Annotated in this window: 50 protein-coding genes and 1 pseudogene; 23 read left to right on the forward strand and 28 right to left on the reverse strand. The window is 67.3% G+C overall.

What is annotated here, in order from left to right:
• Positions 1-22: 22 nt before the first annotated feature.
• A pseudogene (locus ACP96_RS09865) lies at positions 23-448 on the reverse strand (RNA-guided endonuclease TnpB family protein); the annotation flags it as partial.
• Positions 449-702: 254 nt separating this feature from the next.
• Between ACP96_RS09865 and ACP96_RS09870 the strand changes: the two are divergent.
• The 3 genes from ACP96_RS09870 (at position 703) to ACP96_RS09880 (ending at position 1,984) form a co-directional block, all read left to right on the forward strand.
• The gene (locus ACP96_RS09870) at positions 703-957 is read left to right on the forward strand and encodes a hypothetical protein (RefSeq protein ID WP_050024114.1); all 255 of its coding nucleotides are present in this window, start codon (positions 703-705) and stop codon (positions 955-957) included.
• 159 nt (positions 958-1,116) lie between these two features.
• Positions 1,117-1,311: a cold-shock protein gene (locus ACP96_RS09875; protein WP_050024116.1), complete on the forward strand. Its 195-nt coding sequence runs from the start codon at positions 1,117-1,119 to the stop codon at positions 1,309-1,311.
• Positions 1,312-1,429: 118 nt separating this feature from the next.
• Positions 1,430-1,984, forward strand: a complete 555-nt coding sequence (locus ACP96_RS09880; RefSeq protein ID WP_050024118.1) for a hypothetical protein — start codon at positions 1,430-1,432, stop codon at positions 1,982-1,984.
• Positions 1,985-2,033: 49 nt separating this feature from the next.
• Here ACP96_RS09880 and ACP96_RS09885 read toward each other — a convergent pair whose 3' ends face one another.
• Entirely contained in the window at positions 2,034-3,011 is a 978-nt protein-coding gene (locus ACP96_RS09885) for an oxidoreductase (RefSeq protein ID WP_082222502.1), read from the reverse strand.
• Positions 3,012-3,181: 170 nt separating this feature from the next.
• Between ACP96_RS09885 and ACP96_RS09890 the strand changes: the two genes are divergently transcribed.
• Together ACP96_RS09890 and ACP96_RS09895 are read left to right on the forward strand one after the other, a co-directional pair.
• Positions 3,182-5,641: a DNA topoisomerase VI subunit B gene (locus ACP96_RS09890; RefSeq protein ID WP_050033185.1), complete on the forward strand. Its 2,460-nt coding sequence runs from the start codon at positions 3,182-3,184 to the stop codon at positions 5,639-5,641.
• A complete protein-coding gene (locus tag ACP96_RS09895; protein WP_050024122.1) occupies positions 5,641-6,726 on the forward strand; it encodes a DNA topoisomerase IV subunit A in 1,086 nt (361 codons plus the stop codon). The genes ACP96_RS09890 and ACP96_RS09895 overlap by 1 nt, the downstream gene beginning before the upstream one ends.
• 6 nt (positions 6,727-6,732) lie before the next feature.
• On the opposite strand, the gene ACP96_RS09900 is transcribed toward ACP96_RS09895, so the two are convergent.
• A complete protein-coding gene (locus ACP96_RS09900) occupies positions 6,733-6,969 on the reverse strand; it encodes a CDGSH iron-sulfur domain-containing protein (protein ID WP_050033186.1) in 237 nt (78 codons plus the stop codon).
• 110 nt (positions 6,970-7,079) lie between these two features.
• Between ACP96_RS09900 and msrB the strand changes: the two genes are divergently transcribed.
• Positions 7,080-7,511, forward strand: a complete 432-nt coding sequence (gene msrB / locus ACP96_RS09905; RefSeq protein WP_050024126.1) for a peptide-methionine (R)-S-oxide reductase MsrB — start codon at positions 7,080-7,082, stop codon at positions 7,509-7,511.
• Between the two features lie 560 nt (positions 7,512-8,071).
• On the opposite strand, the gene ACP96_RS09910 is transcribed toward msrB, so the two are convergent.
• The 4 genes from ACP96_RS09910 to ACP96_RS09925 all read right to left on the reverse strand — a co-directional run bounded on the left by ACP96_RS09910 (position 8,072) and on the right by ACP96_RS09925 (position 12,230).
• On the reverse strand, positions 8,072-8,824 hold the full coding sequence (locus ACP96_RS09910; RefSeq protein ID WP_050033187.1) for a sensor histidine kinase: 753 nt from the start codon (positions 8,822-8,824) through the stop codon (positions 8,072-8,074).
• Positions 8,825-8,887: 63 nt separating this feature from the next.
• Entirely contained in the window at positions 8,888-10,042 is a 1,155-nt protein-coding gene (locus ACP96_RS09915) for an acyl-CoA dehydrogenase family protein (protein WP_050033211.1), read from the reverse strand.
• A 560-nt stretch (positions 10,043-10,602) separates the two neighbouring features.
• Complete coding sequence (locus ACP96_RS09920; protein WP_050033188.1) at positions 10,603-11,745, reverse strand: pyridoxal phosphate-dependent aminotransferase; 1,143 nt, start codon at positions 11,743-11,745, stop codon at positions 10,603-10,605.
• A complete protein-coding gene (locus tag ACP96_RS09925; RefSeq protein ID WP_050024134.1) occupies positions 11,742-12,230 on the reverse strand; it encodes an Lrp/AsnC family transcriptional regulator in 489 nt (162 codons plus the stop codon). The genes ACP96_RS09920 and ACP96_RS09925 overlap by 4 nt, the downstream gene beginning before the upstream one ends.
• Before the next feature lie 128 nt (positions 12,231-12,358).
• Here ACP96_RS09925 and ACP96_RS09930 point away from each other — a divergent pair, with 128 nt between their 5' ends.
• The 3 genes from ACP96_RS09930 to ACP96_RS09940 are packed head-to-tail and all read left to right on the forward strand — an operon-like array spanning position 12,359 to position 13,815.
• Positions 12,359-12,634, forward strand: coding sequence for a ribbon-helix-helix domain-containing protein (locus tag ACP96_RS09930; protein WP_050024136.1), 276 nt, complete (start codon positions 12,359-12,361; stop codon positions 12,632-12,634).
• Positions 12,627-12,890, forward strand: a complete 264-nt coding sequence (locus ACP96_RS09935; RefSeq protein WP_050024139.1) for a type II toxin-antitoxin system RelE family toxin — start codon at positions 12,627-12,629, stop codon at positions 12,888-12,890. Before ACP96_RS09930 ends, ACP96_RS09935 begins: the two co-directional genes overlap by 8 nt.
• A 58-nt stretch (positions 12,891-12,948) precedes the next feature.
• On the forward strand, positions 12,949-13,815 hold the full coding sequence (locus ACP96_RS09940) for an aldo/keto reductase (RefSeq protein ID WP_050024141.1): 867 nt from the start codon (positions 12,949-12,951) through the stop codon (positions 13,813-13,815).
• A 32-nt stretch (positions 13,816-13,847) separates the two neighbouring features.
• On the opposite strand, the gene ACP96_RS09945 is transcribed toward ACP96_RS09940, so the two are convergent.
• On the reverse strand, positions 13,848-15,200 hold the full coding sequence (locus ACP96_RS09945) for an adenylosuccinate synthase (protein ID WP_050033189.1): 1,353 nt from the start codon (positions 15,198-15,200) through the stop codon (positions 13,848-13,850).
• Between the two features lie 270 nt (positions 15,201-15,470).
• Between ACP96_RS09945 and ACP96_RS09950 the strand changes: the two genes are divergently transcribed.
• A complete protein-coding gene (locus tag ACP96_RS09950) occupies positions 15,471-15,776 on the forward strand; it encodes a hypothetical protein (protein WP_004045854.1) in 306 nt (101 codons plus the stop codon).
• Positions 15,777-15,968: 192 nt separating this feature from the next.
• Here ACP96_RS09950 and ACP96_RS09955 read toward each other — a convergent pair whose 3' ends face one another.
• The 3 genes from ACP96_RS09955 to ACP96_RS09965 form a co-directional block, all read right to left on the reverse strand.
• Positions 15,969-18,293, reverse strand: coding sequence for a DUF7527 domain-containing protein (locus ACP96_RS09955; RefSeq protein ID WP_050033190.1), 2,325 nt, complete (start codon positions 18,291-18,293; stop codon positions 15,969-15,971).
• Positions 18,294-18,410: 117 nt separating this feature from the next.
• A complete protein-coding gene (locus tag ACP96_RS09960; protein ID WP_050024149.1) occupies positions 18,411-18,884 on the reverse strand; it encodes an NUDIX hydrolase in 474 nt (157 codons plus the stop codon).
• Between the two features lie 90 nt (positions 18,885-18,974).
• On the reverse strand, positions 18,975-19,949 hold the full coding sequence (locus ACP96_RS09965; RefSeq protein WP_050033191.1) for a transcription initiation factor IIB: 975 nt from the start codon (positions 19,947-19,949) through the stop codon (positions 18,975-18,977).
• Positions 19,950-20,403: 454 nt separating this feature from the next.
• On the opposite strand from ACP96_RS09965, the gene ACP96_RS09970 reads away from it, so the two are divergent.
• Both ACP96_RS09970 and ACP96_RS09975 read left to right on the forward strand, forming a co-directional pair.
• Entirely contained in the window at positions 20,404-21,585 is a 1,182-nt protein-coding gene (locus ACP96_RS09970) for a M24 family metallopeptidase (RefSeq protein ID WP_050033192.1), read from the forward strand.
• An 85-nt stretch (positions 21,586-21,670) separates the two neighbouring features.
• Positions 21,671-22,855 carry an MFS transporter gene (locus ACP96_RS09975; RefSeq protein ID WP_050033193.1) on the forward strand — a complete coding sequence of 395 codons (1,185 nt, stop codon included), beginning with the start codon at positions 21,671-21,673 and terminating at the stop codon, positions 22,853-22,855.
• 50 nt (positions 22,856-22,905) lie between these two features.
• Here the strand turns inward: ACP96_RS09975 and ACP96_RS09980 are convergent, their stop codons facing one another.
• Entirely contained in the window at positions 22,906-23,142 is a 237-nt protein-coding gene (locus ACP96_RS09980; RefSeq protein ID WP_004045847.1) for a hypothetical protein, read from the reverse strand.
• Positions 23,143-23,271: 129 nt separating this feature from the next.
• On the opposite strand from ACP96_RS09980, the gene ACP96_RS09985 reads away from it, so the two are divergent.
• The 3 genes from ACP96_RS09985 to ACP96_RS09995 all read left to right on the forward strand — a co-directional run bounded on the left by ACP96_RS09985 (position 23,272) and on the right by ACP96_RS09995 (position 27,430).
• Positions 23,272-23,919, forward strand: coding sequence for a hypothetical protein (locus tag ACP96_RS09985; RefSeq protein WP_050033194.1), 648 nt, complete (start codon positions 23,272-23,274; stop codon positions 23,917-23,919).
• Between the two features lie 385 nt (positions 23,920-24,304).
• A complete protein-coding gene (locus ACP96_RS09990; RefSeq protein WP_200895670.1) occupies positions 24,305-25,999 on the forward strand; it encodes a BCCT family transporter in 1,695 nt (564 codons plus the stop codon).
• 69 nt (positions 26,000-26,068) lie between these two features.
• Positions 26,069-27,430 (forward strand): aminotransferase class III-fold pyridoxal phosphate-dependent enzyme, encoded by a 1,362-nt coding sequence (locus tag ACP96_RS09995; RefSeq protein ID WP_050033195.1) that lies wholly within the window; start codon positions 26,069-26,071, stop codon positions 27,428-27,430.
• Positions 27,431-27,983: 553 nt separating this feature from the next.
• Here the strand turns inward: ACP96_RS09995 and ilvA are convergent.
• Both ilvA and ACP96_RS10005 read right to left on the reverse strand, forming a co-directional pair.
• Positions 27,984-29,306: a threonine ammonia-lyase gene (gene ilvA, locus ACP96_RS10000; protein WP_082222499.1), complete on the reverse strand. Its 1,323-nt coding sequence runs from the start codon at positions 29,304-29,306 to the stop codon at positions 27,984-27,986.
• The gene (locus tag ACP96_RS10005) at positions 29,303-30,625 is read right to left on the reverse strand and encodes an amidohydrolase (protein WP_050033196.1); all 1,323 of its coding nucleotides are present in this window, start codon (positions 30,623-30,625) and stop codon (positions 29,303-29,305) included. The genes ilvA and ACP96_RS10005 overlap by 4 nt, the downstream gene beginning before the upstream one ends.
• 125 nt (positions 30,626-30,750) lie before the next feature.
• Between ACP96_RS10005 and ACP96_RS10010 the strand changes: the two genes are divergently transcribed.
• Positions 30,751-31,734: an NAD(P)-dependent oxidoreductase gene (locus tag ACP96_RS10010; RefSeq protein ID WP_152663325.1), complete on the forward strand. Its 984-nt coding sequence runs from the start codon at positions 30,751-30,753 to the stop codon at positions 31,732-31,734.
• Positions 31,735-31,767: 33 nt separating this feature from the next.
• On the opposite strand, the gene gdhB is transcribed toward ACP96_RS10010, so the two are convergent.
• Both gdhB and ACP96_RS10020 read right to left on the reverse strand, forming a co-directional pair.
• Positions 31,768-33,054: a glutamate dehydrogenase GdhB gene (gdhB, locus tag ACP96_RS10015; RefSeq protein WP_050033197.1), complete on the reverse strand. Its 1,287-nt coding sequence runs from the start codon at positions 33,052-33,054 to the stop codon at positions 31,768-31,770.
• Positions 33,055-33,251: 197 nt separating this feature from the next.
• A complete protein-coding gene (locus tag ACP96_RS10020; protein WP_050033198.1) occupies positions 33,252-34,433 on the reverse strand; it encodes a M24 family metallopeptidase in 1,182 nt (393 codons plus the stop codon).
• Positions 34,434-34,659: 226 nt separating this feature from the next.
• Here ACP96_RS10020 and ACP96_RS10025 point away from each other — a divergent pair, with 226 nt between their 5' ends.
• Positions 34,660-36,327 carry an aldehyde ferredoxin oxidoreductase family protein gene (locus tag ACP96_RS10025; RefSeq protein ID WP_050033199.1) on the forward strand — a complete coding sequence of 556 codons (1,668 nt, stop codon included), beginning with the start codon at positions 34,660-34,662 and terminating at the stop codon, positions 36,325-36,327.
• A gap of 20 nt (positions 36,328-36,347) precedes the next feature.
• Here ACP96_RS10025 and ACP96_RS10030 read toward each other — a convergent pair whose 3' ends face one another.
• A complete protein-coding gene (locus ACP96_RS10030) occupies positions 36,348-36,983 on the reverse strand; it encodes an SDR family oxidoreductase (protein WP_050033200.1) in 636 nt (211 codons plus the stop codon).
• A 289-nt stretch (positions 36,984-37,272) separates the two neighbouring features.
• The gene (locus ACP96_RS10035) at positions 37,273-38,010 is read right to left on the reverse strand and encodes a helix-turn-helix domain-containing protein (protein ID WP_050024159.1); all 738 of its coding nucleotides are present in this window, start codon (positions 38,008-38,010) and stop codon (positions 37,273-37,275) included.
• An 89-nt stretch (positions 38,011-38,099) separates the two neighbouring features.
• Between ACP96_RS10035 and ACP96_RS10040 the strand changes: the two genes are divergently transcribed.
• Entirely contained in the window at positions 38,100-39,620 is a 1,521-nt protein-coding gene (locus ACP96_RS10040; protein WP_050024161.1) for an aldehyde dehydrogenase family protein, read from the forward strand.
• Here the strand turns inward: ACP96_RS10040 and ACP96_RS10045 are convergent.
• The 7 genes from ACP96_RS10045 to ACP96_RS10075 form a co-directional block, all read right to left on the reverse strand.
• Positions 39,617-40,558: a transcriptional regulator TbsP domain-containing protein gene (locus tag ACP96_RS10045; RefSeq protein ID WP_082222500.1), complete on the reverse strand. Its 942-nt coding sequence runs from the start codon at positions 40,556-40,558 to the stop codon at positions 39,617-39,619. The genes ACP96_RS10040 and ACP96_RS10045 overlap by 4 nt on opposite strands.
• 98 nt (positions 40,559-40,656) lie before the next feature.
• Positions 40,657-40,968 carry a CGCGG family putative rSAM-modified RiPP protein gene (locus tag ACP96_RS10050; protein ID WP_050027069.1) on the reverse strand — a complete coding sequence of 104 codons (312 nt, stop codon included), beginning with the start codon at positions 40,966-40,968 and terminating at the stop codon, positions 40,657-40,659.
• The gene (locus ACP96_RS10055) at positions 40,965-41,744 is read right to left on the reverse strand and encodes a helix-turn-helix domain-containing protein (RefSeq protein WP_050033201.1); all 780 of its coding nucleotides are present in this window, start codon (positions 41,742-41,744) and stop codon (positions 40,965-40,967) included. Before ACP96_RS10055 ends, ACP96_RS10050 begins: the two co-directional genes overlap by 4 nt.
• An 80-nt stretch (positions 41,745-41,824) precedes the next feature.
• Entirely contained in the window at positions 41,825-42,388 is a 564-nt protein-coding gene (locus tag ACP96_RS10060) for a halocyanin domain-containing protein (RefSeq protein ID WP_050033202.1), read from the reverse strand.
• A gap of 138 nt (positions 42,389-42,526) precedes the next feature.
• The gene (locus ACP96_RS10065; protein ID WP_050033203.1) at positions 42,527-42,748 is read right to left on the reverse strand and encodes a DUF2249 domain-containing protein; all 222 of its coding nucleotides are present in this window, start codon (positions 42,746-42,748) and stop codon (positions 42,527-42,529) included.
• Between the two features lie 87 nt (positions 42,749-42,835).
• Positions 42,836-43,390: a hypothetical protein gene (locus tag ACP96_RS10070; RefSeq protein WP_082222501.1), complete on the reverse strand. Its 555-nt coding sequence runs from the start codon at positions 43,388-43,390 to the stop codon at positions 42,836-42,838.
• Positions 43,387-43,698 (reverse strand): DUF2249 domain-containing protein, encoded by a 312-nt coding sequence (locus ACP96_RS10075; protein ID WP_050027075.1) that lies wholly within the window; start codon positions 43,696-43,698, stop codon positions 43,387-43,389. The genes ACP96_RS10070 and ACP96_RS10075 overlap by 4 nt, the downstream gene beginning before the upstream one ends.
• Before the next feature lie 146 nt (positions 43,699-43,844).
• On the opposite strand from ACP96_RS10075, the gene ACP96_RS10080 reads away from it, so the two are divergent.
• Positions 43,845-45,239 carry a hypothetical protein gene (locus tag ACP96_RS10080; RefSeq protein ID WP_050033204.1) on the forward strand — a complete coding sequence of 465 codons (1,395 nt, stop codon included), beginning with the start codon at positions 43,845-43,847 and terminating at the stop codon, positions 45,237-45,239.
• Between the two features lie 46 nt (positions 45,240-45,285).
• On the opposite strand, the gene ACP96_RS10085 is transcribed toward ACP96_RS10080, so the two are convergent.
• Both ACP96_RS10085 and ACP96_RS10090 read right to left on the reverse strand, forming a co-directional pair.
• Positions 45,286-46,002 (reverse strand): ZIP family metal transporter, encoded by a 717-nt coding sequence (locus ACP96_RS10085; protein ID WP_050026725.1) that lies wholly within the window; start codon positions 46,000-46,002, stop codon positions 45,286-45,288.
• Between the two features lie 673 nt (positions 46,003-46,675).
• Entirely contained in the window at positions 46,676-47,452 is a 777-nt protein-coding gene (locus ACP96_RS10090) for a helix-turn-helix domain-containing protein (protein ID WP_050033205.1), read from the reverse strand.
• A 155-nt stretch (positions 47,453-47,607) separates the two neighbouring features.
• Between ACP96_RS10090 and ACP96_RS10095 the strand changes: the two genes are divergently transcribed.
• Positions 47,608-48,405 (forward strand): aldo/keto reductase, encoded by a 798-nt coding sequence (locus tag ACP96_RS10095; RefSeq protein ID WP_050033206.1) that lies wholly within the window; start codon positions 47,608-47,610, stop codon positions 48,403-48,405.
• A gap of 18 nt (positions 48,406-48,423) precedes the next feature.
• On the opposite strand, the gene ACP96_RS10100 is transcribed toward ACP96_RS10095, so the two are convergent.
• On the reverse strand, positions 48,424-49,413 hold the full coding sequence (locus ACP96_RS10100) for a phosphotransferase family protein (RefSeq protein WP_050033207.1): 990 nt from the start codon (positions 49,411-49,413) through the stop codon (positions 48,424-48,426).
• A 144-nt stretch (positions 49,414-49,557) separates the two neighbouring features.
• On the opposite strand from ACP96_RS10100, the gene ACP96_RS10105 reads away from it, so the two are divergent.
• The 3 genes from ACP96_RS10105 to ACP96_RS10110 all read left to right on the forward strand — a co-directional run.
• On the forward strand, positions 49,558-51,663 hold the full coding sequence (locus tag ACP96_RS10105) for a hypothetical protein (protein ID WP_050033208.1): 2,106 nt from the start codon (positions 49,558-49,560) through the stop codon (positions 51,661-51,663).
• 71 nt (positions 51,664-51,734) lie between these two features.
• Complete coding sequence (locus ACP96_RS19215; protein ID WP_200895726.1) at positions 51,735-51,884, forward strand: DUF7557 family protein; 150 nt, start codon at positions 51,735-51,737, stop codon at positions 51,882-51,884.
• 186 nt (positions 51,885-52,070) lie between these two features.
• Positions 52,071-52,821: transposase (locus ACP96_RS10110; RefSeq protein WP_050033209.1), on the forward strand; the 751-nt coding region annotated here is incomplete at its 3' end.

A 52,821-nucleotide genomic window follows, 5' to 3' on the forward strand; every position in this document is an offset into this window, starting at 1 on the left:
GTATGGCGATTCAACACAGCCGTTCTTTCAGATTCGAACCTTTCGAGAGTCGGACGCGGTTGTTCTCAGGGTCGTGTTTGAACCCGTCTTCTTTGAACGTGACCGTGGAACGTGGTCGAGTGTCTCCGCGCTTGCGGTAGCCGGGGGGATTCGCCCCACTGAACCTTTGTCGCAGATCGAACCATGACTGGAAAGCGTCAGAAAGTTCTTCGATGACTTTCTGACTGGATTGTGCGTTCAAGTCTTTCCAGCACGGCTGATTCTTCATATACGATTTCAGCACACTACCGTTCGGAATCTCGCCGGTTGCGTCCCAGATACGGTCGGCTGTCCATCGTGCGACGTTCCAAATTTTCGAGGCGGAGTCTCCGAGCGAATCAAGGCCATCGCAGACCTGTTGGTGGTTCTTGATGGAACCAACGTAGGTGCGTGTGGCCTTAATCGCCATACATAGCCTATGTAGATAATCCTACTTAACGGTGTGGATGAGCGTGGAATATCCAGCCTGTAATGGGTGAGAGACTGTGTCACCGTTGTCGGATTCACTCCTGGCGTAAACGCCGGGATTCTCTCCTCGTAGAAAGATAGCCCGTTCGACTGCACCGAGACGCCGCCTTTCCGGCGTCACGGACGCGACCGACAAACCGGCTGCGACCGGTTCACTTTCGGAACATCGACGTATCCGGCCACATACGCTCACCCATGACTGACACCGACTCCGACGACGCCGAGCCCGAGAGCATCGCCGATCGCCTCCGAACGCACGTGAGCGAGAACCGGGGCGGGATGCTCTCCGACTTCGTGTTCGCGGTCGTGTGGGTGACCGGCGTCTCCCTGCTGTACGACTTTGCGTTCTCGAACACCCCGCAGTGGGTGCTGTACATGTTTATGCTCGCGGGAATTCCCGCGTACTTCGGATTCTTCATCTCGCTGAAGATGGCAAAGTCCGGGCGATGAACGTTCGCGGCGGACGCGGGCGTGTCTGCGGCCGCTCGCTGTCTTCGATCGACCGTTAAATCCGACTGAGTCGAGAGTTCAGACGATGAGACCGCGATACACGCCCGATGCTGAGAGCACGCAACACTTATCATCCAGTCGGGAGTGGATCGAGACGCGATGGCGAAAGGCAAGGTCGACTTCTTCAACGACACTGGCGGTTACGGATTCATCGAGACTGACGACGCTGACGAGGACGTGTTCTTCCACATGGAAGACGTCGGCGGCCCGGACCTCGAAGAGGGACAGGAGGTAGAGTTCGAGATCGAGGAGGCGGACAAGGGTCCGCGCGCGACGAACCTCACTCGGCTGTAGCTCGCTCGGCAGCATCCGCTACCGACGAACTCGGACAGCTCTCAAAACGCGTCTCGCGTATATGACACGCTCCAGCGGCGGCGCCGGGATTTTGGTCGCCGAGGGCGGTGGTTCCCACATGGACGGAGACGGCCTCGACGCTTCCGACCTCGACGCGTTCGTCGCCGAGCATCTCGATCGCTACGCGGAGACGCAGGGCGTCCTGCCCGAGGTGTTGGAGTCCGTCGGGGAGACGTACCGATCGCAGGGGTATCTGACCCGAGATCAGCTGTACGAGATCGCCTACGAGTCGTCGACGCGAAGCGCCTACCACGTCGAGACGAATCCCGAAGCCCGCTGTCGAGAGGTGACCCGCAACGCCCGCGAAGTCGACGGCGACTTCTCGTCGATCCATCTGATCACCGGCCTCTCCGGGTTCAAGGCGCCGACCGCGTCGTGCGTGCTGGCCGCGTTCGACGGAGACCGTCACGCCGTCGTCGACACCCGCGTCTGGGCGTCGCTGGAGCGGTTGGGCTACCTCGACGGACGGAAAGAGGGCTTCGACGCCGCGGACTACGTGACGATGATCGAACCGATCCGGGAGATCGCCGACGAGACCGGTCACCGGGCGGTCGACGTGGGCTACGCGCTGTTCGCTCACGACGATCACGTTCGGGAAGGGACGTTACACTAGCGCGCTTCTTTCACCGTTTATAAGTAGACGAGGAGCGCCTGCCGACGCCTTAAAAAGGGAACTCCACGCCGGTCGCCTCGGTCGAGTACTCCCAGAGCCGGCTCGCGTCCTCGGAGTTGTAGGAGGCGTCGTTCGACCGACCGATCGTCGGGTGTCCGCGCATGTTCATCAGTCCGCCGGGCTCGACGTAGGCGCCGCCGTCGACGTCGGCGGTGGCGGCGTACAGCATCGGAAGCGCGCCGGTGGCGGCGTCCTGTCCGAGCACCGCGTTCGCGAGCCGCATCCCGACCTTCATCAGGGGATTTCCGCTCTCCGCGGCGGTGCGGAGCTGGAGGTTGGTGTCGGCGTATCCCGGGTGGCAGGCGACGCTACGAATATCGATCGGCGCGTCGCCCTCGCGGTTCGCGGCGTCGATCCGGCGCTGGAGTTCGTAGGCGAAGAGGAGGTTCGCGAGCTTGCTCCGGCCGTACGCCTTCCACTTGCCGTACGACTCCTCCCAGTTGAGGTCCGAGAAGTCCATCTCGCCGCTCTCGTGGGCGCCCGACGACTGCGTGACGATTCGGGCCTCTCCGTCGACTCCCTCGGCGTCTCTTAAAAGGGAGAACAGGCGCCCGGTGAGCGCGAAGTGCCCGAGATGGTTGACGCCGAACTGCGTCTCGAAGCCGTCCTCGGTCTCGCTCCGGGGGATTGCCATCACCCCCGCGTTGTTACAGAGGACGTCGACCGCGTCGTAGTCGTCGGCGAGGCCGTCGGCGAACCCCGTTACCGAGTCGAGGGAAGCGAGGTCGCACTCGCGCACGTCGAGGTCGCCGTCGGAGTCGCTGTCGCCGTTACCGCCGCCGGCCTCGGCCCGGATCTTGTCGGCCGCGTCCTCGCCGCGCTCGACGCTCCGGCACGCCATCACGACGGTGGCGCCTTTCGCGGCGAACGCGCGCGTCCCCTCGTAGCCGAGCCCGCTGTTCGCGCCGGTGACGACGGCCGTCTTCCCGTCTAATCGCGGCATCTCTTCGGCGGTCCATCCTGACATGGGCGAACGGAGGGGCGTCACGGGGAGAAAGCTGTCGGCGGGATCGGCTGTCGCCTTTCCGTGCGACACGTTCTCGATCAGGGCGACGAGACGGCGTCTGACGCCGATATCCACTTTCACCGCGCCGGCGGTGCGTTTTTAGGTGCCTCGGTGAAAGGGGAGGGTACCGAATGACGTCCTTCCAGTCGACGATCGGCGACGAGGAGGGGATCGCGGAGGAGCTGGCCGAGGGCCAGCGCGAGATCTCCATCGCCGAGTTCTTCGAGAAGAATAAACACATGCTCGGGTTCGACTCGGGCGCCCGCGGGCTCGTCACCGCCGTCAAAGAGGCGGTCGACAACGCCCTCGACGCGACCGAGGAGGCCGGTTACCTCCCCGACATCTACATCGAGATCGAGGAGGTGGGCGACTACTACCGGCTCGTCATCGAGGACAACGGGCCGGGCATCACGAAAGAACAGCTCCCGAAAGTGTTCGGGAAGCTCCTGTATGGTAGTCGTTTTCACGCCAGAGAACAGTCTCGCGGCCAGCAGGGGATCGGCATCTCGGCGGCCGTGCTGTACTCGCAGCTGACCTCCGGCCAGCCCGCGAAGATCACCTCGCGCCCGAAGGGGCAGTCGCGGGCGCAGTACTTCGAGCTGATCATCGACACGGACACGAACGAGCCGGAGATTCAGGCCGACGAGGAGACGACGTGGGACCGCCCCCACGGCACCCGGATCGAGCTGGAGATGGAGGCGAACATGCGCGCCCGCCAGCAGCTCCACGACTACGTGAAACACACCGCGGTCGTCAACCCCCACGCCCGCCTTGAGCTTCGTGAGCCGGGGCTCGACGAACCGCTGAAGTTCGAGCGCGCGACCGACGAGCTGCCGGCGGAGACGAAGGAGATCCGCCCACACCCCCACGGCGTCGAGCTGGGCGCGCTGATAAAGATGCTGGAGGCGACCGAGTCGTACTCGGTCTCCGGGTTCCTTCAGGAGGAGTTCACGCGGGTCGGCAAGAAGACCGCGGACAGCGTGATCGACAACTTCCGCGACGTGTACTACGGCCGCGAGCTGGCGTGGTCGCCCCCGCGGGCCCACGACGACCGCGACGTCGCCGGCGCGGTCGCGGACGCGGTCGCCAACAAGGGCGCGGAAGCGACGACCGCCTTCGCCGAGGGGGTCGCAGAGACGGTGGCGAACAACGACCGAATCTCCCGGTCCGAGCTCGCGGCGATCGTCGACAACGTCGCGGAGACGGTCGAGGGCGACACGGGCAAGACGTTCGGCGGGACCGTCCGCGAGAACGCGGTCGACGCCGCGTGGGGGGCGATCACCGGGGTCGGCGGCGACGAGGCCGCCGACTCTGACGAGAGCGACGACGACTCCGAGAGTGCCGAGGAGTCTCCGCTCGTCTCCGACGCCTACGCCTTAGTCGACGACGCCACCTCGACCCGGAAGGACGACGCCGCGGTGCGGGCGATGGCCGAGGCGCTCACGCGACGGTTCGAAAACCTCGACGGCGACGCGTTCCGGATCACCCTGGACGACTTGGAGCGCCTCGTCGCCGACGCGGCCTCGTTCGTCGCCGAGCAGCGCGACGCGACGTTCGGCGAGACGGCCCGCGAGAACGTCGTCGAGGCGTTCTGGTCGCGGGCGCGCACGGTCCCGGACGACCCGCCGAAAGTGAAGGCGATCGCGGGGAGCCGCGACGCCGCCGCCGACCTGCTCGACGCGATGCGGACGACCGACATCCTCGCGCCGCCGACCGACTGCCTCGCGCCGATCACGGCCGAACTGGTCGAGGCCGGGCTCCGCAAGGAGTACGACGCCGACTTCTACGCGGCGGCGTCCCGCGACGCCGAGGTCCACGGCGGCGACCCGTTCATCGTCGAGGCCGGCATCGCCTACGGCGGCGAGATCCCGGCGGAGGGATCCGTCGAACTCCTCCGGTTCGCGAACCGCGTCCCGCTCGTCTATCAGCGCGGCGCCTGCGCGACGACGGACGTGATCAAGAACATCGGCTGGCGCAACTACGGGCTCGACCAGCCCGGCGGGTCCGGGCTCCCCAACGGCCCGGCCGTCATCAGCATCCACGTCGCCTCCACGAACGTCCCGTTCACCAGCGAGTCGAAGGACGCGCTCGCGAACGTCCCCGCGATCGAAGACGAGATCGAACTGGCGGTCCGCGAGGCGGCCCGCGAGCTGAAGTCGTTCCTGAACAAGCGGCGCTCGATGCAGCAGCGCCGAGAGAAACAGGACGTGCTGGGTCGCATCCTCCCGGAGATGGCCGACAAGGTCTCGGAGGTTACAGGCCGATCGCGCCCCGACATCGACGGGGCGCTCGCGCGGATCATGAACAACGTCAGCGTCGAGCGCGAGGTGAACGGCGAGACGGTGACGCTCGTCGTCGAGAACCACTCGGACGTGAACGAGGAGCTGGAGATCACGGACATCGTCTCGACGGAGCCGACCGATCTGTCGGACGGGACGGTGGTCGACATGGACGGCGAGTGGTTCGTCCAGTGGAAACCCGAGGTGCCCTCGGGCGACGAGCGGGAACTGACGTACGCGATCGACGGCGACGCCGACTTCGAGGTCAGCGTCGGCGGCGTCGAAACGGAGAAACTCACGGTGAATGCCTAATGACGACAGAAAGCGACGCTCGAGACGAGCTGATCGACTTGGCCGCGGACTTCTACGACCAGTTCGCCGCCGGGGACATCCCGGAGATGACGCTCCCGACGCGGACGAAGAGCAACATCGAGTACGACACCGAAAGCGGCGTCTGGACCTACGGCGACCGTACCTCGACGCGCAGCGCCAACTCGGTGCGGGGCGCGCGCAAGCTGCTGAAGGCGGCGTACACGATCGAGTTCCTCGCGGACCAGCTCGACGAGGACCGCTCGTCGACACTGCGTGAGCTGTACTACCTCTCCGAGTCGTGGGACAACGACGAGGCGCAGTTCTCCTCGCAGGACGAGTCGAACGATCTCGTGGAGGACTTGGAGATCGTCACGGGCGTCACCCGCGAGGACTTCCACATGCGCCCGGAGGAGTCGGGCGCGACCCTGATGGGACCGCTCCTCATCCGCGAGCAGACCCGCCGCGGAGAGCGCGAGATCCACTGTCAGGAGGACGTGGGCGCCGGCGGCTACCAGATCCCGAACAACCCGGACATGATCGACTTTCTCGACGACGACATCGACTTCGCGCTCGCCGTCGAGACCGGCGGGATGCGCGACCGGCTCGTCGAGAACGGGTTCGACGAGGAGTACAACTGCCTCGTCATCCACCTCAAGGGTCAGCCCGCCCGAGCGACCCGTCGGATCACGAAGCGCGTCCACGACGAACTGGACGTTCCCATCGCCGTCTTCGCCGACGGCGACCCGTGGTCCTACCGGATCTACGGCTCCGTGGCGTACGGCTCGATCAAGTCCGCCCACCTCTCGAAGTACCTCGCGACCCCGCAGGCGGAGTTCGTCGGGATCCAGCCGGAGGACATCGTCGAGTACGACCTTCCGGCCGACCCGCTCTCCGACTCGGACGTGAACGCCCTCGAATCGGAGCTGGACGACCCGCGGTTCCAGACCGACTACTGGGAGGAGCAGATCGAACTCCAGCTCGACATCGGGAAGAAGTCCGAACAGCAGTCGCTCGCAAGCCGCGGGCTCGACTTCGTCACCGACACGTACCTCCCCGAGCGGCTCGACGCGATGGGCGTGATCTGAACTTCGCTACTCGTCCTCGTACACGAGTTCGTTGATCTCGCGGCGCTCGCCGTCGGAGTCGTCGTTTGCGTACTTATAAGTGACGCCCTCTTCTTCGTCCGCAGTCGCGTTGTGCGAGCCGTCACAGAGCGGCTTCGAGTCGGAGAGACCGCACTGACAGACGTAGATCATGTCGTCGTCGCCCATGTCGGACTCGTCGAGCTTTGCCGGTCCGCGCTCCTCGTGCGTGACTTCGCGTGCCATGGTCGTCGATGGGGAGCCACCCGAATACGGCTTGTGGGCGCAGAGCGGGAACGGGCGGCTCTCGTTACGACCGCCGCAACCGCCTTGAGCGTGGGGGCCGTATCGGTGGTATGAGCAAACCCGACGAGTCCGACGGCGTCGACGCCGAGGCGTCGACCTCAGACCTGACCGACGAGGAGTGGCGCGAACGGCTCTCCGAGGAGGAGTACCGCGTGCTCCGCGAGAGCGGCACGGAGGCGAAGTTCTCCGGCGAGTACGTCGACCACCATCCCGACGACGGGGAGTACCGCTGTCGGGCCTGCGGGACGGTCCTCTTTGAGGCCGAAACGAAGTACGAGTCCGGCTGCGGTTGGCCCGCCTTCTACGCCGCCGAGGAGGAGTCCGTGACGACGACGGTGGACACCAGCCACGGGATGCGCCGCACCGAGGTCCGGTGTGCGAACTGCGACTCCCACTTGGGCCACGTGTTCGACGACGGCCCCGAGCCGACCGGGAAGCGGTTCTGTATCAACTCAGTCGCGATGGAGTACGACGACGAATAACTCGGTTCGCCGGACAAGACGGGAGAAGGCGTTTATAAACCGATTTCGGGCACCGCTATCTGAGATATGTAAGCGAACGACGACGCAATGAAGACTTCCGAATCTCCAGCCGTTCCCTTATAAATCGTTGTCAGTAACTCGGCGGTGAGTTCTTCCAAAGCTCCAGTCGCTCATTTATAAACGGGTCCCGGTGGATCGGTGGTGGACACCTTCAAAGCCCCAGCCGCAAGGCGGGCGCACGCTCGCTGCGGTCCTCACTCGGTCGCTCACTTCGTTCGCTCCCTCGTTGTTGTCCTTACGTCGCCTGCGCCCGCCTTGCGGCTGCCCCTTTGATTCCCACCCGGCCCGCACAGCAACCGCACCTCACACCTCCCCAGCCTCGTCGGCCTCCCTCCGCTTCGCTTCGGTCGGCCGACTCCCTCGCGCGTGCTGGCTCGCGCCACCGCGTTGTCCTTTATAAGAAACCGTCGCCGCTGCTGGCGGGTATTTAAATACCACGTCGCTGCCGGCGATCTGATTCGCCAGCGTTAGCCATCGGTCGCTGTCGAGTCTGCTAATTATCATCCCTCACAGAGCTGCAGTTGGACGACGAACACGGCACCTTTCGGCTCGTTGTCCTCGATCCACACGTCGCCGCCGTAGATTTCCACGAGCGAGCGGACCAGATAGAGTCCGATCCCGGCGCCCGGGCTGTCGAGTCCCTTCTCGCCTTTCCCGAAAATCTCGTCGCGCTGATCCTCGGGGATCCCGGGTCCGTTGTCCGCGATCCGGACCTCGGCGACGCCGTCGGCCGCCTCGGCCGTCGCGGACACCGTCACCTTCGGCGGGGTCTCGTCGTTGTGCTGGACCGCGTTGCGCAGGATGTTCCGGAACACGGAGCTCAGCATCTCGTCGCCGACCACCTCCGCCTCGGGGAACGACCCCTCGACGGTGAAGACGGCCTCCGAGTAGGCGGAGCGGACCTCCTCGACCTGCTGTGAGAGGACCCGAGCGAGCGAGACGCGGTTCGGCTCGGCGTCGTCCCGGAGCATCACCTCCGCGAGGTCGCGGACCGTCGTGGTGAGCGCGACGGCGCTCTGGGTGTTCCGCTTTATCACCTCCAGGTACTCTCTCCCCTCCTCGTCGACGTGGTCGTCGAGGAGTTCGGCGTACGCGCCCACGAGCTGCAGGTCGTTGCGGATGTCGTGGCGCATCACCTGGTTCAGCAGTTGGAGGTCGTCGCGCTGGCGCTTGAGGCGCTCCTCGGGGTCCGCCTTCCCGCCCGCGTCGAAGGTCGCGCCGTCGACCCCCTCGGCGTCCGCGTGGTCGCTCATGACGAGAATATACGCCCCCTCGTAGCTTTTACGTACCGGTCTCGACGCTCCGACCCTCTCCGCCTACATCCCCTCGTCGAGCAGTTCGCGAGCGATGATGTTCTTCTGGATCTCCGTGGTCCCCTCGTAGATCTGGGTGATCTTCGCGTCGCGGTAGAGCCGTTCCACGTCGTGGTCGTTGACGAAGCCGGCGCCGCCGTGGACCTGGACCGCCTTGTCGGCGACCTCGACCGCGGTCCGCGAGGCGAACTCCTTCGCCATCGACGCGAGTGCGGTGAGATCCCCCGATTCGTTGTCGACCGCCCACGCGGAGCGGTAGGTGAGCCAGCGCGCGGCCTCGGTGTTGGTGTGCATCTCCGCGAGCTTGTGTTTGATCGCCTGGAAGTCGCTGATCGGGCGGTCGAACTGCTCGCGCTCCTCCGCGTACTCTAAGGCGCGCTCGGCCGCGCCGCGGGCGATGCCGACGCCCTGCGCGGCGACCGCGGTGCGCGTCTCGTCGAAGAACTGCATGAGCTGTAAAAAGCCCATCCCGCGCTGGCCGATCAGGTTCTCCTCCGGGACCCGCACGTCGTCGAACCGAAGCTCGGCGGTGTCGCTCGCGCGGATCCCGAGCTTCCCGGTGATCTTGTCGCGGGTGAGCCCGTCGCGGTCGCCCTCGACGAGGATCTGCGAGTAACCGGAGTAGCGGTCGTCGATCTCGGGGTCGGTCTCGCAGACGACGACGAAGTAGTCGGCGACGGTGCCGTTCGTGATCCACATCTTCGAGCCGTTGATCACCCACTCGTCGCCGTCCTTCTCGGCGCGCGTCGCCACTGAGGTCACGTCCGAGCCCGCCTGCGGCTCCGAGATGGCCGAGCCCATCACCGCGTCGCCCGCGGTCACCTCGGGGAGGACGCGCTCCTTCTGGTCCTCCGTGCCGAACTCCATCAGTGCCTCCGCGCCGAAGCCGGCGCTGGAGACGCAGAGGCCGATTCCGGGGTCGGCCGCGAACAGCTCCTCGGTGAGGATCGCGTTCTCCAGCGAGGAGTAGCCGACGCCGCCGTACTCGACGGGGACGTGCGGCGCGAGCAGTCCCATGTCGGCGGCCTTGTCCATCACCTCATGAGGGTACTCCTCCTCCACGTCGTACTCGGTCGCGACCGGGCGAATCTCCTCCTCGGCGAACTTCCGGACCTCGTCGCGGAGGTGCTTCTGCTCGTCCGTTAACTGGAACTCCATACGCGACCGTTTCGCGGAATCCATGATAATTATTCGCAAACGTTAGGGAATTCGAATCGTGTTTATAATTCTTTAGTTTGGTAGTGTGATTGATAGCGGGAGTAGGTGTTGCAGATCGGCGGCGGAGAGGAAGTATTTAAACAACCGTGAGCGACTGCGACGATCGCTTATAAACGGGATGCGGTGGCGCGCGCCTCCGAGTGGCCGACAGGCCACGAGGAGTGCGTGCGAGGGAGCCCGCGGCCGCCTTTGGCGGCCGCGGCGAGGCTGGGGAGGTGTGAGGCGCGGGGTGGTGCGGTCGGGTGGGACTCAAATGGGCAGCCGGGAGGACGGCGCAGGCGACGCAAGCACTGCAAGGAGCGAGTGGAACGAGCGACTGAGGAGCACAGCGAGCGTGTGCCGTCCTCCCGGTTGGGGCTTTGGAAGTGTTCACCCCAGCACCGTCGTACCCTTATAAACAGCCGCCAGCAACACCACTCGATCGCTTATAAACAGCCGTTTCACCAGTTCGCTATACCCACTCCTGCCATCGATCACGCGGTGGGCCCGACCGGGCCCCGTCAGCGCCGCCCTTCGACGAACGTCGCGATCCGGTCGGTCGCCTCCTTCAGCTCGCGCATCGAGGTCGCGTACGACACCCGGAGATGACCCTCGCCGCCCTCGCCGAAGACGGAACCGGGGACGACGGCGACGCCCTGCGCCTCCAGTAGCTCCTCCGCGAACGCCTCGTCGTCGCCGCCGCAGTCCGGGAACGCGTAGAACGCGCCGCCCGGCTCGAAGGTGTCGAGGCCCATCTCGTTGAACCGGGAGACGACCAGCCGCCGCCGGCGGTTGTACTCGTCGACCATCTCCGCGACCTCGTCGTCGCACCGGTCGAGCGCTTCGATCGCGGCGTACTGCGGCGTCGTCGGCGCCGACAGCATCGTGTACTGGTGGATCCGGTTCATCGCGTCGATGGCCTCGCTCGGGCCGAGGGCGTACCCCAGCCGCAGCCCGGTCATCGCGTACGCCTTCGAGAAGCCGTTGACGACGACGGTGCGCTCGCGCATCCCCGGCTGGGTAGCGATCGAGGCGTGCTCGGCGCCGTAGGTGAGCGCGGAGTAGATCTCGTCGGCGATCACCCGGAGGTCCTCGTCGCGACAGAACGCCGCGACCTCGGCGTACTCCTCCTCGGTCATCGTCGCGCCCGTCGGGTTGTTCGGGTAACAGAGCACGAGCAGGTCGGCCTCGGCGGCGCCCGCCGCCTCCAGCGACTCCCGAGTGAGCGCGAAGTCGTCTTCGGCCCGCGTGGGGACCGTCAGCGGCTCGCCGCCCGCGAGCTCGATCCCCGGTCCGTACGAGATGTACGTCGGCTCGTGGACCGCGACCGTGTCGCCGGGGTCGACGAGGGCGCGGAACGCCAAGTCGACCGCCTCGCTCGCGCCGGTCGTGACGAGGATCTCCTCGGCCGGATCGTACGACTGGTCGTAGCGCTCGTGATGGGCGGCGATCCGCTCGCGGAGCGCGGCCATCCCGCGGTTCGAGGTGTAGGAGGTCTTCCCGCGTTCAAGCGAGTCGATCGCGGCGGTCCGAGCGGCCCACGGCGCCGAGAAGTCGGGCTCGCCGACGCCCAAGGAGATCACGTCGTCGCGCGCCTCCGCGAGCTCGAAGAACTTCCGGATCCCCGACTCCGGGAGGTCGCGCGCGCGGTCCGAGAGTCTCATGGCGAGACGGAGAGGCGGTCGTCGTCGTCGCCGTCCTCGAACCGGATCCCGCCGTCCTTGTAGGTGTCCATGATGTAGTGGGTCACCGTCTGGGTGACCTCCGGCATGGGCGCGACCTGCTCGGAGATGAATCGGGAGACGTCCTCCATCGTCTCGCCGAGCACCTCGACGGCGAAGTCGTAGTCGCCGGAGACGAGGTGGAGGGCGTCGACCGCGGGGAACTTCGCGATCTGGTCGGCGACCTGTTCGTACCCCGTCTCGCGGTCGAGTTCGACGTTGATCTCGGCGATCGCTCGGATCTTCCCCTCGTCCACGCGGTCCCAGTCGACGACCGCCTGGTAGCCGTGAACCACGTTGTCCGCCTCCAGCGCGTCGATCGCGTCCGCTACCGCGTCCGCGTCGAGGCCCGTCTGGGCCGCGATGTCGTCGATGTCCTCGCGGGCGTTCCGCGCCAACACGTCGAGTACCTCGCGCTCGGCGTCCATACCTCACGATCACACGGGGACGGTTTATGAGTAGCGACGCCCGCAAGACGGGCGAGGCGGCAGGGTGGAACGACGGACGCACGGAACTTCGCCGAATCCTTATTAGTGATACCATTGTATCACACACTATGAGCACCGACGCGAACGCCGGCGACGATCGGATGGAGAAGATCAACGTCCGCGTTCCGAAGTCCCTGCTGGACCGGATCGACGAGGAGTGGGAGCGGCGGGGGTACGCGAGCAAGTCCGAGGCGATCCGCGACGCGCTGCGCGACTGGGTGGATCCGTCGGTCACCCTCTCCGAGGAGACGCTGTCCGATCTGGCGGAGAGCCGCGAGCAGGCGGAACGCGACGAGACGGTGTCGGCCGAGGAAGCCCGCGAGCGACTGGGACTGGATGACTGAGGTCGAGTACACCGAGCAGGCGCTTTCCCATCTGGAAGCCCTCGATCCACAGGCCGCCGACCGGATTATGAACAAGGTCGACGAGGCGACCGAGTGGACCGAACATCGGTTGGAACCCCTCTCCGGGTATCCGTACTATAAGCTCCGAGCCGGCGACTATCGTGCCGTCGTCGCGTGGAACCGCAACGACGACATCATTCGCGTCGAAGCCGTCGGTCACCGCAGAAACGTGTACGACCGACACCTGCCTCCCTGAGGGCGCGTTCCCTTCCGCCACCCTCACCGCTTTCCGCGTGGCGCGCGATCACTCTCCCATGGCTTCAGACACCACCGGCCGGCGCGACACGTTCGACATCGGCGGCGACCTGACCGTCAACCGTCTCGGCTTCGGCGCGATGCGGATCACGGGCGAGGACATCATCGGCCGACCCGATGACGAAGACGAGGCCGAGCGGGTCCTCCAACGAGCCGTGGACCTCGGCGTCGACTTCGTCGACACCGCCGATTCCTACGGCCCGGGCGTCTCGGAGCGGCTGATCGGCGAGGCGCTCGGCGACCCCGACGACGTCGTTGTCGCCTCGAAGGCCGGCCTGCTCCGTAACCGCGAGGGCGACTGGCTCCCCCACGGCGACCCCGACTTCCTGAAGAACCAGGTGCTGTGTAGCCTCGACCGGCTCCGGACCGACACGATCGACCTGTACCAGTTCCACCGCCCGGACCCCGACACCGACTTCGAGGAGTCGGTCCACGCGTTCGCGGAGATGAAGGACGCCGGACAGATCGCCCACGTCGGGCTCTCGAACGTCACCGTCGAGCAGTTGGAGACCGCGACCGAGATCGTCGATGTCGCCACCGTCCAGAACCAGTACAACGTCGGCCACCGCGACGACGAGGACGTGCTCCGCGCGTGCGAGGAAAACGATGTGGGGTTCATCCCGTGGGGGCCGATGTACGCGATCGACGGAGACGAGACCCCCGACGCGCTCGACGAGGTCGCCGACCGCCACGACGCGACGGCGCGACAGGTCGCGCTCGCGTGGCTGCTCGACCACTCCGACGTGACGCTCCCGATCCCGGGCACGTCGAGCGTCGATCACCTCGAATCGAACCTCGCGGCCGCGGACCTGTCGCTGACCGACGACGACCTGAGCGCGCTGAACGAGATCGACCCGCAGGAGTAGCCGCGAACTCTGAACTGCTGACGGCCTGTCGCCTATTCGTCGAACGGGTTCGTCAGCTCGACCGTCTCCTCGCGGTCGGGACCGACGCCGACCGCGTAGATCGGCGTGTCGATCTCGTCGGCGACGAACTCCAGGTAGTCGCGGGCCGCCTCCGGGAGCGCGTCGTAGCCGTCCTCGGCGACCGCGGCCGAGTCGAACGGCTCCCAGGTGTCGAGCGTCTCGAACACGGGCTCACAGCGTTCCCACCGCTCGGTCGTCGTGGGAACGGTGTCGAACGTCTCTCCATCGAGCTCGTAGCCCGTACACACCTTCAGCTCGTCGAGGCCGGCGAGCACGTCGACGTGGTTGACCGCGACGCCCGTGAAGCCGGAGACGCGCGCGGCGTGCCGGAGCATCGGGAGGTCGAGCCAGCCGATCCGGCGCGGGCGACCGGTGACCGTCCCGAACTCGCCGCCCTTCTCGCGGATGTCGTCGGCGAGCGCCTCCTCGTCGGCGTCGCCGTCGAGCTCGGTCGGGAGCGGCCCCTCGCCGACCCGCGAGAGGTACGCCTTCACGATGCCGACGACCTCGCCGTCGCCGACCGCCGTGACGCCGAGCCCGGAGCCGACCGACGCGGCGCCGGCGGTCGGATTCGAGGAGGTGACGAACGGGTAGTTCCCGTGGTCGATGTCGATGTGAGTGCCCTGCGCGCCCTCGAAGAGGATCTCGTCGCCCGCCTCGCGGCGGCGGTGGAGGTAGTCGGAGCAGTTGACGGTCATCCCCTCGTCGGCGAGCCGCTCGCCGATCGCGGCGAACTCCTCGTGGAGCGCGTCGACGTCGAACGCCTCGGCGCGGTCGTCTCCTTGGAGGTCGAGCCCGTACACGTCCTCGACGAGCGCGCGCTTCTGCGGGACGACGTACTCCAGCTTCTCGCGGAGCACGTCGGAGTCGAGCAGGTCGGCGATCCGGATCCCCCGGCGTCCGGCCTTGTCCTCGTACGTCGGACCGATGCCGCGGCCGGTCGTGCCGACCTCGTCGCCGGCGTCGTCGTCGGCCTTGACCTCCTCTTCGATCCCGTCGAGCACGCGGTGGTACGGGAGGATGACGTGCGCCCGCCGGGCGACCCGCACGTCGGGGTCGAGTCCGCGCTCGCGCAGGTCGTCGATTTCGGTGAACAGCGTCTTGGGGTTGACGACGCAGCCGTTGCCGAGGATACCGGTCGTGCCTCGAACCGCGCCGCTCGGCACGAGCGACAGCTTGTACTCGACGCCGCCTTCGACGACGGTGTGGCCGGCGTTGTCGCCGCCCTGATAACGGACTACGACGTCCGCGTCCCCTCCCCACCGGTCGACGAGCGCGCCCTTGCCCTCGTCTCCCAGCTGGGAGCCGACGATGGTGAGTGTCATACGACCCGGTGGTTCCCGGCGAGGGGTAAAACCGATTACGGTCCAGTCCAGAGAATACACCACGAATATGCATTAGACGCGCGAAGTGCGCGTGTCGCTATCGTCGTTCGTGCGGGTCCCCTCCGCGATCGACGGCGGATTGATCCGATCCGGACGGCGTCGCTCCGATCGAATGCGTTAACTACTCCCACGTCAAAGCCCGGGTCGAGCGATTCCGGGCACTCCCCGACAGCAACTTTTAAACGGGGGCATGACGAGTTAACATGTGCCATGATAGATCGACTAGAGAAGGAGGTAGACATGCTGGAACGTCACCTCCAAGTCCTGCGGATGGTCATCGAAAACGAGCCGATCGGCATCGTGAAGATGTCGAACGAGACGGGATACCCCCATCACAAGGTCCGCTACTCGCTGCGCGTGCTCGAGGAAGAGAACCTCATCGAGCCGTCCAGCCAGGGCGCGATCACGACCGAGCGCACCCACGAGTTCGTCGACGAACTCGACGAGAAGCTCGACGAGACGGTCGATAAGCTCGGCTCCATGCGGATCGACGACGCCGCGGAACTCGAGAACTGACTGTTTCGATTTCGCGTGAGCGACGCACGAATCGCGTGGTGACGGGGTTTAAACGGCGTTTGGATCGGGATTCGGTCGGGTTTGAACCGTCTCTGAACCGCATTTAAATCGAACCTCGTTCGGGTTCGCAGTTCGTCCTCGCCAGCCGCATTCTCTCGACTCGGCAGTTCTCGGCTCGTTTCGGCCCGTCAGCTACAGGTCTGGAACCGTCATGTGGAAGCCGCCGTCGCGGGCCTCGACCAGGCAGAGGTGGTACCCCTGCTTGCGCGAGAGCTTCACGAAGCTCGCGCGCTTCGACCGGCTGAACAGTCCCCCGCCGACCGCGTCGCTCGCGGTCTCTAACGCGCCGGGCTCGAAGAAGCTCTCCGTCACCGCGAACGTCGCGGCGAACTGCTCGTTCGACCCGGCGATGTCGCGGCCGTTCTCGACCAGCGACTCCAAAGTCCCCTCGGCGGTCGGGTCGCGGCTGTCGTTGAGATCGGCGACGAACAGCGGATTCCCCATTCGGTCGCGCAACACGAGGTCGAACGAGCGCTGTTCGCGGGTCTCCTCGCCGCCCTCGCGGAGCACGATCGACACGGAGCCGCCGATCTCCGCGCGGTCGATCTTCGGGATCGCGTCGTAGAGGTCGCGGAGCACGCTCTGGTTACCGGTACTACTCACCTCGAACGGGAGGTCCTCGACGAGCCACCGGGTGAACCCGTACTCGATGGTTCCCTCTAAGAACTCCTCGTACGGGCGGCCGTCGACCGCCAGTCCGTCCGTCTCGAAGCTGGTGTGGTGTTCGATCCGGAGGTTCTCGCGGAGCGCGTCGCGGTCGACCGTCCCGTCGTGGGCGTCTTCGAGCGTCGCGCCGCCCTTGGACTCGTACCTGACGAAGAGGTTCGTCCCGCTCCGCGCCTCCGCCGGCGAGATCGACCGGTCGCTCTCGGGGAGCCGGTCGCGCGCGGCCGACAGCTCCGACTCCAGTCGGTCGCGTTCCTCACGGAGCGTCGATAGCTCCGACTCCAGTCGGTCGACCTCGGTCGCGAGCTCGTCTCGCTCTGCGGCGATCTCGTCGCGGTCGGCGGCGAGATTGTCGCGTTCCGCCGCCAGCGACGCCCGTTTCTCCTCGGCGGCCTCGAGTTCGGCTCGGAGCTGCTCGACCCGCTCGCCGGACGACTCGCGCGTTCCCGCGCCCGTTCCCGCTCCCGAAGCCCGCTGCGAGACGGCCGAGCGGTTCGACCGGTCTCGGTCGGTGGAGCGCGGCTCGGGAGACCGGTCGTCACCGTTCGCGGCGGCCGAACCGCGGTCCCCGCTTCGGCCGGTGCTCCCGGAACGCTGGCGATTGCTCGCCTCTCGCGAGGTCCGTCCGCCGGCGTTCGGATCGCCTTTCCCGCGAGTTCGGCTCCCCGGCGGATCGCTCGCCTCGGAGGGGTCGAGCGCGGGGATCGACTTCTGCTCGCGCCACTGCTCCTCCTCGGAGAACACGTCGTCGCTCGGGCGGTCGCCCTCGGGCTCGGGGGCATCGGTCGCGTCGATGGCGTCAGACGGCGCGTCCCGTTCGACCGTCGCGTCGGGCTCCGCGCTCGATTCCGCGTGTCCGATTGCCGGGCCCGCGGCCGCGTCCGGCGTCGGCTGGCCCCCGTTCGAGTCGTCGGCCCGCTCTCGCGGCGGGTCCGACACTTCGTCGGCCGGCGGCGACGACTCTCGGTGCGTCGGTTCCGCTCCGTCATGCCCGGAGCGCTTCTCGCCTCCTTCCCGGTCCCCCCGCGCGTCGGAAGTCGACTCCTCGTCGTCCCCGGCTGACTCCTCGTCGGGAGCCGTGTCGTCGGGAGTCGCCTCGCGGACGGAGTCGTCTTCGGTCGACTCCTCGTCGGTCTCGCTCTCAACAGGGCCGCCTTCGGCGGCCTCGTCCTCGTTCGGTTCGTCGTCGGAGACGGCCCCGCCCTCCGTGGCGGTCGCGCCCTCCGCGGCGGTCGCGCCGTCGGCCCCAGGGGGGTCGGGAATCTCCTGTACGTCCAGATCGACTTCGTAGACGGTGTAGATCCCGACCTCGTCGTCGGCCAGTTCGAAGGCGTCGTCGCCGGTTTCGAGCCGGCGCGAGTTGCCGACGTACGCCGCGGCCATCGACTCGCCCGCGGTGTAGGTGACGTAGTAGTCGCCCGAGAGCACGTTCTCCGACAGCTCGACGTAGCCGGTGAACCCGCCCTGCGTGAGCTTCCGGTCGGCCTCCGAGAGCGGCGTGTCGTTCGTGTAGTACTGCGCCCGCGGCTCCCCGCCCTGCTCCTGCATGGCGAACAGGACCGGGAGGACCTCCGCCGGCGCCTTATAAACCGTCCCGGAGGCGTCCGCGAACGCGTCGAGGTCGACGTCGGCGGTACCGACGACGCGGCCCTCGAACACGAACAGCCACCCCGTGCCGTTCGTCACCGCGCCGGAGAACCCCCGATCGACGAGACGCCCGAGCCCCGCGAAGCCGTCCGAGAACTCTCGGGCGTCCCATTCGGTTATCTCCGCTCTTCGCTCTGCGTCCATTCTTGCGTTTATGTCGCCTGCAACGACCCAAATACCTTCCGGAGCGTGAGACGGTCGTCTGACGCCGGCCGTCGGTCGATCGGCCCCGATCCGGCTGTCCCTGTCTCCCGCTCCCGGCTACGTTCCGTCGACCTCGGCGATCGCTTCACGGCCGAGTTCGATCACGTCGCGCTGGAGGTCGCTCTCGGCCAGCTCCGCCGGCGTGTACCAGCGCCAGCCGTCGGGAGCGACCTCGTCCGCGCCGTCCGGCGCGATCTCGCGGGAGTCGACCCGGGCGTAATAGAGGTGGTCGACGTGCTGGTGGCCCACCGAGCCGTCCTCGTGGACGTTGATGTCGTGGAGCATGAGGTGTGCCGGCTCCGGGAGCCCGCGCGTGTTCGGTCCCTCGATCGACGACTCGGTCGCGACGAGCTCCGCCTCCAGCCCCGTCTCCTCGCGGACCTCCCTGAGCGCGGCCTCGTGGGGGAGCTCGTCGCGGTCGACGTGCCCGCCCGGCGGGAGCCGGATCCCCAGCCGCTCGTGGGCGTGGAGCGCGGTCGCGCCGTCGTTGACGACGTACGTCGTCGCCGTGAAGTGACGAGTGGTCTCCATACGCGTGGCTCGCCCCGCGACGGCTTGGGCGTTCGGAAAAACGTCGGGTGTCGACGGCGGAGCCGGAGCCGGAGCCGGCTCAAAGTTGCGTCAGTTCAGCGCGACGCCGTCTTCGGCCTCCAACAGCTCGTGGTACCGGTTCCGGATGGTGACCTCGCTGATGTTCGCCACCTCGCTGACGTCGCTTTGGGTCACCTTCTCGTTGACGAGCAGCGAGGCGGCGTAGACGGCGGCGGCCGCGAGGCCGACCGGCGACTTGCCCGAGTGGATCCCCTGCGACTTCGCGGTGTCGAGCAGCGAGCGCGCCCGGCGCTCGGCCTCGTCGGAGAGGCCCAGATCGGAGGCGAACCGGGGGACGTAGCTCTCGGGGTCGGCGGGCTGGATCTCCAGTTTGAGCTCGCGGACGACGTAGCGGTACGTCCGGGCGATCTCGTCCTTCTCGACCCGAGAGACCGCCGAGATCTCGTCGAGGCTCCGCGGGGTGCCGGCCTGGCGGGCGGCGGCGTACAGCGACGACGTCGACACGCCTTCGATCGAGCGGCCGGGCAGGAGGTCCTCGTCGAGCGCGCGGCGGTAGATGACCGAGGCGGTCTCGCGGACGTTGTCCGGGAGGCCGAGCGCCGAGGCCATGCGGTCGATCTCGCCGAGCGCCTGTTTGAGGTTGCGCTCCTTCGAGTCGCGGGTGCGGAACCGCTCGTTCCACGTGCGCAGCCGCTGCATCTTCTCGCGCTGGCGGCTGGATAGCGACTTGCCGTAGGCGTCCTTGTCCTGCCAGCCGATGTTCGTCGAGAGCCCCTTGTCGTGCATCATGTTCGTCGTCGGGGCGCCCACGCGCGACTTGTTGTCCTTCTCCTTGGAGTCGAACGCGCGCCACTCCGGCCCGCGGTCGATCTCGTCTTCCTCGACGACGAGCCCGCAGTCGACACAGACCGTCTCGCCGTGCTCCGTGTCGCTCGCGAGCTGGCCGCCACACTCCGGACAGTGTAGCTCCTCGTCGTTTTCCGACTCGGTCTCGCTCTCGTCGTCGACGTGCTCTGTCGTGTACGTTCGAAGGTTCTCGCTCATTGGTATGGTACGTGGAGGGAACAACGAAACCGAGAGAGGATTCTCGGTGTTTTCCTCACCCTTAAGTAAGTGACCGACGCACTTAAATGTTCGCGTGTATGGCGTCTCAGAGACACTGCCAAAAACGGCGTGTACAACCCTGTAAAATTCGGAATTCGCGATGGTATGAGCGCACCCGCGTCGAGAGCGAAACCAACGGTGGGAAAGCGGAATTTAGTATATAGGCGTTTCGCGAGAGGCGGACGGCCCTCGGAGCGACCCGCCCGCCCGGCAGCCACCCCGACGGGAGGTGCATGAGCGAAGGGAAGGCGGCACGTCGCTCCGTCGACTTTTCGGTCCCCCCGTTCCGACGTGCGCGGTATATGCTTTGTCCCGAGTCGCTGTCGGCGGACCCTCCCCGTCCGGCCGGTTCCGCGAGGACAACGGATTTGGCGGTCGACCGAGCAGAGAGCGTATGAACCGCGCGCGACTCGACGAGCACCTCGCCGACCTCGACACGGGCGGCTACCTGATCGACGCCTCGCAGGACGACGCCAACCAGCTGTACCTCTCCGGGTTCACCGGCCCCGATCCGTTCCTCACGCTATACGCCGACGGCGAGATTCACCTGCTCGTCGGCGGGCTGGAGTACGGCCGTGCCCGCAAGGAGGCGACCGCCGACACGGTCGAGCGCCACGCCGACTACGACTACGAGTACGGCGGCCGCGAGGCCCGCAACGACATGTACGCCCGGTTCGTCCGCGACAAGGGCGTCGAGTCCGTCTCGATGCCGCCGCGGGGGCCGATCGGCACCGCGGACGCCCTCCGCGAGCGCGGGATCGAGGTCGCGGTCGACACCGACGACCGGCTTCAGGAGGTCCGGGCGGTGAAGACCGACGAGGAGGTCGACGCGATCCGCGAGGCCCAGCGAGCCAACGAGGCGGCGATGCGGGCCGCCGAGGACCTGATCGCCGGCGCCGACGTGGCCGGTGCCGGCGACGACGTGAAGGGGGTAGAGCCCGGCACCCTCCTCCACGACGGCGACGCCCTGACCAGTGAGCGAGTGACCGAGGAGATCGAGGTGACGCTACTGCGGCACGGCTGCGCGCTCGACCAGACCATCGTCGCCGGCGGCGCGCAGGCCGCGGACCCCCACGACCGCGGGTCGGGGCCGCTCCGGGCGAACGAGGCGATCATCGTCGACATCTTCCCGCGGTCGAAGGCGACCAAGTACAACGCCGACATGACCCGGACGTTCTGCGTCGGCGAGCCGAGTGAGACGCTCCGCGAGTGGTACGACCTCACCGAGCGCGCGCTCGACGCCGCGCTCGATGCGGTCGAGCCGGGCGCGACCGGCGAGGACGTGCACGCGGCGGCCTGCGAGGTGTACGAGGAGGCGGGCGAGCCGACGTTCCGGACCGACCCGGAGACGGAGACGGGGTTCATCCACTCCACCGGCCACGGGGTCGGCCTCGACGTCCACGAGTCCCCCCGGCTCGCGAGCGGCGGCGAGGAGCTGGAGCCCGGCCACGTGATCACCGTCGAGCCCGGGCTCTACGACCCCGAGGTGGGCGGGGTTCGGATCGAGGACATCGCCGTCGTCACCGAGGACGGCTACGAGAACTTCACGGAGTACCCGATCGAGTTCGTCGTGTAGGCCGCAGGGTGACCGATCGCACACCACATCCGGCCCCGTTAGCCGCGACCGGAACCCGCTTTGACCCGGATCGAGAACGGCGACCGTGAACTGGCGGTACAAACACACCGCGCTCGCGCTCTGTACGCTCGCGTTCACCGCGACGATGGTCGCGCGCCTGGTGATCAGCCCGCTGATCCCGCAGATCCGCGTCGAGTTCGGCGTCACGAACGCGACGGTCGGCCTCGGATTGTCGGGGATGTGGCTGGCGTACGCGCTCTCGCAGTTCCCTTCCGGCGTGCTCGGCGATCGATACGGCGAGCGGGCCGTCATCCTGACCGCCGTCGGCGCCACCGCGGTCGCCTCGCTGCTCATCGCCGTCTCCCCGTCGATCGTCGCGTTCATCCTCTTCGCCGTCGCGCTCGGCGCCGGCGCGGGGCTCCACTACTCGGTGGCGACCACCTTCCTCACGCGCCAGTTCGACGACATCGGCCGCGCCATCGGCGTCCACGTCGCCGGCGGGCCGATCGCGGGGCTGGCCGCCCCGCCGCTGGCCGCGCTCGTCGGGTCGCGGTACGGCTGGCGCGCCGGCATCGCCCTCGGCACCGCCGCCGCGGTCCCTGTGTTCGCCCTGTTCGCGTGGCGGGTTCGGCCCACCGAGCCGCTCCGGCCCGACCAAGCGATGCGTGAGCGGTTCGCCTTCGAGCCGCTCGCCGAGCTACTCTCTCGACCCCGAATCCTCTACACGACCGCGCTGGCGACGATGGGCGCGTTCACGTGGCAGGCGACCGCCTCCTTCCTCCCGTCGTTCCTAGAGTTCGGGACCGGGCTCTCGACCGCGGTGTCGGCGCTGCTGTTCTCGCTGTACTTCCTCGTCCACGGCGCGACGCAGCCGGTGACGGGGTCGATATCGGACCGGGTCGGCCGGGACGCGACCGTGATGGCGACGATGGCCGCCGGGGTCGTCGGGTACGGGCTGCTCGTCGCGGCGGCGGAGTTCGGGTTCGGGCGCCCGGCGATCGTCGCCGGCGTCGGGTTCGTCGGCCTCGCGATGTCGTGGGGTGCGCCGCTGCAGTCGCGGTTCATGGACCTCCTCTCGGATGCCGAGCGCGGCGCCGGCTTCGGGCTCGTGCGGACCGCCTACATGGTGATCGGCGCGTCTGGGAGCGTCGTCGTCGGTGCAGTCTCGGACGCCGCCGGCTGGACCGTCGCGTTCGGACTGCTCGCCGGCGTGATGGGGCTCGCGCTGGCCGCGCTGGGAGCGAACCGGATGCTGCGGCTCGGGTACTAACGAACCGGTCGACGGTCGAAAAGCGATGTCGGTTTGACGGGCGACCCCGACTACAGTCGGTCGTCTTCGAGGCTCCCCGGATCCTCCGCCGTGTCGAACATGTTGTTCTCGGCGCCGTCGAGCATCTCGTCGCGGGGCTCGTCGTCGACGACCGAAACGTTGTACGCCTCGATGCCGGAGGCGATCAGGTCCTCCGCGGCCTGTTCCTCGGAGACGAACTCCTGTTCGGCGAGCTGCTGGAACTCCGCGTACACGTCGTCGGACAGGTTTAGCTCGAAGGTGGGCATACGCACCCGTTCCGCCCGGACGCTTTTAAGCGTTCCCTCGCCGCGTGCGGGGCGGAGGGCGCTCTTCGAGCGGGGACACCCGTTGGAGCAATCAGTACTGTTAATCCGGTGGCACCCGCTATCTCAGCCATGAGCCAGAACGACGTGCCGGAGTCGCTGGAGGCGGCGGCCGAGTCGGACCGGCCTCGCGGAATTCTCACGCCCTCCGACCGTGACTTTCTGCTCGGACGCAAGACGGATTACACCGACCACTCGCGGAAACAGAAGCGGAACCGGATCCGGCGCCGCGTCCGGAACGCGATCTTAGATTTCAGCATCCTCTTCGAGTGTCTCGAGGAGCGCGACCGGAAGACGGTGTTCGACCCGGACGACGAGGATCGCGAGGCGTACACGCAGGGGATCACCGACATGCTCGCGTTCCTGCATCTCGGCACGATGGGATACCACACGCCGTTCAAGGACATGCTCTCGGAGGGCGTCGGAAAAGCGGAACAGCGGCTCGCCGGCTCCAATTACCGCATGGTCAACGTGGAGTTCAACGTCGAACCGGTCGGCCAGATCGACGTGGACGAGGTGGTCGAAAAGCTCGAAAACGACGAGTTCGCGGAGCTCACCGACGAGGAACTCCGAGCGTTCGTCCGCCTGCTGACCATGTCGGAGTCGTTCTCGCCGGAGGAGGCCGGCGAGGAGATCAAAGACCGCGTCGACGAGTTCGCCGAGAAGTTGACCGAGAGCGCTACCTCCCACGAGCGCACGCTCGAAGAGCTGACGAACTGACCGGAAGTCGGCCACGCGGTAACAGATATCGGTCACGCGTCTCGCTCCCGGCGACCGATCGCTTCGGGGTCCCCGGCTTGGTGTCGAGTCGGTGTTGCTCGATCTTCGGCGGGATTGGATACGGAGATCGCAGTTATTCTGATCGTTTCTCGCCGATCGTCCAGTAGATCGCGCCAACCGTTGTCGATATCGCCTTGTTGACGGTTCGATACAAATTGTGTTGAACATATATACACTATACATAATTCGAACAGATAGTCGCACCTTGAGAAACACTTATTGTGTACACTTTCGATCGACCGTGCATGCCAGCACGTGGCATGGTACTCGACTGGCGGAGGCAACGTGGACCAAGTAGTCGTCCCCGTCGCGGAGGTGTCACCTGATGAGCAGCTCCGAACCGGGCATGTTCGAGGAGTTCCGCGAAGAGATCGACCCGATCGTCTTCGCGTTCGGCGCCCTGCTGACCGTGGGCGTGATCGCCGCGTTCTTCATCAGCCCGTCCGCCGTCGAAAACGGTATCTCGTCGCTGAACAACCAGCTACTCGGCGCGTTCAACTGGGCGCTGATGCTGATCGTCTTCCTGATCGTGCTGTTCCTCCTCTTCCTAATCGTGGGACCGTGGGGCGGCATCAAGCTCGGCAACGAGCCGCCGGAGTACAGCTTCCTCTCGTTTTTCGCGATGCTGTACTCCGCGGGCTTCGCGGCCGGCGTCGTGTTCTGGGGGCCGACCGAGGCGCTGTTCTACTACAACAACCCCTCACCGCTGTTCAGTAACATCGAAGGGGGCACCGCGGAGGCGATGACCGTCGCCGTCCAACAGACGCTGTTCCACTGGGCGCTGCCGCAGCTCGCGGTGTTCACGATCATGGGTATCGCGATCGGCTACTTCGCGTACAACTACGAGAACGTCCCGCTGCGCGTCTCCTCGGCGCTCACGCCGATCCTCGGCGCCGACAACCTCGACGGCCCGGCCGCGAAGGTCGTCGACATCCTCGCCGTCTTCGCGACGATCGGCGGCGTCGCCACGTCGCTCGGCTTCATCGGGAGCCAGTTCGTTACCGGCCTCGACTACCAGTGGGGGATCAGCATGGGCGATATCGGGATCCTGCTCGTCGTCACCATGATGACGCTGCTGTTCACGACCTCGATGGTGCTCGGAGTCGACAAGGGGATCCGCCGGCTTTCGAACTTCAACATGATCCTGTTCGTCGCGCTCATGTTCGCGACGTTCGTGGTTGGACCGACGATGTTCCTCGTGCTGCTCGGCACGCAGGCGTTCGGCGGCATGATTAGCGAGTTCGTCTCGATGAGCCTGTTTACCGGCGCCGGGCCGATGGGTGGCGGCGACGCGAGCGCGACCGGCTGGATCAACGCATGGACGGTGTTCTACTGGGCGTGGGCACTCTCGTGGTCGCCGTTCGCGGGGCTGTTCATCGCGCGGATCTCCAAGGGACGCACCGTCCGCGAGGTCGCGTTCACGGGGATCGTCGCGACCTCCGGCGCCACCATCCCGTGGTTCACGTTCGTCGGCGGCACCGCGGTCTGGGCGCAGCACAACGGGATCGCCGACTTCGGGGCAGTGATCGCCGGCGAGGCCGGGCCGGAGGTGTCCGGGTTCATCCTCTTCGAGGCGTTGAACTTCTCGTTGAACCTCGGCGGGGCGTCGATGACGATCCCGGTCGGGTCCGTGCTGATATACGCGTTCATGATCCTCGTAACGACGTTCTTCATTACGTCGGCGGACTCCTCGACCCTGGCCGTCTCGATGATGACCACCGGCGGGAAGGCGAAGCCGTCGAACATTAACCGGGTCTTCTGGGGGGTCGTTCTCGGGATGACCGCGGCGATCCTGATGATCCTCGGCGGCAGCGGCAGCGCGAACACGCTCCAGCAGGCGGCGATCATCACCGGGACGCCGTTCGCCCTCGTTTGCTTCCTCGCAATGTTAGCGCTGATCAAGGACTTCGGCGAACACTACGACCAGGTGCTCTTGCAGGACGACACGGTGCTGTACGGAGCGGGGAAGGACGTCGACTCACGGTCCGATTCGGTCGAGTCCGCCGCGGACGACGACTGACGACCGTCGCGGCCGGATCGCTTCGCATTCATACCAAGTTTTAATGTATGGTGTATACATAAACTGTGTATGGATAGGGATACGGCGGAACCCACCGCAGACGCGCTCCCCGGCCCGAACGCGAAGCGCTGGGTCGAGTTCCATCAGCGACACGCCGCCCCCAGCGAGTACTCCCACGAGTTCGTCTGGGACGTGACCCGTGAGGCCGACGGCCCGTTCGTCACCGACGTCGACGGCAACGTCCTCCTCGATTTTACCTGCCACATCGGCGCGGCCCCGCTCGGCTACAACAACGAGAAGGTGCTCTCGAAGCTGCGGGAGTTCGACCTCGTCGAGCCGATGAAGATCGCCGGTCAAGACATGTACTTCGGGTCGGGACCGACCCCCGAGGAGGCCGACTTCCCCGGATCGAGCCACCTCATGGACCGGCTGACCGACGTCTCCAGCCAGTACGGGATGGACACGGTGTTCCTCTCGAACTCCGGCGCCGAGGCGATGGAGAACGCGATGAAGATCACGCACGACCACCGCGCGCCCGCGAAATACGGCGTGGCGTTCAACGGGAGCTTCCACGGGCGCACGCTCGGGACCCTCTCGCTGACGAAGTCGAAGGACGTGTACACGCGGCAGTATCCCGAGATAAGCGGCATCGAGACGGTGCCGTTCTGCGCGGACCGCGGCTGTGACGCCGAGAGCTGCGACTGCGGCTTCTTCGCGGGCGGCGGCTCGCAACTGCGGAACACCCTCGCGCCCGAGGGCGGCCACATCGACCCCGCGGAGATCGCCTTCCTGACGCTCGAACCGATTCAGGGCGTCGGCGGCTACCGCTTCCCCAGCGAGGCGTTCATGGACGAGGTCGCAGCCGTCACCGAGGAGTACGACATCCCGCTCGTCGTCGACGAGATCCAGTCGGGCGTCGGCCGCACGGGCGAGATGTGGGCGGCGGACCACTACGCCATCGAGCCGGACGTGATCGCGAGCGCGAAGGCGCTGCGGGTCGGCGCGACCATCTCCCGATCCGAGGTGTTCCCCTCGGAGAAGAACCGCCTCGGCTCGACGTTCGGCGGCGGCGACGTCCTCGGCTCGATGATGGGGACGTTCACGCTGGAGGCGATCGACGAACACGACCTGCTGGCCAACGCGACCCGGCGCGGCAGGCAGGCGCGAGAACTCCTCCGCGACGACGCCCCCGACACGGTCGTGGACGTGCGCGGCAAGGGGCTGATGCTCGCGGTGGAGTTCGACACCGCCGAGCGTCGCTCGGCCGTCGTCGAGGCGGCCCTCGACCGCGGACTCCTCACGCTCGGCTGCGGGAAGAAGACGATCCGGCTGTTACCGCCGCTGGACTCGACCGAACGGGAGATCGCGCTCGGCACCGGGATCTTCCTCGACGCGATCGACGCCGTCAGCGCGAGCGCGGCGGTGAACTGAGGAGCCGAAACCGGCGGTAGGGGTTTGTCGAAGTTCTCAATCAGTGAGCCGTTCTGACCGTAGTGCACTGAGTACAGACATAGCGGTGAGCGATTGCGGGAGTAAGTATTGCAGATCGGCTGCCGTGAGAGGGTACATAAATAGCCGTGAGCGACGGCGGCGATAGCTTATAAATGACGAGTGCGGTGGCGCGCGCCTCCGAGCGCCCAGAGGGCGCGAGTAGAGAGAGACCGAAGGTCTCTCTGACAGCCGGCGGCGAAGCCGCCGGCGAGAGCGCCGCGCGAGGGAGTCGCTGGCGGCTGTCGCCGCCAGCGACAGGGCGAGAGCGAAGCTCTCGCTTGCAGCCGGACGTAGTCCGGCGACGAGGCTGGGGCTTTGAAAGCCTCTACCGCAGAGTCGTCGGTAGCTTATAAACAGCCGATTCGCCACACAGAGAAATGTACTCCCGCTCTCGATCATAAAGCACTCTTCGGCGAACTGCTGTTTCCGGCAAGAATTTGCTTAAAAGGGGAGTGGAAACAGAGACGTAGTGTAGGCTTCGTCACCGGTCGTCTCAATCCCCATCAGCGACCGATCGCTCGACGACCGACACGCCGTCAATCTCGGCGACCGCCGTCAACACCGCGTCGAGGTGGTCGGCGCCGCGCCCCTCGATCCCGATCGTCACCGGCGTGCGGTTGGGGCGGTCGGCCGCCGTGCGACGCGCGCGTTCGAGGGTGTCGAGCTCGGCGCCCTCGGCCGTCACCGCCTCGACGACCTCGCCCACCTGCCTCGGCCACGCCGCGAGCGCGAGCCGCGCCTCGGCGTAGCGCCCGAGTTCGAACAGGCCGGTCCGGGTGAGCTCGGCGTGGTCGGTGAGGTTCACGTTGCCGCCCGAGACGACGACGGCCGGGTTGGCGTCGGACAGATCCAGCCGGTCCGAGAGCGCGGCGGCGAGCGGCGCGGCGCCGGCGCCCTCCGCGACCGTCTTCTCCCGCTCGGCCAGCAGCGTCACGGCCGCGGCGATCTCGCGGTCGGAGACGGTCACCACGTCGTCGACCACCTCGCTCGCGACCGCGAAGGTGGTCTCCAGCATCCGCGTGTCGGCGATCCCCTCGGCGACCGTGTCCACGTCGTCGAGCTGCCGGATCTCGCCGGCCGCCAGCGACGGCCCCGCGTGTGCCGCGCCCTCCGGCTGGACGCCGATAACCCGAACGTCCCGGTCCGCGGGCGCCACCGCCGTGCCGATTCCGGAGATGAGTCCGCCACCGCCGATGGCGACGAGCACGGTGTCCATCGCCGGATACTGCGCCAGCAGTTCGAGCCCGATCGTTCCCTGGCCGGCCACGACGGCCGGATCGTCGAAGGGGTGGACGAACGTCTCGCCGGTTTCGTCGGCGCGCGTCACGGCGTACTCGTACGAGCGCTCGTAGATGTCGCCCTCCACGAGCACGGTCGCGCCGTATCCTCGCGTCGCCGCGATCTTCGCCGCCGGCGTCACCTCGGGCACGACGATCGTCGCCTCGATCCCGAGCAGGTCGGCCGCGAGCGCCACGCCCTGCGCGTGGTTGCCCGCGCTGGCGGCGATCACTCCGGCCTCGCGCTCGGCCGGGGAGAGCTGCGCCATCGCGTTGTACGCCCCGCGGATCTTGAACGAGCCGGTCCGCTGGAGGGATTCGAGCTTGAGCCCCAGCGACGCGGCCCCGCTCATCTCGGCGAACGTTCGCGAGGTGTCGAGCGGCGTCCGATGCGCGACATCCGCGAGCCGGCGGCGGGCGTCCTCGATGTCGGCGAGCGTGACGGTCGGCGGCGCGTCTGCCTTTCCACCGTCGGAGGGGTCGCCGTCGGAGGGGACGCAGTCGGCGGACGCCTCGTCGTCGGGGTCGTCCCCGGTCATTCGAGGGCCGGATGCGCGTCCCCGGGCGTGTCTGCCCGCGGCACGGGGTGTCGCCGTTCGAGGTCGCGGATCGCGCTCACGAGCACGTCCACCCCGTGCCGGAGGCTCCGTTCGTCCACGTCGAAGGTGGGCGTGTGGTGGCTCGTCGGATGATCGGTGCCGACGATGAGGTACGTCGCCAGCCCTCCCTCCTCCTGAACGCGCTCCATCAGGAACGTCGCGTCCTCGCTCGCGCCGAAGTCCGCCGCCGGGAGCACGGTGTCGATCCCGTCGACCCCCTCGGCGACGCCGGCCACGAGCGCCTGCAGTTCCGGGTCGCTGTCCGCACGCGGCGACTCGCTCACCACGTCGACGCTCGCGCGGCAGCCGTGCATCGTCGCGGCGCCGCGCATGGTGCGCTCGAACCCGCGTTTCATGAACTCCATCAGCTCGGTCGTCTCGCCGCGCACCTCGGCCTCCATGGACGCGCGCTCGGCGATGATGTTGCTCGCGGTGCCGGCCTCGGCCTTGCCGACGTTGACTCGCGTCATCCCGTCGGCGTGGCGGGCGATTCCGTACGCGTTCACGATCGCCGTCCCCATCGCCTGCATCGCGTTGTCACCCTCGTTGGGCGCCTTGCCGGCGTGCGCCGACGTTCCCTCGATCGTCGCGTCGAGGTGGGCCATCGCCAGCGGCTTCTCGATCCCGGCGACCACCTCGCCGGTGGGGTGATCCAAGCCGACGTGGACCGCGAGCAGGTAGTCGAGGCCGTCCGCGAACCGGCTCTCGGCCATCGGACGGCCGCCGCCGCCGGTCTCCTCGGCGGGCTGGAAGAACACGACCAACCGCCCGGCGAAGTCGCTTTCCGCGATGGCTTCGAGGACCGCGAGCCCCCACGTCATGTGGGCGTCGTGGCCGCAGGCGTGCATCGTCCCGTCGATCTCGGAGCGAAACCCCTCGTCGACGGGATCGTGATCGGAGCCGGTCGACTCCTCGATGAACAGCCCGTCGATGTCGACGCGGAGCCCGATCGCGGGGCCCTCACCCCGGTCCAGCACGGCGACGGCGCCGGTGTTCCCGCCCGACATGCGCTCGAGCAGCTCCTCGTCGACGCCGTGCTCTCGGGCGCGGTCCATCCACGGCCCGAGGTCCGCCTCCGTGACGGCCATGCGGTCGGCCGGGTCGTACGCGTCCGGCCCGATCGCGAGCTCGTCGACGCCGATCGACCGAATCTCGTCGACGAGCGTCGCCGTCGTGAGGAACTCGCGCCACGCGGGCTCCGGATGACGGTGGAACCGCCTGCGGACGCTGGCGAGCCGATCTCGGATCGGTTCGTTCATGAGTGTCACCCTCTCGCTCGATCGCCTTAACTGTACACAATTGTCGTGTACATGAGATACACAAAAGGCTAAGAAACCCCCTCGCAATGATCCGCCAACGCGTCGTTCCGACGCGCCCACCGCTCATGAGCTCAGACCAGACCGCTGATCCCGATGTCGTCGTGTTGCGTGAGGGAACCGAAGGCCTCTCGATGGCGTCTTACGCGGACGCGCTCCGCGAGCGACTCCCGGATCAAACGGTCGCGCTCGCTCGGACGCCGGCCGAGGAGCGCGAACTCGTCCCGAAGGCGCGCGCCGTGACCGGCATCACGCTCGACGCCGACCTCCTCGACCGCGCCGACCGACTGGAGCTGTTCGCGTGTACGTTCGCCGGAACCGACCACGTCCCGACCGACGCGCTGCGCGAGCACGGCGTGGCCGTGACGAACGCGGGCGGGATCCACGCGCCGGGCATCGCCGAGCAGACGATCGCCAACATGCTCGTGTTCGCGCGCAACCTCCACGAAGGGTGGCGCCGGAAGTCGAACGGCGAGTGGCGCCACTTCCAATCTCACGAGTTCACCGACAGCACCGTCACCGTCGTGGGGCTCGGGTCGATCGGGCAGGCGGTCGTCCAGCGGCTCGCGGGGTTCGAGGTGGAGACGATCGGGATCCGGTACACGCCGGAAAAGGGCGGCCCCACCGACGAGGTGCTCGGCTTCGACGACGACGATGTCCACGAGGCGTTCGCGCGGAGCGACTACGTCGTGCTCGCGTGCCCGCTCAACGACCTGACCCGCGGGATGGTGGGGGAGGCGGAGCTAGCGACGCTCCCGCCCAACGCCGTGGTCGTGAACGCGGCCCGCGGCGGACTCGTCGACACCGACGCTCTGGTGTCCGCCCTCCAGACCGAGGGGATCCGCGGCGCCGCGCTCGACGTCACCGACCCCGAGCCGCTCCCGTCGGACCACGTGCTCTGGGACTTAGAGAACTGCCTCATCACCCCGCACACCGGCGGTCACACCCCCAAGCACTGGGACCGGCTGGCCGACATCGTCGCGAGCAACGTCGCGGCGCTCGACGAGGGCGAGGAGTTAGAGAACGCAGTCGTCACGCCGACCGACGACTGAGCGGGCGGTCAGAAACCCTCGGCGTGCGCCCGGCTACGGCCAGAGCCCACGCGCGCTCTTCGCCTCGGCGATCCGGGACAGCGCGACCACGTAGGCGGCGTCTCGCCATGTCAGGTCCCGCTCGTCGACCTCGTCGCGCACGTCGCTCCACGCGGACAGCATCTGCTCTTCGAGCTCCTCATTGACGCGTTCGAGCGACCACGTCCGCCGGTTGATGTCCTGGAGCCACTCGAAGTACGACACGGTGACGCCGCCGGCGTTCGCGAGGATGTCGGGGATCACCGCCACGTCGCGCTCGTCTAAGATCGCGTCGGCGGCGAACGTCGTCGGCCCGTTCGCGCCCTCGACGACGATGTCGGCGGCGACGGCGTCGGCGTTGCTCGCGGTGATCACGTTGCCGACGGCCGCGGGGATCACCACGTCCACGTCGAGTTCGAGGACCTCCTCGTTCGTCAGCGTCTCCGGCGCCTCGTGGGTGAGCACCGCCTCGGGCTCCTCCTCGTGGGTGGGAACGTCGTGCGTGTCGAGCCCGTCCGGGTCGTAGATCGCGCCGTTCACGTCGCTGACGGCGACGACGGTCGCGCCCCAGTCGTCCAGCAGCCGGGCCGCGTTGGCGCCGACGGAGCCGAACCCCTGCACCGCGACGGTCGTCTCCTCGAGGTCGCGGTCGTAGTAGCCGACGGCCTCGCGCGCGGCGATGGCCGTCGACCGGCCCGGCGCCGCCTCGCGGCCGTACGACCCGCCGATGACGGGCGGCTTCCCGGTTACGACGCCCGGGATCGTCTCGCCCTGCTGCATCGAGTAGGCGTCCATGAACCACGCCATCGTCTGGGCGTCGGTGCCCATGTCGGGCGCGGGCACGTCCTTCGTCGGCCCGACGACGTCGCGCAGCTCTTCCGCGAACCGCCGGGTGAGCCGCTCGCGCTCGTCGTCGGTCAGGGATTTGGGATCGACCGCGATCCCGCCCTTCCCGCCGCCGAAGGGGAGGTCCATCACGGCGCACTTCCAGGTCATCCACATCGAGAGGCCGGTGCACTCCGCGGCGGTGACCTCCGGGTGATACCGGAGCCCGCCCTTGTACGGGCCCCGGACGTCGTCGTGCTGGGCGCGGTAGCCGGTGAACACCTCGACGCTTCCGTCTTCCCGTTCGAGGGGGACGGAGACCTGCTGGACCCGCGTTGGATGTTTGAGACGCTCGACGATCGCGGGATCGACGTCGACGTTGGTCGCCGCGCGCTCGAGCTGCTTGCGCGCGGTGGTGAGCGTCGATTCTGACTCCTCTTCTACCGGTTCGTCGTCGACGGTGGGTGTCGTGCTCATGGATCGGGGTGTCGTGGTTCGGTCGGCTTGGCAGCGCGGTGGATCGGTGTGGGCATCGCGACGCTGTCGGCAGTGGATCGCGACGCCGTCGGCGTGGGCGGCGCGATGCCGTCGGTAGAGCGTCGTGCGGGGGGCGACGCGGAACCGCAGTCGACCGGTTCCGCGATTCGGTCGGTTCCGCAGTTCGATCGCTCCGGTCAGGCCGTGAACAGCTCGCGGGGGAACTCGGCTAGCGTCTCCGCGCCGGTCGAGGTGACGCGGAACGTCTCGCTGATCTCCATGCCGATCTCGTCGGTCCAGATGCCGGGGATCATGTGGAACGTCATGTCCTCTTCGAGGACGGTCTCGTCGCCCGGGCGGATGCTCGCGGTGTGCTCGCCCCAGTCCGGCGGATACCCGAGCCCCATCGAGTAGCCGATGCGGTCCTCCTTCTCGAGCCCGTACTTCTCGATCGTCGTCCGCCACGCCTCCTCGACGGTCTCGCACTTGACGCCGGGCTCCGCGGCGTCGAGCGCCGCCTCCAGTCCCTCGACGACGATGTCCGCGGTCTCCTGTAGCTCGGTCGGGGGATCGCCGACGAAGGTCGTCCGGGCCAGCGGCGAGTGATAGCGGTGCCGACAGCCGGAGAGTTCGATGATCACCGGGTCGCCGTCCTCGAACTCCCGGTCCGTCCACGTGAGGTGGGGCGTGCCGGTGTGGTCGCCAGAGGGCATCAGGGGGACGATCGCGGGGTAGTCGCCGCCGTACTCCTCGGTCCCCTCGATCAGCTGCTGGTAGACCGCGGAGGCGACCTCGTACTCGGGGACGCCCTCCCCGACCGCGTCGAGGCCGGCCTGCATCGCGTTCTCGGAGATCCGGGCCGCCTGCCGCATGTACTCCAGCTCCTGTTCGGACTTCTTCACGCGGATCCAGCCGACGAGCAAGGTCGCGTCCTCGAACGCGGCCTCCGGGAGGTTCCCCTGAAGCCGGGTGTACGACTTCGCGGTGAAGTAGGCGGCGTCCATCTCCAGTCCGATACGTCCGTCCGCGACGCCCAGTTCGTCGAGGACGCCGGCGACGTAATCCATCGGGTGGAGGTCGCGCGGCGAGTGGACGTGGTCGTCGCTGTACGCGCGGATGCTGTCGTCGGAGAGGTGCGTCGTCGCCCGCGCGCCGTCGCCGTCCATGTCGCGGCCGATCCAGATCGGCTCGTCGCGGTCGGGCGTGACCACGACGGCCTGATGGACGTAAAACGACCAGCCGTCGTAGCCGGTCAGGTAGTTCATGTTCGCCGGGTCGGCGACCACGATCGCGTCGAGGTCGCGCTCGCGCAACCGCTCTTTCGTCTGCGCCACCCGCCGGTCGTACTCGGTCTCGTCGAAGATGTGCTCCCGTGGCATGGTAACAGGCGTCTGCGAAGAGGATCCGCCGGCGACAGTATAAATTTACCGTGTACATTAACAACGGATACTGTGTACAACGATCGCTACGGATCGGCCGGATCCGCGCGGTAGCGCTCCGTTCCGGGGAGGACCGATACCGTGTAGGACGCTTTGAGAGGGCTCGAACACCCCAATCTGTCCACATGGATCGGGATTTTTGTATCGGGTCCACCGATGATCGGACATGCTACACAGTACCGGGCCGCTGCTGTCGATCGACGTCGGCGAGCGGACGACCTCGGAAACCGACATCACGGGGATTCAGGAGCGATACATCGGCGGGCGGGGCGTGGGGACGCGGCTCGCCCACGAGCGCGTCCCGTTCGACGCGGACCCCCTCGGTCCCGAGAACCGCGCCGTGTTCACCACCGGGCCGATGCAGGCGTCGCAGATGAGCTTCACGGGACGGACGAACTGCACCGCGCTCTCGCCGCTGACGGACGGGCTCCTCTCGTCGAACGCCGGCGGCTTCGTCTCGCGGCACCTCGCGGCGACGGGGTACGGAGCGATCGAGCTGGCGGGCGCGAGCGACGAGCTCGTCGTCGTTCACGTGCGCGACGACGGCGTCGAGTTCGAGACCGTGCCGGACCTCGCCGGAGCGACCGTCCCGGAGACGACCGGCTACCTCGAGGACGAACACGACATCTCCAGCGACCGGACGGCGGTGATCGGCCCGGCGGGCGAGAATGAGGTCCGGTTCGCGTCGATCATGACGACCGAGGAGCGCGCGTTCGGCCGCGGCGGGCTGGGCGCGGTGCTCGGCTCGAAGAACGTCAAGGCCGTCACGTTCGGCGGCGACTCGGCGCCCGACCTCGAGATCTCGGCGACCGCCAACGAGATCCACCGCGACGCCGCCACCGAGGACCACATCATGAAAGAGCAGGGGACGGTGGCGGTGATGGACCTCGCCAACGAGATGGACGGGCTCCCGTCGTACTACTTCTCCGAGCGCTCCTTCGCGGGCGTCGAGGGGATCAACGGCGCCGCCGTCGCGGAGAAGAAGTACAAGAAGGGCACCTGCTCGGCCTGTGCGTTCGCCTGCAAGCTCCCGACCCGCGACGAGGAACGCGGCGTCGAGACCGAAGGCCCCGAGTTCGAGGTGGCGATGGCGTTCGGCTCGAACTCCGGGATCGACGACATCGTCGACGTGATGGAGTCAAACCGCCTGTGCGACGAGTACGGGCTCGACGCCATCTCCGCGGGCAACACGATCGCGGCGTACCTCGACGCCGAAGACGAGTTCGGCAACCGCGAACTCATCTGGGACCTCGTCGACAAGATCGCCCAGCGCGACGGGGTAGGCGATCAGCTCGCAGAGGGGATCGGTCGGATCCACGACGACCTCGGCGTGGGGAACTGGTCGGTGAAGAACATGGACTTCGCGGCCCACGAGGGCCGGCTGCTCCACGGCCAAGCGCTCTCCTACGCGGTCGCGAACCGCGGCGCCGACCACATGTACGCGACGTTCTACTCGGTGGAGTACCCCTTAGTCGAAGAGGACGAGGCGATGGAGCCCGCGGGGTTCGAGGGGAAGGCCGAGCGGCTCGTGGAACGCGAGAACCTGATGGCGCTCAACGACAGCGGCGTCGTCTGCAAGTTCTCCCGCGACTTCATGACGCCCGAGCGCTACGAGCTGCTCTTCGACGCCGACTTCGAGGAGCTGCTCGCGGCGGGCGCGCGGACGGTGACGCTGGAGCGTCACTTCAACAACCGGCGCGGGATCGACGGCGACGACGACCGGCTCCCGTACGAGGACGAACTCCCGGGACTCGACGACGCCATCGACTCGTACTACGAGCTCCGCGGGTGGAACGACGACGGCACGGTTCCCGAATCGGCGCTGCCGGCGTAGGGCGACGGAGAGGCGCGCGATCAGCCCTCCAGCGGCTCCCGTAACGCCTCCTCGATCGGCTCGTCGCCGGCGGCGAGTTCGAACGTTTCGCCGTACGTGCTCTCGGCCTCGAGCGCCGCGACCAGCGTCCGAGCGACGTCCTCGCGCGGGATCTCGGCGTCCTCCGCGTCGATATCTGCGCCGGTTCTGATCCGTCCGGTTCCCCCCTCGTTCGTCAGCGGCCCGGGCCGGACGATCGTATACGTGAGGTCGCTCTCTCGGAGGTACTCGTCGGCCTCGGCCTTCGCCCGCAGGTACTCCCGCAGCGCTTTCGGACCGTCATCTGGCCGGTCGGCGCCGATCGAGCTGAGCATCACGAACCGTTCGACTCCCTCTGCCTCGGCCTCGTCGACGAGGTTGATCGCGCCGTCGCGGTCGACGCCCCACACGTCCTCGCCGCCCGAACCGGCGGCGAAAACGATCGCGTCGATCCCCTCGACGGCGTGCGAGAGGTCCCCGGTCAGGTCCGCGACGACCGGTTCGGCGCCCACGTCCTCGATGTCCGGCGCTTGCGACTCCGCGCGAACCATCCCCCGAACCCCGTGGTCGCTCTCGGCGAGGACGCGGGTCGCGTGTCGGCCGACCTGTCCGTGCGAACCGGCGACGAGCACGTTCATATCCTCGAAACCGGTCGGTGTCGTGAAGAAGGTGGTGGCGATCGGCACCTCGGGAGCGACGCGACGGAGTGAGCGGGACGGAATTGCGGTCGGAGCCGGATGCCTCGATGACCTCGCGAGCGACGTTTTTCGTCGCCCGACGCTCGGTCAGAGACCGGAGGGAGCGGCGTCCACCGCGGAGTGGCCGATCTCCCGCTGTCGCTCACCGCGGTTCCGATACCGATCGCACCGGACTCTGGATATCTCTCTCGTCGAGGACTGCAACGGGCCAACAGTCGGAGATCGATGCTTACGGGTCCAGTAGCTTCGACTCCGCCTTCCGGAGGTGCTCGAGCAGCGTCGTCTTCGACACGTCGAGCTCGTCGGCGAGCCCGCGCGTCGACGCCTCTCGGGGCCACTCGTAGTACCCCGCCTCGCGGGCGTGTTCGTACACCTCTCGCTGGGTCGTGGTGAGCGTGTCGAGCCGCTGCTCGCGCGGCGACCGTCCCGGATTTCCCGATGAGGACATCGACTGCACGGTCACCTCCGCGCCCGCGCTCTCTTGGACCGCGTCGAGCGACTCCCGGATCTCAGTGCGCTCGCCGACGAAACACACCTGCCACTCCTCGCGGCCGTCCTCGATCCGGACGGGAGCGCTGTGGACGAAGCCGTGTTCAAGCAGGGTCGGACACATCATGTCGGCGGGGTCGTACTCCAAGAAGAACTCGCGCACGACGTTTCCGGGGACGTCTCGTGCGCGCCCGAACCGCTCTTGCAGTTCGAGGACTTCCCCCGCGCGGTCCGACTCCCGGATCGCGTCGAGCAGTTCCTCGACCTCCTCGTTCGTGTCCGCGAAGGCGGTGAACAGCCCGTTCACCGAGTTCGGCGCGTCGCCGGTGGCCTTCGGCGAGTTGTAGATGGCGTGGGCGAGGACGCCGCCCCCGGTCCGACTCGTCGCCTCGATCGCCCAGCAGTTCGGGTGCCACAGGTCGAGCGTGAGTCGGGTTCCGGACCACTCCTCGGCCGCACCTGGATCGGTGATTGCCATTGGTACCGTTTCTATGGCACTGCATCACAAAGACTCTGCCGACCATGGTCGGGTGGGGTATTTGGGAGTGGCGGCGGCAAGCACCGCCCATGTCGGACCCGTATCAACACTACATCGACGGCGAGTGGGTCTCGGGCACGGGCTCGGAGACCTTCGAGAGCGAGAACCCGGCGACCGGCGAGACGCTCGGCGAGTTCCGGCAGGGGACTCCCGAAGACGTCGACCGCGCGGTCGACGCCGCGGACGCGGCGTTCGAGGAGTGGCGCGAGCTCTCGCGGATCCAGCGCGCGGAGTACCTCTGGGACGTGTACCACGAGCTGCGCGATCGAACCGACGAGCTCGGACGAGTCGTCACGAAGGAGTGCGGCAAGGAGATATCGGAGGGGAAAGCCGACGTGGTCGAGGCGGCGCACATGGTCGAGTGGGCCGCGGGCGACGCCCGCCACCCGAAGGGCGACATCGTCCCCTCGGAGATCCCCGCGAAGGACGCGTACATGCGCCGGAAGCCGCGCGGCGTCACTGGCTGTATCACCCCGTGGAACTTCCCGGTCGCGATCCCGTACTGGCACATGGCCATCGCGCTGGTCGAGGGCAACACCGTCGTGTTCAAGCCCGCCGAGCAGACCCCGTGGTGCGCGCAGATCATCGCGGAGATGTTCGACGACGCCGGCATCCCTGACGGGGTGTTCAACATGGTCCAAGGGTTCGGCGACGCCGGCAACGCGATCGTCGAGCACGAGGACGTCGAGACCGTCGTCTTCACCGGCTCCGCCGAGGTCGGCCACCACATCCAAGACAAGCTCGGCGGCGTCGCCGGCAAGCGCGCCGCCTGCGAGATGGGCGGCAAGAACGCGGTCGTCGTCACCGAGGAGGCGGACCTCGATATCGCGGTCCACTCCGCGGTGATGTCATCGTTTAAGACCACGGGCCAGCGCTGCGTCTCCTCCGAGCGCCTGATCGTCCACACCGACGTGTACGACGAGTTCAAAGAGCGGTTCGTCGAGGTGGCCGAGGACGTCGCCGTCGGCGACCCGCTTCAAGAGGACACGTTCATGGGCCCGCTCATCGAGGGCGAGCACTTCGAGAAGGTGGCCGAGTACAACCAGCTCGCCCGCGACGAGGACGTGAACGTGCTCGTCGACCGGACCGAACTCGACGCCGACGAGATCCCCGACGGCCACGAGGACGGCCACTGGATCGGCCCGTTCGTCTACGAGGCTGACCCCGACGCCGACCTCCGATGTACCCACGAGGAGGTGTTCGGGCCGCACGTCGCGCTCCTCGAATACGACGGCGACATCGAGCGCGCGGTCGAGCTCCAGAACGACACCGAGTACGGGCTCGCCGGCGCAATCGTCTCCGAGGACTACCGCCAGATCAACTACTACCGCGACCACGCCGAGCTCGGGCTGGCGTACGGCAACCTCCCCTGTATCGGCGCGGAGGTCCAGCTCCCCTTCGGCGGCGTCAAGAAGTCCGGGAACGGTTACCCCTCCGCGCGGGAGGCCATCGAGGCGGTCACCGACCGCACCGCGTGGACCCTGAACAACTCGAAGGAGATCGAGATGGCGCAGGGGCTCTCCGCGGACATCAAGACGAAGGACGACTAGCCGTCGCCACCGACCGCAAACCCCTTTTCGCGAAGCGCTTCGAGGGCCGCGAGCGCCTCGGTCGGCGACGACGCGTCCGCCAGCGCGCCGCGCGCGACGAGCCGCTTTCGAGGGCGCCCCACCGGCTGCGAGACCGACTCCGTTCCGAGGAGGTCGGCCTCGGAGAGTTCCCGCTTTATCCGCGTGAACGTCGCCGAACTCCCGAGCCCCGCGTCCTCGCAGGCGCGCCGCAGGTCGCGGTCGAGCGCGCCGCGCCGCGCGCCGGCGGCGTACGCTCGGACTCGGGCTCCGCTGCGGTCGAGGGAACCGGAGCCGGCCGCGTCCTCGTCGAGCAGCCGCAGGGTCTCGTCCGCGACCCCCTCGCCGCACCGTTCCCGAAGCGCCCCGTACAGCCGGTGACGGCTCGGGGTGCGGAGCCGCACCGTCTCCGCGTCCGCGAGGAGGGCGTCGTAGCGGTCGCGGAGCGTCGGGTCGCTGCCGATCCGGCACCACGACCCGCGATCGGTCGGGGTCGCGTCCCCGTCGTCGGATTCTTCCGCCGCCGCGATGAGTACGCACCCGTCGGACCGTCCCGCGATCACGGCGTTCGGCTGGGGCTCCACAAGTATCCGCAGGTCCCAGACGCGGGCCTCCGCAAGCGCCGCGAGCCGGCTGGCCGAGCGAAATCGGTCGGTGATCGCGTCGACGGCGCGCTCCCTCGCCAGTACCGTGAGCCTCGGGAGGTCGGCGACCGAAGAGAGCGGATCGTCGTCGGCCTCCGCGCCGTCGCGCAGCGCGTCGAGGTCCGGATCGACCGCCGCGGGCGCGGCGTCTCGGTAAGCCGCGACGAGGGCCACCAGAAGCGACGGGCCGGGATCGACGACGACCGGGTCCGAGAACGACCCGATCGAGGCCGTCCCGTCCGCCAGCGGGAGGGTCGGAGGCGAGGGGGTCGTCACTGCTCGGAGTCTCCGTCGCGGTCGGAATAAGCGTGGTGGCACGCGGTGGTCGTCCCGAGACGCCTTCCCGCGACGGCCCGTTGGGCCGCGCTCCGCGGTCAGGCGACCTGTACGCGAGTGACGTGGCCGCCGCAGCCGCACTGCTCGACGTACTCGGCGTCGAGGCCGTACTCCCGCTCGATCGCGCCATAGAGGAACTCCTCGGGGTGACCGAGGTCCCCGTGGGTGACCAGGTTGACGTGGTTGCCCGCCGTCGTGTGGTCGATGGCGGCCAGCGCGTCGCGGACCGCCAGGTCGGCGTCGTCCGCGTACTTCGGCTTCTCGAGGTTCGCCGACCAGGAGTTGTCGTGAACCTCGTCGGTGATCGGTTCGGCGGTCTCGTCGTGGTCGTGGCCGTCTGTGTCGCTCATGAGTGGTGTGTCTGGGGGTTCGGCGTCGATTCCGCGTCGGTCTCCGCGTCGAGATCCCCGCTGTCGTCGGTGTTCGAGTCAGTCTCGGTATCCGCGTCGCTGTCGTCGGTCGGCTCGGACCCGTCCGCCTCGTCGTCGAGCGGTCGGTTCGGGAGGTCGTCGACGAACTCGCGCACCACGGTCCGCTCAACTCGCTGGAGCGTCTCGCTGCACGTCGACTTCGCGATGCCGACGTGGTCGGCGACCTCGGTCAGCGTGGACTGCCGCGGCACGTCGTAGTACCCCAGCTCCACGGCTGCGAGCAGGAGCTCCTGCTGGCGGTCGGTCAGCAGCCGGACCGGGTCGACGCGCTGCCGGACGCGCTCGACCTCGTAGTCGAGACCGAGCTCGTCGAACCGCTTGCCGAGGGCCGCGACGCGCTCGTGCTCGCCGGTGACGTCGACCTCGGCCACGCCGTTCTCGATGTCGAGCGGCATCTCGATCGGGAGTCCCGAGCGCTTCGCGGCGACCAGAAGCAGCGGGGCGCTCGTCTCGATCCGGACGGTGGCGACCCCCTCGCCCCGGGCCATCACCGACACCTTCGAGAGCGCCACGTGGTCGCGCATCGCCGCCAGCACGGCGTCGACGTCGCGGGTCGTCAGTCTGAGCAGCGCGAAGCCGGCGCCCTCTCCCGGCACCGCGGTGAGTACGCGGAACCCGGCGTCCGGGAAGTCGCGCGACACGTCAGCTATCCACGGTCCGTCGGGCAAATCGACCAGTAAGCGTGCCTGTGGCATGGGTGATCAGTGGGTGGGGTCGGGGGTCGTCATCGGGGGGTCGTCAGTCGGATTCGAGTCGATCGGTCTCGCTGCGATCGTTACTCCACGTAGACGGCGGCCTTCATCCCGACCGTCTCGTGCGGCGTGCAGACGTAGGTGTAGGTGCCGGACTCCTCGAAGGTGTGCTCGAACGTATGGCCCTCTTCGTTGACGGTCTCGCTCTCGAACGAGCCGTCGGAGGCCGAGACGTTGTGGCCGCCGCCCTGTCCGGTCCACTCCCAGACGACGGTCGTTCCGGACGAGACCGCCACCGCGGCCGGCCCAAAGGTGAGCCCGTCGTTGGCGCCGACGTCGACGGTCACCTCGTCGGTGTCCCGCATGTCGACGGTGCCGTCGTAGTTGCTCACGTCGTCGAGGAACCCGTCGTAGTTCGGCTCCTCGGAGAGGCTCTCGCTCCCGCCGCTGCCGCCGTCGGAGCCGTCGGAGCCGTCAGAGCCGTCGGAGCCGTCGGAGCCGTCGGAGCCGTCATCGCCATCTGTTCCGTCGCTGCCATCGCTGCTGTCCGATCCGCTGCCGCCGCCACAGCCGGCCAGCGCGACGGTAGCACCGACCGCGGCAGTCGTCTGAACGAACGTACGCCGGTCGAGTGTGCGTCGGGTCATGCGACTCGGCGTAGGAGAGTAGGGGGAATACCTTCGGCGAGAATTCCCGGATCGCGGGGCGGAGGGGCGAACTGTTCGGTCCGAAGTATAAAAAGGGATGCCGCGCCGTCACGCCGCGTTCGCCTGCACCCGCCGCGCTCACTCCCGCTCAATCGTGACGTGCCACTCGTCGTCGTCGACCCGCGCGGCCTCGTGGTCGAACCCCCGGTCGGTCAGCACGTCGTAGAGCGGCTCCGGCTCGAAGCTGTTGACGAGGTGCAGGGACTCGCCCGGGTCGAGGTCGTCGAGCGCGTCGCTGATGACCGGAAACGGCGGGTCGTCCCGGTCGCGCACGTCGAGGACTGTGTCTGCCTCCGTCATCAGTTCGCTCTGACGACCGCCCTCCGCATGGTCGTTAGCGGGAACATGTTCGACTGGAGTCGGTGAGGTCAGAACAGGGGCGACCGATCAGAATGGAGCCGACGGATCGGAGGCCGAATCGCCGCGGTCGCCCGAAGCAACGCCTCCACCCGCAAGGCCGCCCCCGTCCGTGTGTTCCGGCTCGATCTCGCCGGTCTCCATCTTCGCGAGCCGCTCGTTGACGGCGTCGCTCCCGTCGAGCGAGGCGTCGACGCGGACGCGGACTAGGTCGTACCCGTGCGTGTCGACCGCGTCGAGCGCGCGGAACGCCCCGACGGCGAGCGGCTCGGCCTGCGGGCAGAAGGCGGTGGTCGGGGTGAACTCGGCCCGGAGCGTCGTCGGATCGTCGGCGTCCTCGGCGTACCGGAAGCCGGCGTCCGTGTGCCGCGGGTCGCGGTTGAGCCGCGCGAGGTTGTAGCCGAACGTGGCGTCGTACACGCCGTGCTCCTCGAAGGCGTCCGCAACGGTCCGGTGGAGCGCGACGTGGTCGCGCCCGTCGAGCACGTCGTGGCCCGCGAGGAAGGCCCCGGGCTCGGGCACGTGCTCGGGGACGAACGCGTCGGCGGGATCGAACTGCGGCTCGGAGCCGCCGAGGAAGCTCATCGGTCGCCCACCTCGGCGGTCCCGTCGGCCCCGCCGGCGTCGTCTTCCTCGTCCCAGATCGCCGTGACGACCGCGTCGTCGGTCTCGACCGTCTCGTGGGCGTAGCCGCGGTCGTCGAGTTTCGGGTAGAGGAACTGCGGCGCGCGGTCGTTGCGCTGGACGAGCACGGTCTCGTCAGGGAGGTCGGCGAGCAGTTCGAGCGTCTGCCGGAGCGGCTCCGGCGGCCCGAGTTCCCGGACGTCGAGCGTCTCGACGGGTCGATCTGCCGGTGCGTCCGTCCGTTCGAGCGCGGTCGTTTCCAGCTCCATACGCGCCTATCGGTTCCCCAGCTCCGGGTAGTTTGTTCCGAACGTGTTCGGGAGTTATTGCCTCTCCCGGCGGACGGGCCCACCGACCACTACCCCCGAACACGTTCGGACACAACCACAGGGCTGACCGGAACGTACCCGCACGCATGCGAGGCGTTCCCGGCGATCTCACGACCTCGACGCGCCCGCCGACCACGATCCCGCTTCGCCACTTCCTCGTCGCGCTGGCGTTCCTCGTCGCGGGCGGAGCGCTCGGGCTCCTCCGCGTCGCGGGGGTGGCGGGAGCGGGTCCGGGCCTCGACGGGATCGCGGTCGCGCACCTGCTCCTCGTCGGGTGGGTGTGTCTCACGATCATCGGCGCGATGACGCAGTTCGTTCCCGTTTGGTCGGGCGTCGAGATCCACTCCGAGCGGCTGGCGACGCTCCAGTTGGTCGCCGTCGCGGTCGGCGTGGCCGGGTTCGCCGCCGGGCTGTGGCTCGGTCGACCGGCAGACGCCGCTCTCGCGGCGGGCGTCATGGCCGTCGGGATCGGGGTGTTCGCGTACAACATCGCTCGAACCCTGTGGCGCGCGCGCCCCTTCGACACCACCGAGACGCACTTCGCGCTGGCGGTCGGCTTCCTCGCGCTCGCGGCCGTCCTCGGCGGGACCCTCGCCGCGGACTACCGGTGGAGCGTGCTTGCCGGGACCGGGCTCTCGCGGCCCGCGGTCGTCGACGCCCACGTCACCCTGGCAGTCCTCGGCGCCGTGGTGACGACCGTGATCGGCGCGCTGTACCAGCTCGGCCCAATGTTCACGCAGACGGACACGCTCCCGGTCGAAACGCGCGCGGCGCGGGCCGAGACCGCGGCGTATCCGGTCGGCGTCGTCGCGCTCGCCGCCGGCCGGCTGGTCGAGCAGGAGGCCGTCGCGACGCTCGGGGGACTCCTCGTCGCCGGCGGCGCGGCGGTCGCCGGCGCGGTCCTCCTCCGCCGGATCCGGGACGCGACCGGGGCGGTGACCCCGATGCTCTCGCGGTACGCGGTCGTCGCCGCGGCGACCATCGCGTGGAGCGCGACCGCGTTCGCAACGTGGATCCGAACCCCGCTCGGCGCGGGCGTCCGGTTCGGTCACCCCGCGGTCGGGCCCGTTCTGCTCGGTGCGCTCGTCGGGTTCGTCGTGGTCGGAAGTCTCTACCACGTCGTCCCGTTCATCGTCTGGCTCGACCGGTACGCGGACCGGGTCGGGCTGGAGCGAGTTCCCGCGATCGACGACCTCTACGACGCCCGGATCGCGTCGGTCGACCTCGCCGCCACTCTCGGTGGTGCCCTCCTGATCCTCGCCGCCGCAGTCTCGCCGGCCGTCGCTTCGCTCGGTCCCGACGGGCTTCTCGTCGGAGGTCTCGTCCACACGGCCGGCGGCGCGCTCGTCGTCCTCGGCGCGCTGCTGTTCGCCGGCAACATGGCCGGAACCGTGATCCGGCACGGGGGTCCGGAGATGCTTCGGCGGTCGGGGTCGGGATCGACGGTGGACTCGGAGGCGTCCGACGCCGCCGATCGGTGAGAACGCCCGGTGCTGACGGACTCGTCCGACTCGGTTTGCACCCCCATCAGTGGAGCATATCGAGGAGGAATATCGCGAGGAACCCGACGAAGAACAGCGTCGTCGACACCGGCGTCTCGGGCACTTTCCCGGCCTTGACGAGCAGTTCCTCGGTGACGAGATACAGCAGCGCGGCTGAGCCGAAGGCGAGGATGATCGCGATCGGGGCGCCCGTCACGTCTCCCAGCGCGAGTACACTGACGGTCACGCCCGACGCGAGGAGCAGTCCGAAGGCCGCCGGAACTGCGAGTTTCCGAGCCACGCCCATACTCTTCGGCAGCGCGACGACGCCCGCGACCCCGAGGAAGAGCACCTCGATCGCCAGCGCCACGGCGATGATAATTCCGGTGTCGGGGTTGTCGAGGAAGGAGACGCCGATCAGGACCCCGTCGATCGTCATGTCGATACCGACGACGATGAGGAGTCCGGCCGCGCTCGCGTACTGTCCGCCGATGTCGCGCTTATCGATGGTCTTGCTCAGCCGGTGGATCCCGAGCATCGTCGCGACTCCGATGGCGAACCCGAGGACGACGATCTGCGGGGCGCGTCCGTGCACGTCCGGCAGTAGCTCGGCGGTGACGGCGGCGGTAACGACCCCGGCTGCGAAGTGTTGGACGTTGCTCTCCATCTGTGGGTCCGGAGGGCGGTAGACGGCGATCACGCCGCCGACCAAGCCGGCCACGACCGCGAGCGCCGTGTACGACAGCGCCTGCGCGAGTACCATACGGACGTATCCCGATCGAAGCAACAAGAGTGTTGGTAGCGGACGCGGCGACGCAGATAAAAGTGCGATCGGTACCGGGAGTAGGTGTTACAGACCGGTGGTGGCGAGAGGATATTTAAAAGACACGAGTGATAGCGACGAGCGCTTATAAATAGCGGTGCGGTGGCGTGCGCCTGCGAGCGCCCACCGGGCGCGAGCAGCCCGCACGAGGGAGTCGCTGGCGCCGGCGGCGCCAGCGACGAGGCTGGGGAGGTGTGAGGTGCGGTGCTGTGCCGTGCGGGGTGGGACTCAAAGGGGCAGCCGGTGAGGCGGGCGCAGGCGACGCAAGCACCGCAAGGAGCGAGTGGAACGAGCGACTGAGGAGCGCAGCGAGCGTGCGCCCGCCTCACCGGCTGGGGCTTTGAAGGTGTTCACCACAGACCCGTCGATCACGTATAAACAGCCGACAGCAACACCACTCGATCGCTTATAAATAACCACGCTTGCGACGTGCTACACCTACTCCCGCTATCGATCAAGAGTCGGCTTTCGGCGACCGGCGATTTCCAACGGGAAGAGTCCCGAAGCGGAGACGAAAACGGGATCGAACCACCCAATTAAACGCTGGGTCCGACCCCGCTACTGATCACTACGGTCAAACCCTCCGGATACCTGCCGGCGAACTGTTCGGGGGTTAAGAGCCGTCCCCGAACGCCTGCGAGAAGAGCGTGTCCGTCACGGTCCGGAGGTGCTCCGAGACCGTGGACTTCGCGAGGTCGAGGTCCGCGGCGATCTCCCCGGCCGAGGCGCCGTCGCCGTCGAAGTACCCCTTCTCGGCCGCCACGGCCGCGATCTCCGCCTGCCGATCCGTCACGCCCGCGAGGTCGACCGGGACGACGTCGCGACAGGAGTTGTCTTCCGCGCTCCGGCCCTCTCGATCGACGCACAGCCGGCGGAGCTCAACCCCGAGCCCGGCGGCCTCGCACTCGTCGACGATCGCCTGCAGCTCTTCGTGACCCGTCAGCACGAAGGAGACGAGCAGGTGTCCGTCCTCCATCTCGGTCCGGCGCGGCGACACCGGGAAGTTCGCGAACGCCGACGGCAGTCCGCCGCAGGAGCAGTCCTCGCAGACGCCGTCGCCGGTGGGAGTACCGGCCGAAGCCGCGGTCGGAGACGGCGATGGACCGGCGGCGTCGGCCCCCGCTTCGGCCTCGGACGGGCCGATCGCGACGCCGCCGTCGGTCGCGGGACGCTCGCAAGCGATCTCGTAGCGACCGTGCGCCTCGCCCGCGAACTCCACGAGGTCGAGGCCGCTCGGCGGATCTTCGGGCGGATCGGGGGCGACGAACTCGACGCGGGCGTCGTCCGCGTCGACGCGGAACTCCTCGACCGGCGTGTCGGACGAGAGCGCGGCCACGGGACAGCCCTCACAGGCGGAGACGGCGAGTTCGACGTGGATCCCGTTGGTCATGTTTACGGGTAGGAACGCTATGGGTCATATAACGAGGAGGGGTTTCCAGCCCGATGAAAACGGTTGCGAGGAGCCGGCACCGTTCCCGACGCCGGATCCCCGCGATCCGTTCGGGTGGGCGCGCCCTTTTGACGCGACGGGTAAAACTGGGACCCATGCCGCCGCTCGAACTCCCGCTCGGCCTCGGCACGTCCGGGCTCGACGATCACGCGGAGTGTACCGCCACGGTGACCACCGCGCTCGAAGCGGGGTACCGCCACGTCGACACCGCACAGATGTACGACAACGAGGCCGCCGTCGGCGAGGGGATCGCCGCGGCCGACGTGGACCGCGACGACGTGATTGTGGCCACGAAGGTCCATCCCGACAACCTCGCCCCCGAGGACGTCCGCGAGACCGCTCGCGAGAGCCTCGACCGACTGGGGCTCGACCGCGTCGACCTCCTATACGTCCACTGGCCGACCGGGGCGTACGACCCGGAGGCGACGCTCCCGGTCTTCGACGCGCTCAGCGAGGAAGGGCTCACCGACCACGTCGGCGTCTCGAACTTCACGCCGGAACTGTTGCGGGAGGCCGACCGGATCCTCGACGCGCCGATCGCCGCCCATCAGGTGGAGTGTCACCCTCGGTTCCAACAGCCGGAGCTCCGCGAACTCGCGGCCGAGCTCGACCACCGGCTCGTCGGTTACTCCCCGCTGGCCCGCGGGGACCTGTTCGACGACGCCGAGTTCAAAGGCGTCGCCGAGAATCACGACCTCTCGCCGGCGGTCCTCGCGCTCGGGTGGGCGCTCGCTCGCGACGTGACTCCGATCCCGAAGGCGACCGGCGACCACGTGATCGAGAACCTGCGCGCGGTCGACGCCGCGGTCTCCGACGCCGCCCTCGACGCGGTCGATGCGCTCGAGAGAGGCGAACGCCGGATCGATCCCGACGACGCGGCGTGGAACCGGTAAGGGGAGCTCAAAGGCCGATCAGACCGCGTCCAGCCGCGATCGAAGCTCCTCGTCCGCCCGATCGACGAGCGACGCCAGCGGCTCGTCGAGATACGTCGCCCACTGATCGATGAAGCCCGAGCGCCCGAGCATCCGGACGACCTCGTACACCCGTCGCCGCTCGGCGAACCCCGGCGGGAGTCCGCCGGCGCGGTCGCGGTAGCCCCGATACAGGGCCGCAGCGTACCGCGCCGGCCCCTCGCTGTCGAACCCGTTGAGAAGCTGGTCCTCCGCGCGGACCAGATCGCGGGCCGGGTCGCCGACGTGTGCGAGCTCCCAGTCGATCGGTGTGACCCCATCCTGACCGGTGTCGGGGCCCGATTCGCCGTCGCCGACTACGAACAGGTTCGGCTTCGCCACGTCCCCGTGAAGCAATGCGGCCGGGGCGCCGCCGAGACGGTCCCGGTTCGCCTCGACGCAGTCGAACACGGCGTCGTAGTGATCCGCCAGCCGCTCCGAGGTGCCGATCTCGCGAGTCCGCTCGACCGTCGCGCGGAGCACGTCGGGCCACGGGGCCGGATCGAGGTCAAGTCCGCCACGCGCGTCGCTACCGACGATCTCCCCGTGGGTCTCGAACCGCTCCCCGTGGAGTGTCGCGAGCGTCGCGCCAACGCGCCGGAGGAGCATCTCTCGGCGCGTTTCGTCGGAGTCCTCCCAGACGTCGAACAGCTCGCGCCCCGGAGCCGGCGCGGTGACGAGGTACGGGACCGACGCGTTCGGGTCGGCGGCCAGCACCTCCGGCCCCGAGACCGACCGCTCCGCGCCGAGATACCGGAGCACGGCCAGCTCCCGAGCGATCCGGGTGCCGTCGTCGTCGACCGCGACCTTGCAGAACGCGCGCGACCCGTCGCCGAAGGCGATGCCGACCGTCTCGTTGGCGCCGTTCCACGAGGGACCGACCCCGAACGTCCGGTCGACGTGACGGTCCGGAAATGCCTCATCGAGAGCGGTCGCGACCCTCCGATCCATGTCCGCGTGTCAGACACACTCGATGTTAAAGATGCTGTCACTCCTGTTAGCACGCGTCGTTTAAATTGGATTATACAACCCAATATCGGCTGATACCGGGAATGACCGACAGCCTCATAACTGTTGTTGGTTTATCAGAATGTCGTGACTGACGACTCGATCGACGGTCGGATCGGATTCGAGACGGACGGGCGGACGCTGCGTATCCGTGACGCCTTAGAGGGCGAGGAGTTCCCGCTCCGTTTCGACCGAGAGCCGCAGCCGCAGTCGGCGCTGCCCGGCCTGTTTCACGTTCCCGTCGATCGAGCCGTCAGCTTCGAGGCCGAATCGATCTCGATCCCCTCCTACGCGTCTGTCATCCTCCGAGACGCCGACGGAGAACACGTCGCGCGGCTCGACGACTCGATGGACTTCGCGCGAGCGACGTACTTCCTCGACATCAGCGGCGTGACGAAGGCGCTCGTTCGGATACCGAATGTCTCGATATCTGCGACTGGAATGGCCGATTCGGAGGCCGTCAATCTGACCTTTGACCGTCCGGCCACCGTCACGATCGGCGCGCGGTCGCTGCACACCCGTCCGGAGGCGACGATCACCGTTCCGAACGACCCGACTGCGCTCGCCGAGGCGGTGTCGGTGCTCGGGTCCTCGATCAAGGAATTCACCCCCGAGCGCTCGTGGCCGACGCTCCGGGGGTACCCACCGCGCATCCAGAACGGTGACGAGCTCGATATCCCGAGTCCGCTCGTCGCTCCCGACACCGGCGTCGAGGTGGTCGTGCGACCCACGTACGCCGACGTGTACCGGTTCTCCACGCTCGCGTACTACCTCGGCGCGCGGGTCGTTATCGGCGACGCGCCGGCGATCCGGCTCGACAACGGCTACGTCGAGCCGCTCCCGACCGAGGGCGTCGCGCTTGAGGAACGCACCGAGGAACTGCTTCGAACGTGGTTCTTCCTCGATACGCTGGTGCGAACAAACGGGTACGTCAAGTCCGACCGATACGAGTACGAACAGGTGGGTTCGGAACTTTCGTTTTATCCGCCGAATCTGGCCGACAAGTCGATGAGTAAGCGGCTGATGGAGTACTTAGAGGTCGATCCCGAAACTATTGCCCCATACACACCCGAATGGCCGACCGAGGCGGTTCTCAGACCCGTTCCCGAGGCTGCTGAACTGCTTCCCCACCTTGCGCACGTACTCGCTCCGATCCGCGTTCGGGGATCGGCAGATCCGACCGCTGACGCTCCGATCGCACTCGCGACATCGCCGTGGCTCAGCCGCGATGACGGTACTTCGGACTCCAGCGGAATTCCGATGCCAGACGATACACCGGTTCCAGCTGGAACGGCAGTGCTGACTCCAGACAGTTACGAGAACCGGGTCACTAGAACGATAACGGCACGCGGCGAAGTCCGGGTCGTCACCTTGACCGATTCCGCAGAGCGTGCAGAGGAGTTTCGTCGCGCGCTCTCCGATCCAGAGGTACTCGGTGGGATCGACTCGTGGGAGGTAATAGGAGATCCCGACGCAGAGACAGTTACTTCGATCTTCTCGGATCCGGAGATTGACATCGCGTACTGCGCCCTACCGATCGAAGACGGCCAGATCGCCGCCACGAATGGAATAATTTCGATCGATGATCTCCGATTCTCTCCGGCGCTCGTTATGTTCGAAGGCCTTGCGGATCCTGCGGTCGGGGTCTCGGCGATCGACAACGGTGGTCTGTCATCGATTCTCATGGAAGGCACCCTCGATCCCGAACTGTTTCGGTCGCTGATGGGCCTCCTGTCTTCCGGGGTTTCGATGGCTGCAAGCGTCGCCATGTCTGGGATCGAAGGCGCAACCCAAACGCGGGTCGTCGGCGATCCAGGGGTCGAAACCGTCTCACACGGCAGTTTGTCGACGCAGATATTCTGCGGGTGGTCAGAGAATCCCACTTCGCACCGTATTGAGCGTGGATCCGTTCTCCCCCTATCGGCACGGATCGGAAGCGAACAAAAACAGTTGTTCAACGAGTTCCAACCGATGGATGAACTGTCTGGAAAAGTGAACGTCAACGGACCGGCGATCGACTCTTCGGATCTTCTCGCACTGCTCAATCAGGGTGACTCGATTGTCCGGCTCAACGGTCAGCTCCTGCTGCCGGAAGACGTTGAGACGGAGGCCGACATTGAGGATCTGGCTCGTCGATGCCTCTCCGGAGACAGCGAACCGGTCGATCGTATATGCGAATCTCGTTCCGAGTGAGGTAGCCAGAATCGCGGATTCGGTTCGCCGCGACCGAGGATTTTTATTTTCCTCTCGACGAATTTCCGAATATGCCCCAGATCCACCTCGACGAGGAGACGGTCGAACGGTTAGACGCGCTTCGGATGGAGGACGAAGAGTACGACGAGATCGTCAGCGAGCTCATCAACATCTACGAGGCCGAGGAGCTGACGCTGTTCCGCGGGAGCGACCTCCAATAAGGCGTCGGGTCGGCCTCCGCCTCACCGCCGTCTTGCCCGCGCTGCCCTATCTTTCTACGAGGAGAGAATCCCGGCGTTTACGCCGGGAGTGAATCCGACAACGCTGACCCAATCCATCACGGACGGCAGGTTGGATATTCCACGCACATCCACACCATTAAGTTAGTTTGTCTACATAGTCTATGTATGGCGATTAAGGCCACACGTACCTACGTTGGTTCCATCCAGAACCACCAACAGGTCTGTGATGGTCTTGATTCGCTCGGAGACTCCGCCTCGAAGATCTGGAACGTCGCACGATGGACAGCCGACCGAATCTGGGACGCAACCGGCGAGATCCCGAACGGTAATGTGCTGAAATCGTATATGAAGAACCAGTCGTGCTGGAAAGACTTGAACGCACAATCCAGTCAGAAAGTCATTGAAGAACTTTCTGACGCTTTCCAGTCATGGTTCGATCTGCGACACAACTCCAGTAAGGCGAATCCCCCCGGCTACCGCAAACACGGTGACACCCGACCCAAGAGTACGGTGACGTTCAAAGAAGACGGGTTCAAACACGACCCTGGGAACAACCGCGTCCGACTCTCGAAAGGCTCAAATCTGAAAGAACACTTCTCAGATTTCCTACTCTGCGAATACCAGACCCGGCCAGACGTTGATCTCTCGGAGGTCAACAGGGTACAGAATGTTCGTGCCGTCTGGAACGGTGAGAGATGGGAACTTCACTTCGTCTGTAAAATCGACCTCGAAACAGCGGATTCAGCTGGCGACGGCGTGGCAGGGATCGATCTCGGCATTACAAACATCGCTACGGTCGCGTTCCCCGACGAATACGTGTTGTACCCCGGCAACTCGCTCAAAGAAGACAAACACTACTTCACCAGAGTTGAGTACGACACCGAGGGAGAGAACGGCCCGTCAGAGCAGTCGATGT

The sequence above is a fragment of the Halorubrum halophilum genome, assembly GCF_000739595.1.
Taxonomy (GTDB): Archaea; Halobacteriota; Halobacteria; order Halobacteriales; family Haloferacaceae; genus Halorubrum; species Halorubrum halophilum.

Coding starts and splice junctions, on each gene's coding strand:
- ACP96_RS09915 (WP_050033211.1), bottom strand. CDS start 10,042: ATGGAGTTCCAGTTAACGGACGAGCAGAAGCACCTCCGCGACGAGGTC.
- ACP96_RS10100 (WP_050033207.1), bottom strand. CDS start 49,413: ATGGATCGGAGGGTCGCGACCGCTCTCGATGAGGCATTTCCGGACCGT.
- ACP96_RS09970 (WP_050033192.1), top strand. CDS start 20,404: ATGAACCGCGCGCGACTCGACGAGCACCTCGCCGACCTCGACACGGGC.
- ACP96_RS10060 (WP_050033202.1), bottom strand. CDS start 42,388: ATGACCCGACGCACACTCGACCGGCGTACGTTCGTTCAGACGACTGCC.
- ACP96_RS09935 (WP_050024139.1), top strand. CDS start 12,627: ATGACTGAGGTCGAGTACACCGAGCAGGCGCTTTCCCATCTGGAAGCC.
- ACP96_RS09890 (WP_050033185.1), top strand. CDS start 3,182: ATGACGTCCTTCCAGTCGACGATCGGCGACGAGGAGGGGATCGCGGAG.
- ACP96_RS10055 (WP_050033201.1), bottom strand. CDS start 41,744: ATGCCACAGGCACGCTTACTGGTCGATTTGCCCGACGGACCGTGGATA.
- ACP96_RS10070 (WP_082222501.1), bottom strand. CDS start 43,390: ATGAGCTTCCTCGGCGGCTCCGAGCCGCAGTTCGATCCCGCCGACGCG.
- ACP96_RS09925 (WP_050024134.1), bottom strand. CDS start 12,230: ATGGACGCCGAGCGCGAGGTACTCGACGTGTTGGCGCGGAACGCCCGC.
- ACP96_RS09955 (WP_050033190.1), bottom strand. CDS start 18,293: ATGGACGCAGAGCGAAGAGCGGAGATAACCGAATGGGACGCCCGAGAG.
- ACP96_RS10050 (WP_050027069.1), bottom strand. CDS start 40,968: ATGAGCGACACAGACGGCCACGACCACGACGAGACCGCCGAACCGATC.
- ACP96_RS10025 (WP_050033199.1), top strand. CDS start 34,660: ATGCTACACAGTACCGGGCCGCTGCTGTCGATCGACGTCGGCGAGCGG.
- ACP96_RS09920 (WP_050033188.1), bottom strand. CDS start 11,745: ATGAGACTCTCGGACCGCGCGCGCGACCTCCCGGAGTCGGGGATCCGG.
- ACP96_RS09990 (WP_200895670.1), top strand. CDS start 24,305: ATGAGCAGCTCCGAACCGGGCATGTTCGAGGAGTTCCGCGAAGAGATC.
- gdhB (WP_050033197.1), bottom strand. CDS start 33,054: ATGAGCACGACACCCACCGTCGACGACGAACCGGTAGAAGAGGAGTCA.
- ACP96_RS10040 (WP_050024161.1), top strand. CDS start 38,100: ATGTCGGACCCGTATCAACACTACATCGACGGCGAGTGGGTCTCGGGC.
- ACP96_RS09980 (WP_004045847.1), bottom strand. CDS start 23,142: ATGCCCACCTTCGAGCTAAACCTGTCCGACGACGTGTACGCGGAGTTC.
- ACP96_RS09885 (WP_082222502.1), bottom strand. CDS start 3,011: ATGTCAGGATGGACCGCCGAAGAGATGCCGCGATTAGACGGGAAGACG.
- ACP96_RS10005 (WP_050033196.1), bottom strand. CDS start 30,625: ATGAACGAACCGATCCGAGATCGGCTCGCCAGCGTCCGCAGGCGGTTC.
- ACP96_RS19215 (WP_200895726.1), top strand. CDS start 51,735: ATGCCCCAGATCCACCTCGACGAGGAGACGGTCGAACGGTTAGACGCG.
- ACP96_RS09985 (WP_050033194.1), top strand. CDS start 23,272: ATGAGCCAGAACGACGTGCCGGAGTCGCTGGAGGCGGCGGCCGAGTCG.
- msrB (WP_050024126.1), top strand. CDS start 7,080: ATGAGCAAACCCGACGAGTCCGACGGCGTCGACGCCGAGGCGTCGACC.
- ACP96_RS09875 (WP_050024116.1), top strand. CDS start 1,117: ATGGCGAAAGGCAAGGTCGACTTCTTCAACGACACTGGCGGTTACGGA.
- ACP96_RS09950 (WP_004045854.1), top strand. CDS start 15,471: ATGATAGATCGACTAGAGAAGGAGGTAGACATGCTGGAACGTCACCTC.
- ACP96_RS09940 (WP_050024141.1), top strand. CDS start 12,949: ATGGCTTCAGACACCACCGGCCGGCGCGACACGTTCGACATCGGCGGC.
- ACP96_RS10080 (WP_050033204.1), top strand. CDS start 43,845: ATGCGAGGCGTTCCCGGCGATCTCACGACCTCGACGCGCCCGCCGACC.
- ACP96_RS10090 (WP_050033205.1), bottom strand. CDS start 47,452: ATGACCAACGGGATCCACGTCGAACTCGCCGTCTCCGCCTGTGAGGGC.
- ACP96_RS10035 (WP_050024159.1), bottom strand. CDS start 38,010: ATGGCAATCACCGATCCAGGTGCGGCCGAGGAGTGGTCCGGAACCCGA.
- ACP96_RS10020 (WP_050033198.1), bottom strand. CDS start 34,433: ATGCCACGGGAGCACATCTTCGACGAGACCGAGTACGACCGGCGGGTG.
- ACP96_RS10030 (WP_050033200.1), bottom strand. CDS start 36,983: ATGAACGTGCTCGTCGCCGGTTCGCACGGACAGGTCGGCCGACACGCG.
- ACP96_RS09870 (WP_050024114.1), top strand. CDS start 703: ATGACTGACACCGACTCCGACGACGCCGAGCCCGAGAGCATCGCCGAT.
- ACP96_RS09960 (WP_050024149.1), bottom strand. CDS start 18,884: ATGGAGACCACTCGTCACTTCACGGCGACGACGTACGTCGTCAACGAC.
- ACP96_RS09900 (WP_050033186.1), bottom strand. CDS start 6,969: ATGGCACGCGAAGTCACGCACGAGGAGCGCGGACCGGCAAAGCTCGAC.
- ACP96_RS09910 (WP_050033187.1), bottom strand. CDS start 8,824: ATGAGCGACCACGCGGACGCCGAGGGGGTCGACGGCGCGACCTTCGAC.
- ACP96_RS09995 (WP_050033195.1), top strand. CDS start 26,069: ATGGATAGGGATACGGCGGAACCCACCGCAGACGCGCTCCCCGGCCCG.
- ACP96_RS10085 (WP_050026725.1), bottom strand. CDS start 46,002: ATGGTACTCGCGCAGGCGCTGTCGTACACGGCGCTCGCGGTCGTGGCC.
- ACP96_RS09965 (WP_050033191.1), bottom strand. CDS start 19,949: ATGAGCGAGAACCTTCGAACGTACACGACAGAGCACGTCGACGACGAG.
- ilvA (WP_082222499.1), bottom strand. CDS start 29,306: ATGACCGGGGACGACCCCGACGACGAGGCGTCCGCCGACTGCGTCCCC.
- ACP96_RS10010 (WP_152663325.1), top strand. CDS start 30,751: ATGAGCTCAGACCAGACCGCTGATCCCGATGTCGTCGTGTTGCGTGAG.
- ACP96_RS10065 (WP_050033203.1), bottom strand. CDS start 42,748: ATGACGGAGGCAGACACAGTCCTCGACGTGCGCGACCGGGACGACCCG.
- ACP96_RS10095 (WP_050033206.1), top strand. CDS start 47,608: ATGCCGCCGCTCGAACTCCCGCTCGGCCTCGGCACGTCCGGGCTCGAC.
- ACP96_RS09930 (WP_050024136.1), top strand. CDS start 12,359: ATGAGCACCGACGCGAACGCCGGCGACGATCGGATGGAGAAGATCAAC.
- ACP96_RS09880 (WP_050024118.1), top strand. CDS start 1,430: ATGGACGGAGACGGCCTCGACGCTTCCGACCTCGACGCGTTCGTCGCC.
- ACP96_RS09895 (WP_050024122.1), top strand. CDS start 5,641: ATGACGACAGAAAGCGACGCTCGAGACGAGCTGATCGACTTGGCCGCG.
- ACP96_RS10075 (WP_050027075.1), bottom strand. CDS start 43,698: ATGGAGCTGGAAACGACCGCGCTCGAACGGACGGACGCACCGGCAGAT.
- ACP96_RS09945 (WP_050033189.1), bottom strand. CDS start 15,200: ATGACACTCACCATCGTCGGCTCCCAGCTGGGAGACGAGGGCAAGGGC.